The sequence below is a fragment of the Pseudomonas sp. SZ57 genome (assembly GCF_009495975.1).
Taxonomy (GTDB): Bacteria; Pseudomonadota; Gammaproteobacteria; order Pseudomonadales; family Pseudomonadaceae; genus Aquipseudomonas; species Aquipseudomonas syringae.
On record NZ_WIBD01000003.1, the window covers coordinates 615,190 to 672,114 of the forward strand.

Sequence of the window (56,925 nt, forward strand, 5' to 3'; positions counted from 1 at the left end):
TCAGCGTCCACCACTGGAACGACACCCTCTTCAGTTTCAAGTGCACCCGCGACCCTGGTTTGCGTTTCGAGAACGGTCAGTTCGTGATGATCGGTCTGCAGCAGCCAAACGGTCGTCCGCTCATGCGTGCTTATTCGATTGCCAGCCCGAACTGGGAAGAGCATCTGGAATTCTTCAGCATCAAGGTGCCGGACGGCCCGCTGACTTCCCAGCTGCAGCACCTCAAGGAAGGTGACGAGATCATCATCAGCAAGAAGCCTACGGGTACGCTGGTGCTGGACGACCTCAAGCCGGGCAAGCATCTGTACCTGCTGAGCACCGGTACCGGCCTTGCGCCGTTCATGAGTGTCATCCAGGATCCCGAGACCTACGAGCGTTTCGAGAAAGTCATCCTCTGCCACGGCGTGCGTTACGTGAATGAAGTCGCCTATCGCGAATTCATCACCGAGCATCTGCCGCAGAATGAGTTCTTCGGTGAAGCGCTGCGTGACAAGCTGATTTACTACCCGACGGTCACCCGCGAGCCCTTCGAGAACGAAGGTCGTCTGACCGACCTGATGCGCAGTGGCAAGCTGTTCAGCGACATCGGCCTGCCACCGATCAACCCGCAGGATGACCGTGCCATGTTGTGCGGCAGCCCGAGCATGCTCGACGAGACCAGCGAAGTGCTCAACAGCTTCGGCCTGACCGTTTCGCCGCGTATGCGTGAGCCGGGCGACTATCTGATCGAGCGTGCTTTCGTCGAGAAGTAAGCCGGCTGCACAAGACCCGCCTCGTCCTTGAGTGGATCAGGCGGGTTTTTGTTGCGCGGGTTTTTTCGCCCCAATCAGTTCAGGCAAGCAGCGGCTTCAGGCGAGCAGCACTTCCAGCACGCAAATCACACCCGCCTGCGGGTAGTGCCAGCGCACGTCCAGATCCCAGAACTGAGCACCATAGCGACGTTCCGGCGTGGGTAGCTGATAGGCCGGGCGCGGGTCCTGGGCCAGACACTGCTCGATCAGTTCGACCAGCGGCTCATTCAGGCGCAGCGCGTGTTCACGAGCCTGTTGCAGCGCGGCGTCTTGCCAGTGCACCGGTATCAGGGCTGGCGCAGCACTGGCGATGTGGTTGGTCGCATCGCCAATTGCATCGGCGTAGGGTACGTAGGGCTTGATGTCCAGCACCGGCGTGCCATCCAGCAGGTCGATGCCGGACAGCCAGAGTCGTCCGGCCTCGACCTTGTCCAGCTTGACCACCGACTGGCCGATGCCATTGGGGCGATGGGTTGCGCGGGTAGCGAACACGCCCATCGACTGGTTGCCACCCAGGCGCGGCGGGCGCACCTTCAGGCGGGGCTTGTCTTCCAGCGCCTGGTGGAACAGAAACAGCAGCCAGACGTGACTGACTTGTTCCAGCCCCTGAACCGCTTCACCCTGATCGAACGGTGCCACCAGCTCCAGTACACCGCGTGCCGCCGGGGCCAGTTGTGGCTGGCGCGGGATGGCGAATTTCTCTTTGAAGCAGGAGCGCACGAAGCCGACAGGGGAGACGTTGTAGCTCATCGAGGCTGGTTCAGCCGCGCACGCGCAGGGTCAGGCCCTTGAGAAAATTGCGCAGCAGTTGATCGCCACAGGCGCGATAGTTGGTGTGTCCGACCTTGCGGAACAGGGCGCTCAGTTCTGGTTTGGAAACCGGGAAGTCGACCGATTTGAGGATGGCGTGCATGTCGTCTTCTTTCAGTTCGAACGCCACGCGCAGTTTTTTCAGGACGATATTGTTGGTGATCGGCAAATCGATCGCCTGTGGCGGACGGCTGTCGTCCTTGCCACGCTTGAAGTAGACCAGGCCATCGAGGAAGTGCGCCATGATTTCATCGCTGCAATCCAGGTAGCCTTCTTCTTCCTCTTTTTTCATGAAGGCGATGACATCGCTCTTCGACACTTCAAAGCCGGTCAGTGCGGTGATCTCGACAATCTTGCTGTCGCTGATATCGAGCATGTAGCGCACGCTGCGCAGTACATCGTTGTTCATCATGAGGCGTATTTCCTGATAAGTCGTAGGGCAGCGCATGACGGTGGCCATGCGCGCTGTAATAAGGTGGGTGGCGCGAGGGTCAGAACTTTTCCTTGGCCGTCATGTAGCGCCACTGGCCCTCGGGCAGTTTGCCCATGGACACGCCGCCGATGCGGATGCGGCGAATGGCGACGATCTTCAGGCCGACGGCCTCGCACAGCAGGGCGATAATGCCGGGCTGCGGATTTTTCATCGCAAAACGCAGGCGGTTCTCGTTCTGCCAGCTGGCTTTCACGGCTGGCAGCTCCTTGCCTTTGTAGGTCAGACCGTGGTTCAGCCGGTTGAGGCCATGAGCAACCATCTCGCCCGAGATCTCCACCACGTATTCCTGCTCGATCTTGCTGCGGTCATCGGTGAGCTTGCGCAGGATCTTCCAGTCCTGGCTGAACACCATCAAGCCGCTGGCATTGGCCTGCAGGCTTGAAATCGCCTCAAGGCGCATGAAATGGCCCTTGAGCGGACGCTTGCTGTAGCTGTGCTCTACGGAGAGCGTGCCCGGCGTAATCATCTGCAAAGCCTCTTCGGCGCTTGCCGAGGCGGGTTTGTGCAGGATGATTGTCACAGGCTCTGGAGAATCGGCCTTGGCATCCGGGCTGAGCTCGATTTTCTGGGTGCTGACCTTGAAGTGCGGCTCTTCGATGACCTCGCCGTCCACAGTGACCCAGCCACCCTCGATAAACAGTTCGGCCTCCCGGCGGGAGCAACCGACCAGCTCGATAAGGCGTTTGGAAAGGCGAATGGGGTCTGTCATGACAAAAAAGCCGTTTGCTAAAATAAAGTCGCCATTGTAACCGCCCGGCGACGGTTAATCGCGGCAACATTGCATTTGCGCTGCAATCGGTGTCAGTTACGACTGATCAGGCGCATTCTCAGCATGGGGTAAGGTTGGCCCAGACCATCGATTTCAGAGCGGCTGACAACCTCGAAACCCTGCCTGCGATAAAACCCCAATGCCTGCGTATTCTGCTCGTTGACGTCCAGCTCGCGGATATTGAACTGCTCGATTGCATGAGTCAGCAACTGCGTGCCCAGCTTCTGGCCGCGATGCTTCGGGTCGATGAACAGAATATCCAGACTGTCTTTGTGCGCACCCGCAAAGCCGGTGATGTTGAGCTGCTCATCCCTTGTACAGAACAGGGTCACACTGCCCAGATACTGCGGCAGCAGCCCCTTGAGTCGGGTGATGTAGGCGTCTGGCAGAAAGTCATGGGTCGAGCGCACCGAGCGTTCCCATACCTCGGTCAATTCCGGGTAATCATGGGTATCCGGTGTGTATAGCTGCATATCGCGTCCTCCTTTAAGCCGGTCCTGGATAGACAACAGCCAGAGACGAAAAAGCCCTGCCGGTTAAAGGGCAGGGCTTTCGTTTGCGACCAGGGAGAGTACTTAGAGCATCTCGGCCCACAGGTCGTATTCGTCGGCATCGGTCACTCGGCACATGATCTTGTCGCCGGGCTGAACGGTGCTGCCGTCTTCCAGGCCGATGAACACGTTGCCGTCGATTTCCGGGGCGTCGAAGAAGCAGCGGCCCACGGCACCACGATCGTCGACTTCGTCGATCAGCACTTCGATTTCCTTGCCGATCTTCATCTGCAGGCGCGCAGCGCTGATTGCCTGCTGATGAGCCATGAAACGATCCCAGCGATCCTGCTTGACGTCGTCCGGCACGATGGCCGCGTCCAGCAGATTGGCAGGCGCGCCTTCAACCGGCGAGTACTGGAAGCAGCCAACCCGGTCCAGCTGCGCTTCGGTCAGCCAGTCCAGCAGGTACTGGAAGTCTTCTTCGGTTTCGCCGGGAAAGCCGACGATGAAGGTCGAACGGATGATCAGGTCAGGGCACTGCTCGCGCCAGTTCTTGATGCGCGCCAGGGTCTTGTCTTCGAAGGCCGGACGCTTCATCAGTTTGAGGATTTTCGGGCTGGCGTGCTGGAACGGGATGTCCAGGTACGGCAGGATCTTGCCAGCGGCCATCAACGGGATCAGTTCGTCGACGTGCGGGTACGGGTAGACATAGTGCAGGCGCACCCAGACGCCCATCGAGCCCAGCGCCTGGCACAGCTCGGTCATGCGGGTTTTGACCGGCTGACCGTCCCAGAAACCGGTGCGGTATTTGACGTCAACGCCATAGGCGCTGGTGTCCTGGGAAATGACCAGCAGTTCCTTCACACCGGATTTGACCAGGCGCTTGGCCTCGTCCAGCACATCACCCACCGGGCGGCTGACCAGTTTGCCGCGCATCGACGGGATGATGCAGAAGCTGCAACTGTGGTTGCAGCCTTCGGAAATTTTCAGATACGCGTAGTGACGCGGGGTCAGCTTGACGCCTTGTGGCGGCACCAGGTCGATCAGCGGATTGTGATCCTGGCGGGGCGGCACGACATCGTGAACCGCGTTGACCACCTGTTCGTACTGCTGCGGGCCGGTCACCGACAGCACGCTCGGATGCACATTGCGAATGACACTCGCATCGACGCCCATGCAGCCGGTCACGATGACCTTGCCGTTTTCCTTGATGGCTTCGCCGATCACTTCCAGCGACTCGGCCTTGGCCGTATCGATGAAGCCACAGGTGTTGACCACCACCACGTCGGCGTCCTCGTAGGTCGCAACGACTTCGTAACCTTCCATGCGCAGCTGGGTCAGGATGCGTTCAGAGTCAACGAGTGCCTTTGGGCAACCCAGTGAAACGAATCCAACCTTGGGGGCGGACGGCGTGGTGACGGTGGACATGGCAAACCTCGGCGTGAAGGGCACCCGGACGCGAAGCGCAGGCGCTGACTGGGCGCTTGCTGCGCCTCTGATCAAAAAGTGCGCAATTCTAGCGGCGAGTGGGCAGGATGACCAGCGTTTGCATGAGAATTACGACGTACGCGAGACACAGCCTGGGCCAGCGCGTGCTTGGCCGATTGCATCATCACCGACAGTAAGTCGGTTACACGCAGTGTATCGAGGAGGATGGCCGATGTTGCAACGGGTGACGGTGACATTTTGAATGAAGTCCAGGCCCACCTGTGCAGGCCTGGACTGGCTGTCACTTGCTTTCAGCGCCGCGGCTCATGCATCGGGCAGCCGTTGTGCTGACTGCGAAAGCCCGCCGAGTGTTCATAGGCAGGTTTGCGCACGCGCATGACGCCGCCCAACGGACGATGCGCCTCAAGGCCATGCCACGGGCTGAACGCCATGGCTTCGTCGATTTCCTGGACGTTTTGCTCCGACCACGATGACTGGCGGGGCACATCGATTCGAGCGACGGTTACGTAAGGGCTGAGGTCTTCCGGCCAGATCGCCGAGGCGTCCTCGATCGGCATTTTCTCCAGGTCTGTGGCCAACTGGACGCGGACTTCCCAACTGGCATCGTGTTCAAGAAAGAACGCCTTGACCGCTTCGCGCAGACCGTCCGGATTGTCTTTCAGGTCCACAGCCTTGTCGGTCAGCGCAATCAATTCGGCGGAGACGGGCACGACGCTGAGTTTGGCGTAGTAGGGGCCGTATAGAAACGGTACGACGGTGTAGAACGTCTCGCCGAGGATATGGGTCATCGGGTGCCCGCCGAGACTTCTCAGTGTGCCACTTTCGCCACCGGCAGACTCGATCACCGACTCGATGCCGCGCAGGACGGCAGACAGCGCGCGTTTCATGCTCGGCGCCTTGTCGGTCGTCTTGGCCAGCAGCTTCAAGGTCTTCAGGAAGGCCTTGGGGTCCTTGGCGGTAAAGGCCTTGGCGTTTTGCATGACGAAATCCTGAGTGGTTGCCTCTGCGCTGCCAGGCAAGCGCGCGCCTTCGACACCGACCAGTTTGATGGCCAGGCCTCTGGGCGTGGACACCTTGTCGTCGAGAATATCGCCCGGGTTGGTCGAGAAGCGCATGACGACCTGGAAGTTGCCGGGCCTGGCAAAGGCACCCTGGGCCAACGGCTCGGGCAGGTCGCCGTAGACCTGAATCTGGCCGTGGAGCAAGCCGTGGGCCTTGGCGTGCACACTGCGAATGGCGTGCCCTGTGTCTTGATAAGTGGTCTCGAGGATGGAGTGCATGGCTTCGACCAGCTCTTTGCTGGTCTGCGCTTCATCGTCCGGAACGACTTCAAAGGAGGGCTGGAAGGGCAAGGGCTGGACAGTCAGGTTTTGTGTAGTCATCAGGGCATCTCGGTCAGAGGTAATCAGGGCGCCCGGGCGTCGATGCGGTTCTTGTAGACCCCTGATGCGGCAGGCTTAACTAATGACCGGCCGATATTTTTGTCGTTCCATGAGAAACGTTGCCTCGAAAAACTCCCTCAACAGGCAGTGATCAAGGCAGGGAGGCAGGCCGGATCGTTGCGATGATCTGCGTTTCACCAAGAATTACGACGAGTGCTGCGTTATGCTTCGCGCCATCGCGCCGAGGCATGTCAATGTCTGGCTGAATCTGAATTGTTACGCCTTGTGATGTTCTCAGTGTTGAACCTCATGTCTGGTTTCCGGGAGTAGTGGATGAGTCAAGCAAACAGTCATGCGGAGGCCGGAGGCGCTGCCAAGCCCATCGGGTTGCTGATCGCCGCAGTAGGGGTGGTTTACGGCGACATCGGCACCAGTCCGCTGTACACCCTCAAGGAGGTGTTTCAGGGGGGGTACGGTGTGGACGTGACCCATGACGCGATTCTCGGCGTGCTGTCGCTGATCTTCTGGTCGCTGATCTGGGTGGTTTCCTTCAAATACATGGCGTTCGTCCTGCGTGCCGATAACCAGGGTGAGGGCGGCATCATGGCGCTGATGGCCCTGGCGCGGCGTGCGTCGGCCAAGCATCCCCGGCTGCAAATGATGATGGTGGTGTTCGGACTGTTCGGCGCCGCATTGTTCTACGGTGACAGCATGATCACCCCGGCAGTTTCGGTGTTGTCGGCGATGGAAGGGCTGGAACTGGCGTTCGATGGCCTCGATCACTGGATCGTGCCCATGGCGCTGGTTGTGCTGGTAGGGCTGTTTCTGATTCAGCGTCATGGCACCGCGCGCATCGGCGTGCTGTTCGGCCCGGTGATGGTGACCTGGTTTCTGGTGCTCGGCGCGCTGGGTGTCTACGGCATCATGCAGTCGCCGGAAGTGCTGAAAGCGGTCAATCCGGCATGGGGTGTGAATTTCTTCATCATCCATCCGGGCATTGGTGTGGCCATTCTGGGTGCTGTGGTGCTTGCCCTGACGGGGGCCGAAGCGCTGTATGCCGACATGGGCCACTTCGGCCGCAAGCCGATTTCACGCGCCTGGTTCATCCTCGTGCTGCCTGCGCTGCTGCTCAACTATTTCGGCCAGGGTGCGCTGGTGCTGGGCAATCCTGAAACGGTTCGTAACCCGTTCTACCTGCTGGCGCCGGGCTGGGCGCTGCTGCCACTGATCGGTCTGTCGACGATGGCCACCATCATTGCCTCGCAAGCGGTGATCTCCGGCGCCTTCTCGATGACACTGCAGGCGATCCAGCTGGGCTACATTCCACGCATGCACATCCAGCACACCTCCAGCGACGCACAAGGCCAGATCTACATCGGTGCCGTCAACTGGGCGCTGATGGCGGGCGTGATTCTGCTGGTGATCGGCTTTGAGTCGTCTGGTGCGCTGGCGTCTGCCTACGGCGTCGCGGTGACCGGGACCATGCTCTGCACCACCATTCTGGTGTCGACGGTCATGCTGATGCTCTGGAAATGGCCGCCATTGCTGGCCGTTCCGCTGCTGATCTGCCTGCTGCTGGTGGACGGTCTGTTCTTCGCGGCCAACGTGCCGAAGATCTTCCAGGGCGGGGCTTTCCCGGTACTGGCGGGCGCGGTGCTGTTTATCCTCATGACCACCTGGAAGCGCGGCAAGCAATTGCTTGCGGAGCGAATCGACGAGGGCGGCCTGCCATTGCCGATCTTCATCGGCAGTATTCGCGTCCAGCCGCCGCATCGGGTACAGGGCACGGCAGTGTTCCTGACAGCACGTTCGGATGCCGTACCCCATGCGCTGTTGCACAACATGCTGCACAACCAAGTGTTGCACGAGCAAGTGGTGCTGTTGACGGTGGTGTATGAAGATTCGCCGCGTGTACCGTCCGCTCAGCGCTTCGAAGTCGAATCCTATGGCGAAGGCTTCTATCGGGTGATCCTGCACTTCGGCTTTATCGATGAGCCCGATGTGCCGGCTGCACTGGCCTTGTGTCACTTGCCGGAGCTGGACTTCAGTCCGATGCGCACCACGTACTTCCTCAGCCGCGAGACGGTGATCCCGTCCAAGATGGATGGCATGGCGCGCTGGCGTGAAGCGTTGTTCGCCTTCATGCTCAAGAACGCCAACGGCAACCTGCGCTTCTTCAAGCTGCCGTTCAACCGGGTGATCGAGCTGGGTACCCAAGTGGAGATGTAAACGTTGGCCGGGTTGTCCGGCAGCGCAGATAAAAAAATCCCGGCAACCTCACGGTGCCGGGATTTTTTTGGGTCGCAGACTGCAGCGTTACTGAGCGGTAGTCTTTCCCTGACGCTTGTTGATCGCGTCGATCAGACGTTTGGCCAGCGCCGGATAGTCCTCATCGAAGTGATGACCGCCTGGCAACTGGACCGCTTCGCCAACGGCGGTGGTGTCAGTGCAACCGCTGTCTTTCTTCTCTTCGACGCCGTAAACGCAGAACACCTTGGCGGCTGGCAGCTTGGCCATTTCCTGTCCGGTGGTGGCTTCCTTGCCTGCGTTGCCAAGCCAGCCGTCGACGTGAATCTCGAAGCTGCCAGTGCGTGCGAAGGCCAGCAGAATGATTGCGTCAACCCGGTTCTGATCGTCTGCTGCCAGGCGATTGTAGATCGCCGGCATGACGTCCGCACCGAACGAGTAGCCAGCCAGAATGAAGCGCTTGGTGCCCCATTTCTGACGGTAATGGTTCATCAGGTCGGTGAGGTCGACGGCGGTCTGTTCCGGCGTCTTGTGTTCCCAGTAGTAACGCAGTACGTCGATGCCGACCACCGGGTAGCCCATCTTGGCCATGTCGCCGGCCACGACTTTGTCCAGGTCGCGCCATCCGCCGTCACCGGACATGAACAGCGTCACGGTGTCTGAAGGCTGGCTGGCTGGGACTTCGACCGTCGGTATGCCCAGTCCGCCGCTGTCATTCTCGCCGAGCAGCAGATGACGAAGTTCGGTATTGAGCACCTGGGGCAGCGGGATGTCGTAGTCGCTGATGCTGGTGTCGGCGTTGCTCTGGTCGCGCACGAACGCTGCGCTCGGATCATCCGGCGCGTCGTTCCAGGCGGCCAGCCAGTGCCCGTGCGCAGCCTTTTGTGGCAGCGGTACGTCGCAGATCTGTGGCGGCTTCTCGTCTTCTTCCAAAACGGGCGGCGGATTCGAGGCATGCTCGAGCGCAAAACCTACCGAAATGGCCTGCGCCTTGTCATCGGTCTGTCCGGCCAGCCAGCGCCAGGCCAGTGTCGCGCCAGGGCCTATGCCGCCGACGACCTTTGCCGGGCCGTCGAGCTTCGTCAGAGCGTCCTGAAAGGTCTTCTGTTGCAGGACGCAGTCGTCCTTGGGCAACACCACCTGAATGATGCGTGCCGACGCATCCTTGCTGATCGCCAGCAATTGCTTGTCGCTCAGCATGTCTTCAGCGGTGACGGCCAGTGCGATACGGGTCTTGATGCTGGTGGCCGGCGTTACGCTGGTCAGCGGCGCGCCACCGTCAAGGTTCGAGTGTTCCAGTGATGCGGGCGGAGCGGGGCGGGTCCAGACCCACACTCCCAGCGCCACGATTAAAAGAACAATTACCAGAGCTGCGAGCAAAAGGCGCCAGGAGCGTCGAATCATCAGCGTTTCACCAATCCAGTCAGGCCGCCCGCAATCAGGGCGGCGGTGTCAGCCAGTGCCACAAGCGGATCGAGTCCGGCAGGCACGGCCATATAACGAGGTTCCCAATCGGGCTGGAATTTGTCCTTGAAGCGACGCAGCCCCTGGAAGTTGTACAGCTGTTCGCCACGGCGGAAGATCATCGAACCCAGACGCTGGGTGATGGGTGCGCCGCGTCGTGGCTGCAGGCCCGACAAAGGCACCATGCCCAGGCTGAAGCGCGCGTAGCCCTGGGCTTTGTAATGCAGAATCAGGCCGACCATCATGAACTCCATGGTCAGCTTGGGTGCATCCGGGTGAGAGCGCATCAGGTCCAGGCTGGCCAGTTCCGGGCTGGTGGTTTCCAACAGGTTGGAGAACGCGACCGGCTTGCCCTGGAAGTGCACGATGGCAATGCGGAAGTACTTCAGGTACTCAGTACTGAAGCGGCCCAGCGAGAAGCCTTTTTCACGGACATTCTTGCCCGTCAGCCAAGCGTCGGAAATCACTTTCAGCTCGTCGATCGGCGCCTGGCCCGGTTCGTAGATCTCCAGCGAAAGCCCGTCGCGGCCACCCCGGTTCCAGGTGTAACGCAGGTCTTTCATCTCCTTGCCCTTGGCGTCGATGTCGAAGCGCCGCAGGTCGACGCGCGCTTCTTCACCCAGCTTGATGGCGGTGAGACCGATGTCCATGTAGAACGGCAGGTTTTCTGCACGTACCTGATAGAACACCGGGCGCGCATGGTGCACGTCGCACAGGTCGCGGAACTGCCAGATCAGCTCGGCACGCTGCTGTGTGGGGCCGATCGGGTCGTAAAGCGCTACCAGACTGCGGCCGCGATGCGAGTACATCAGGAACGCATTGCCGGCCGGATGGAACAGGATCGCCTTGTCGCCGGTCAGCACCAGACCGCCATCCGGCTGTTTGGATGCCTTGAGGATCTCGGCTGCCTTGTCCAGGTCTGCCGCGTCGGGCAGCTTGATGACCGGTCTGGCAGTACGCAGCAACCAGGTCAGTGAGACCACCACCAGCAGTACTGCGCTGCCCAACGCCGAACGCAGGCCGCGCGGCGCGTCTGCATCGAGCGTGAACTGCCACCACAACTGGTGACTGTAGGGTACGTCCTGATAGGCGAACAGCAGCAGCCAGATCGAGGCGCCGACCACACAGATGCTGGCAATCAGGTAGACCGGCGAGAACGGCAGCTCCAGCAGGCGACTTGGACGGTAGAACGAACGGCGGAAGGTCAGCAGCAGGCAGGCGGTCAGCAGCAGCATGCTGGCTTCTTCCCAGTCGAAGCCCTTGAGTATCGACAGCACTGCACCGACCAGCAGCAAAATAGAGGTCAGCATCCATGCAGCCGACAGTCGACGACGCAGGCCCTGGGCGAGCAGCAGGCACAGCACACCCACCAGACTGGCCCCGAAGTGCGACGCATCGATCAGTCGATGCGGGATCATGAAGCCAACGTTTTCCAGACGGGTATCAATTTCAGGGGTGGCACCAGAGAAGAGCAGCACCACCCCCGATAAGAAAACCAGTAGTGCCAGAATCGGTGCCGCCAGCCCTGAGGCGACGCGCATGGCCTGCCGGGTTGGCAGCAGGCGCTGGGCCTCGGTAAACAGCAAGGTAAGGCAGGCCAGCAGCAGCGGCAGGATCACGTAGATCAGACGGTACAGCAGCAGCGCAGCGGCGAGCGGGGCGGCACCCAGCTCGTTGGCAAAGGCCGCAAGCAGAATCGCCTCGAACACGCCGACGCCGCCAGGCACATGGCTGAGCACGCCAGCCGCGAGCGCCAGCAGGTAAATAAGGATGAATGCACCCAGCGGCGGCGCATGCGGCAGCAGCAGGTACAGCACCATCGCTGCGGCGGCGACGTCCAGTGCGGTGATCACCAATTGAATCAGCGTCAGCTTCAAATCCGGCAGGCGCAAGGTGCGACGACCGAGACGAACCAGAATATTGTGCGGGATGTCCTGTTCCGGCAGGCGCCGACGGTAGACGAACACCGCCAGCAACAGACTGCCGATCAACACCGCTGTAGCGACTACAGCCAGCACGTCGACGGGAAGTTTGAGTGCCAGTGACGCGCCTGACAGGTTGCTCAACGTGGCCAGTGCAGCCAGCGGCGGCAGCGCACAACCCAGTGACAGACTGGCAAACACGGTCATGCGGGCGATTTCGATTGCGCCTACACCGTGGCGTGAATAAAGCCTGTAGCGCACCGAGCCACCGGACAGCATCGACAGGCCGACCGCATTGCCGATGGCAAATGAGGTGAATCCGCCGAGAAGCAGCGTCTTGATTGGCAGGTCGACATTGGCATACCGACTGGCGGACAGTTCATAGCCCATCAGAATGATATAGCCAACGATTGCCGCGAGCAGCGCACCGCCCAGGGCGGGCAGGGGGACTGCGAACAGCGAATCGTGCAGCGCATACCAGTCCATTTCGACCAGCATGTGGCGGCAGGCTATAAGGGCCAGGCTGAACAACAGCAGCATCACCGCCAGCCCTATGGGCTGTCGGTATTTGCTCAGCAGCTCCCGCCAGTTATGGCGCGGTGGGCTGACGGGTTGCTCTGCATCAATGGTTTCATTGGAATCGGACATGTTGTCGCGCATCAATCACTCCTTGGATCGTGCGCGACAGGATGGAGGTATGCAGCCAAGTTACCAATCCCTACGCAGAAAATATTTCAGGATGTTAGCGCGTCAACGTCTAACGAGCGAATAGCGAATCGAGCCGGGTGATGCTGTTCAGCTACGGTTCAGTCGTGATTCAGCTTAGTAACACCTATCGGCAGCGCACGCAAAAACTGTCGTAAATGCACGCATTACGTTACAGATGTGATGATAGGGTTTCAAAGGGCTTTGGAAATAGTCTTTTTTGTCAGACAGTTAGCCGTTGCCCGCGCTGCTTTTTTACCGGAAACAAAAAAGGCCACTCTTTCGAGTAGCCTTTCTTGATGTTTGGTTGCGGGAGCCGGATTTGAACCGACGACCTTCGGGTTATGAGCCCGACGAGCTACCAGACTGCTCCATCCCGCGTCTGTGTGGCGGCATTCTACAGCCGAACGCTGAAGTGTCAACCCTTAATCCGTAAAGCATGCAAATGAGTAGCAGATTGTGCAGATTTTGCACGATTGGATCGGATGCGCGGTTTTCAGGGCAGCATGCCTGCGTGGAGCATTATCAGGAAAGCGTAAGGCCAGGCCGTCAGGATTTACCGCAGGGCGCCGGGGAGCGCTGTATATCTGCGCGAGGCATGGCCCGATGTCCGGGCTTGAGAAGGGTGCTTTTCAGGCGCGCACAAAAAAGGCCACTCTTTCGAGTAGCCTTTCTTGATGTTTGGTTGCGGGAGCCGGATTTGAACCGACGACCTTCGGGTTATGAGCCCGACGAGCTACCAGACTGCTCCATCCCGCGTCTGTGTGGCGGCATTCTACAGAGAGATGACGAGGTGTCAATGGTTAGTTTCAAAAAAGTGCTTTTTCTTCAAATGCTTAGCGGATCCAGATGATCGGTCTGCACGGTATCGGCGCTTGCATGACGGGGCTTTGCAGCTGTTTCGGTCATACATGATGGGCTTTTGACTGCTTTTCATGGCGGCCTTTCGCATCATTGGATGTTACTTGGCGGTACGAATGAGATACTGCGCGGCCATTGATTGCAAAATCCCATCAGGTCATGACGCAGCGCAAAATCATCCACATCGACTGTGACTGCTTTTATGCAGCCATTGAAATGCGTGACGAGCCCGACCTCGCTGGCAAGCCGCTGGCGGTAGGCGGCTCTGCGGAGCGGCGCGGGGTGATTGCGACCTGTAATTACGAGGCGCGCGCCTATGGCGTGCGTTCGGCCATGTCGTCCCGGCATGCGCTCAAGCTCTGCCCGGACCTGACCATCGTCAAGCCGCGCATGGATGCCTATAAAGAAGCATCGCGGGAAATCCACACGATCTTTCGCGATTACACCGACCTTATAGAGCCGTTGTCTCTGGATGAGGCTTTTCTGGACGTGTCCGATGCCGGGCACTTTTCCGGTAGCGCCACGCGTATCGCGCAGGACATCCGTCGTCGGGTCTCGAATCAGTTGCACATCACCGTGTCGGCGGGCGTTGCGCCCAACAAGTTTCTCGCCAAGATCGCCAGCGACTGGAAAAAGCCCAACGGGTTGTTCGTCATCACGCCGGATCAGGTCGAGGATTTCGTCGCTTCCTTGTCGGTCACCAAGCTTCATGGCGTAGGAAAAGTCACCGCAGACAAGCTCGGCCGGCTGGGTATCGTCGACTGCGCCGACCTGCGAAGCCGCAGCAAGCTCGCGCTGGTTCGCGAGTTCGGCAGCTTTGGTGAGCGCCTCTGGAGTCTGGCGCACGGGATCGATGATCGACCGGTGCAGAATGACAGCCGACGTCAGTCAGTCAGCGTTGAAAATACTTACGACACGGATCTGCCCGACCTGGCGGCCTGCCTGGAAAAGCTGCCCGACCTGCTGGAAACCCTGAGTGGCCGCATGGCCAGAATGGAAGGGCAGTACCGGCCCGGCAAGCCGTTCGTCAAAGTGAAGTTTCACGACTTTACGCAGACGACTCTGGAGCAGTCCGGAGCCGGCAGGGACCTGGGCAGTTATGAGCAGCTGCTGGCTCAGGCGTTCGCCCGCGGTGGCAAGCCGGTGCGCTTGCTGGGCATAGGCGTACGTTTGCACGATCTGCGTGCAGCCCATGAACAGCTGGAATTGTTCTCTCGATAATGAAAGGCCGCGGTTATACGCCGCGGCCTTTCATGTTACGGGCACTTGTTACTGGCTCTGGGCAGGAACGGCGACCAGGCGGCCAGCGTCTCTGGCGAGTGACTTGAGAAATTCCCCCTGCAGCTGTGGATCGTTGCGCGTCAGTTCGATGAGGTTCTGTTCCAGCTCGCTGGCTTCTTCTTCCAGCCCCATATCAGAAAGACGCTTGACGCGATGCACCCACTGGCTGACCTCATCATCTTCAAGGTCGTCGTAGATCAGGGCGTGCGCCTCCAGCAGCTTGCCGCGTAGCGAATGGCTGATGGGCAAACTGGCGCTCGTGTGCGCGCTGTCCTGATCGTCTTCGACGTTGATATAAATGCGAATGATGCGGCTCAGGTCCTGTTCGGCAAACGGACTGTCCAGCAGGTTCAGGCGCAGGATGCCGTTGCGGTCAGTGCTCATTTCGTGAGTTTCATTGCCGGCCTTGACCATCACCGGGCGTTCATTCCAGGGCAGGGTGGAGTTCTCGATCCGCTTGTCCTTCTGAACCTCGTCGATGCTCGCCAGATTCTGCTCGGCGCGACCGTGGGACGGGGCATTCATGAACGGGTTGAGACCTGCCACGCCATAGTGAATCCAGTCCTTGGTCATGCTTTCCGGCAAATTGCCCAGCGCAAACACGTTGACCACGTTGGCCCCGACACCTGCGACAACAGCGACTGCGCCGAGCGGGATCTCGTAGACCTCCCGCCACGGTTGGTAAGGCGTGTAGCGGTCATAGTGGCGGGTGACTTCAAAGTCGGTGACCTCGAACGATTTGTGCTCGTGAATCCGCACGCGGCGTTGCGGCAACTCCAGTGTCTTGGGTTCGCCGATATCGACTTGCAGGGTATGTTCGAGCAGTTTGCGTTCGACTCGCTCCTCGTGCTCGCTGCGCTGAGAGAGCTGGTTGGCACAGCCGCCGACGAGAAATGAGCCGCACAGAACGGCGCTGCCGAGGCTTAAGGTGCTTCGTTTGAGCATGGGATCTCTGATGCGGATTGGGCGAGTGAAGAGCGGCGCACCTGCGAGCAGGTGCGCCTTTTGACTCAGCGGTTCACTTTGCCCTGGATGAACGACAGCACGTCCGCGACTGCAATGGCTTGCGGTTGCGATTCGGTACGGCTCTTGTATTCCAGATTGCCTTCGGCCAGGCCTCGGTCGCTCACCACGATGCGGTGCGGGATACCGATCAGTTCCATGTCGGCGAACTTGATGCCCGGGCTGGTCTTCTTGTCGCGGTCGTCGAGCAATACTTCAAAACCGGCAGCCGTCAGGTCGGCGTACAGTTTGTCCGTTGCTTCACGAACGGCGTCTGTTTCGTAGCGCAGCGGGACCAGCGCAATCTGGAAAGGCGCGAGGGTATCGTTCCAGATGATGCCGTTTTCGTCGCTGTTCTGTTCGATGGCGGCTGCAACCACTCGGGAAACACCGATGCCGTAGCAACCCATCGCCAGATTGACCGGCTTGCCGTTTTCACCCAGCACCTGGCACTTCATCGCTTCGCTGTACTTGGTGCCCAGCTGGAAGATGTGACCCACTTCGATGCCGCGCTTGATTTCCAGCGTGCCCTTGCCGTCCGGGCTTGGGTCGCCCGCAACCACGTTGCGCAGGTCGGCAACGGTCGGAACCGGCAGATCGCGCTCCCAGTTGACGCCGAAATAGTGTTTGTCGTCGATGTTGGCACCGACGCTGAAGTCGCTCATCAGCTCGACAGAACGGTCGATGATGCACGGCAGTGGCAGGTTCAATGGGCCCAGTGAACCCGCGCCTGCGCCGATGGCGTCGCGCAGCTCGGCTTCGGACGCCATGACCAGCGGATTGGCGACCTGTTCCAGCTGACTGGCCTTGATTTCATTGAGTTCGTGATCGCCACGGATGATCAGGGCGATCAGCTTGCCTTCTTCGGCAGCATGCACCACCAGCGTCTTGACGGTTTTCTCGATTGGCAGACCGAAACCTTCGACCAGTTGGGCGATGGTCTTGGCGTTCGGCGTGTCGATCAGACGCAGCTCTTCGGTAGCGGCAGGGCGCGTCTTCTCGCGAGGAATCGCCTCGGCCTTTTCGATGTTGGCTGCATAGTCGGAGCCGTCGCTGAACACGATATCGTCTTCGCCGGATTCGGCCAGTACGTGGAATTCGTGCGAGCCTGCGCCGCCAATCGAGCCGTTATCCGCTTCGACCGGGCGGAACTTCAGGCCCAGTCGGGTGAAGATGTTGCTGTACGCCAGATGCATGCGGTCGTAGGTGACCTGCAGCGATTCGTGATCGGCGTGGAACGAGTAGGCGTCTTTCATGACGAACTCGCGTCCACGCATCAGGCCGAAGCGTGGGCGGATCTCGTCACGGAATTTGGTCTGGATCTGGTACATATTGATCGGCAGCTGTTTATAGCTGTTGAGCTCGTTGCGTGCCAGATCGGTGATGACTTCTTCGTGGGTCGGGCCCAGGCAGAACTCACGGTTGTGGCGGTCGACCAGACGCATCAGCTCCGGGCCATACTGCTCCCAGCGTCCGGATTCCTGCCACAGCTCTGCGGGTTGAATGCCGGGCATCAGAATTTCGAGTGCGCCTGCGGCGTTCATTTCTTCACGAACGATGGCTTCGACCTTGCGCAGTACGCGCAGGCCCATGGGCAGCCAGGTGTAGAGGCCGGAGGCCAGCTTGCGAATCATGCCGGCGCGCAGCATCAGCTGATGGCTGACCACGACCGCATCGGAAGGGGTTTCTTTCTGTGTGGCGAGCAAAAATTGACTGGTGCGCATGGTTGGCCGTTGTCGGTTGCTGAGACAGGAAATGACCTGGCATTGTACGGCGGTGCGCCGGTCGCGTACAGGGCGGGGCTGGCTTGCAGGTGGAGTTGAAGCGCTTTCATGGGCTCATGAAAAAGCCCGGCATGTGCCGGGCTTCTTCTATTAACGAGTGCTGAGCGGTGATTACAGGATCGAGATCGGGTAATCGACAATCAGGCGGAACTCGTTGACGTCGCCTTCGCCCTGGTCGGCGTTGGCGCGGTGCCATGCCTGACGCATACGGAAGGACAGATCTTTGGCCGGGCCAGTCTGTACGACGTATTTGGCTTCAAGGTTGGTTTCGTGGTGCTCGCCGTCTGCACCGTACAGGCCAGCATAAGCGCTGCCGGTAGGTGTTTTGGTGCCGTCGATGTCAGTACCCTTGATGTAGCGGGTCATGAAGCTCAGGCCTGGAACGCCGTACGGGGTCATGTTCAGGTCGTAGCGGACCTGCCAGGATTTTTCACCCGGACCGTTGAAGTCGGAGTACTGGATCGAGTTGTTCAGGAAGATCGAGTCGCCACCGCGGTTGTTGTCACCGATACCGATGTAGTCGAACGGCGTGTCACCGTTGATCTTCTGGAACGCCAGGGTCACGGTATGGGCAGCAAGGAACGAGTAGGCTGCGGAACCGGAAAACGCGGTGTTGCTGATCGAGCCGGCTTTGGCGCTGCCTTCGTCAACGGTGCGATAGATGTTCGCATCGAATGCCAGAGACTGATCATTGCCCAGGGGCAGGGCGTAGTTCACGTTACCGTAGTATTGATCCCAGACGTCTTCCAGCTTGGCGGCATAGAATGCAACACCCAGGCTGTCGGTAATCGCGTATTTACCACCAGCGAAATCAGCACTGTTGGCTTGGACGCCAGCATAAGTTGCCCAGATGCTGCCATTATGGCTGGTATCGTCCTGGCTGGTGCCTGAGTAGAAGTGCCCTGCTTCAAGATCAAGACCTGCGATCTCGCTACTTTGCAGGCTCAGACCGCTAGCTGTCTGAGGCAGCAGACGCGAGCCGCCAACCCCGAACACTGGGCTTGTAGGCTGCATGTCACCGATTTTCAACTCGGTCTTCGAAATGCGGAACTTGACTGCGCCGCCAGCTTTGGACTGGGTATTTTCGTTGTTACCAGCAGCGTCGGTGATCAGGTTGCCGGAACCCGAGTATTTGTCCGGGCCCCACAGCTTGACGCCAGCGTAGGCGAAAGCCTCGACGCCGACACCGATAGTGCCTTGGGTGTAGCCGGTGCTGAAGTTGGCCAGGATCCCTTGGGTCCAGTCGCGATCGTCGTCAGCGCCAGCTTTCTTGTCACGGTTGTAATAGTAATTGCGCAACTTCAGGTCAAGGGTGCTGCCTTCCACAAAGCCCTTGGCATCAGCCTGATCGCTGACGAAAGGTGCGGCTGTTGCCATTTGGGCGCTGGCTGCCGTAACGGCCAGTGCGATTGCGCTCCACTTCATCACTCTCATCGTGATTGCTCCTTTGGTTTTTAGAAGATTTGTCTGCCGTCCCACCTGTTTTTTTATCTGGGCGGCTCTTTCTATTTTTGTCGGCGGAATCTATATCACGCTGACTTGGGTTGCTATAGCTACAGCCTTATCCTTTCAGAATCTTTACGACGCGCAGCCGAGCTAGCCTGTAGTGGCATTCTGCACCTTGTCGGATCGATCAAAGTGCGGTCCGTCACGGCGTCCCTCAGGGTCGCAAGCCTTGTTTTTCCCTTGATTCTGTCACCCCTGTTTTCCGCCAGGGATGTCGTGATCATATGGGTGATAAAGCAACAAGCGTGCACAAAGTTTCCGAAAATGAAAAAATTTTGTGAAAAATCAGAATCAAGATCGCATTTTTGCTCCATCTAGCTGTTTTAACTGACTATTTTTATTTTTTGAAAATGCCTCTGGCTTTTCTGCACCAAGGGTGGTTTCTGCCCCTCTCGTCCAAAAACGTTACCGGTATAGGCTTACATTGAGTAGAAAACGAATCCGTTGTGTTGCTGTCGCAACAGCAGTGTGTGATTTTGGTGCATTCCCCATCGGGCTCGCCTGAACCTGGAGCATTGCTCTGGATGGCGGTCATGGTGATGCAATGGATGTTTCATTTTCATGTACGCGAGGCAGGCAATTGTAAGGCAGTGGTTCAAGGTGAGGCTGTTTACAGCAGGATCCGCCGTCAGCCAGTGGCGTCAAATCGGTGCGGCGACCGTTGTGGTTGGTGCATTCTGGTGCATAGGTGAAGCCTCACGCGAAGCCTAGTATCCTGCCCGTCTATCGCAGCACCCTGTTACCGACAGGGCAGGTGCATTCACCTGGCAATCAGGAGCTTTTTATCGTGTTCGTTCTGGATTCCCGTCTTCAACAAGACACCTTGCCGATTGGCGACTTTCCGCTGTGCCGGTTACTGCTCTCCAACGACAGCCACTACCCCTGGTTCATTCTGGTGCCGCGCCGCGCAGACATCACCGAAGTCTTTCAGCTGAGTGCAGCAGACCAGATGCAGTTGTGGCAGGAAACGAGTGCGCTGGCCAAGGTGCTTAACGAGCTCTTCGATGCGGATAAAATCAACGTTGCCGCCTTGGGCAACGTAGTGAGCCAGCTGCATATGCACGTCATCGTGCGCAAACGTGACGATGCCGCCTGGCCTGCGCCCGTGTGGGGCAAGCAGGCTGCCATCGCTTATACCGACGAGCAGCTCTCGGCAATCCGCCGGCAGCTGAAGCCGGTACTGACAAATGATTTTCGATTTGAGGAGGCGTAATCATGAGCCTTGAAGAGCGAGTCATGGAGCTTGAAAGCCGTATGGCCTTTCAGGACGATACGATCCAGGCACTCAATGACGTGCTGGTAAAGCAGCGGCGCGAGCTTGATCATCTGCAACTGCAGATGGCGGCGATGCTCAAGCGTCAGGAGGAAATGGGCAGTCAGTTCGAGACCTTCGAGGAAGATGCGCCGCCACCTCACTATTGATCGGCTGCCATAAAAAAACCGCGACTTCCGTCAGGAGGTCGCGGTTTTTTGTTGCTTGAAACAATCAGCGGCGGGGCAGGGCTGCAATGACATCTTCGGCCTGCAGGCCTTTGTCGCGGTTCATCACGGAAAATTCGACGCGCTGTCCTTCGACCAGTACGCGATGACCCTCACCGCGAATGGCGCGAAAATGCACGAAAATATCGTCGCCGGAATCCCGGGAGATGAAACCGAAGCCTTTGGAGGTGTTGAACCACTTTACGGTGCCAGTATCACGATTTCCCATATCGTGGCTTTGCGGCGCGGACGAGGGGGTGTAAGACCTGTAAAAGCTGACGCCCAGGTGCAGAGCGACGGCTACGATGGCGACAGCCAGGCTCACCAGAATGGCAGGTTGACCGGCGATGTCGGGTAGAGGAACAAGCAAGGTTAACGTTTGTACGATTACCGCGATGACAAGCAGCGCACTGACCAGATTTTGCAGATTATGACGCGGGCCTCGATTCCAGTAAGGAATGACCGGAGCGAGTATCAGGTTAAGCAGTCCTAGAAAAGCCAGGCAAATCGCGTCAGGATTTTGCAGGTAGAGAGATGCCGCTTCACTACGCAGGCTCGGTATGAAAGAAAGCAACAGGGCTGCCGCTCCCGTTACCAGATGGACGATTTTCAACATTTTAAAAAGCTCACATGCAAGAAGGATTACAAGAAATAGCTGGTAACGCCCGGTACGCTTCTGAACAAGATGAGGCGTGATGCACGGGCGCCGGGCCGGCCTATGTGCCAGCGCTGGATGACAACTCGTTGGCGACACGGCGTGTATTTAACAGCAAAGCCTGATCCTACTCAAATCAGCAATCGATAATGGTAAGGGGGCCTCTCCGGCCCTGGCAGTCCTCTGTCCTTTAATACGTCTGCGGATGCCGAAACAGAGCGCTCTGGCGTATTTTGCTGATGATTCTTCCAGGCGCGCGAGGATTTTCTGCCCCAGGCGCCCGCTTTAGCCCCTTGTGAATAGCCGTGGGGCTGGTGTGAGTCGCTGCCAGCAGACATCGTCCTGCCAACGGAAAGCTGCGCCATTCGGGTTCTCTTGATAGAGTAGTCGTCTTTACTGCTTTTCAATCCTCACCAAAAGGGCATGAAACATGGCAATCGATATCGGTATCAGTGAAGAGGATCGCAAATCGATCGTGGACGGTCTGTCGCATCTGCTGTCGGATACTTATGTGCTTTACCTCAAGACTCACAACTTTCACTGGAATGTCAGCGGGCCGATGTTTCGCACGCTGCATTTGATGTTCGAAGAACAGTATAACGAACTGGCACTGGCGGTTGATTCCATCGCCGAGCGTATTCGTGCTCTGGGCTTTCCGGCGCCGGGTACTTATTCGACGTATGCGCGCCTGTCTTCCATCAAGGAAGAAGAAGGCGTACCCAGTGCTGAAGATATGATCAAAAGTCTGGTGCAGGGTCAAGAGGCTGTTGTCCGTACTGCTCGTAGTATCTTTCCTCTTCTGGATAAGGTTAGTGATGAGCCGACGGCTGACCTGCTGACGCAACGCATGCAGGTTCATGAGAAAACCGCCTGGATGCTGCGCTCGATGCTTGAGTCCAAGTAACGGCCAGGGACGAGTGGCTTCAAGTGCTACTCGTCCCGTTCCTGAGTTGTTCTTCGCCCGTCACACCTGTCACTTCCTGCACCTGCTTTCATTGCGCAATCGCTCGGGCAAGCCGAAGCCCAGCAGTCGCGCAGCTGCGCTGCAGCTCTCCTCGCTTTTATTGGTGTCCCCTTCAGGGTTAATAACGATATTCCGTTGTTTCCTGTAGCCATCTCCTACAGTGACAACGTGTAGGGGCTTCTGGCTATAAAATCGCCAATCATGTTTTATACATCGGGACATTTATTTGTTTTTGAATATTTCTTTTGGTGTTTAAAATTCAATGATTCGAAGGTGGCGGTTATGATGTTACGAAGTGCTGAGCGAGAGCTTAAGTTGCTGCACCGAGAGGTGGAAATACGCCATGATCCTTTTGTCGAGGATTTCAATATGACGCTGGCACAGCCGCACTCAAAATCCGTTCGACTTAACGGCCTGGCGACGTGCCTGCGTCTGGAGAAAGTGTACTGGAACATTCTTTCAGGTATCGCCAGTAGTAATGAGTGCTCCGTCAATGCGGTACTGTCCTACATTGATCGGGAGGTTCACTTACGGTACGGAGGTGTGAAGAATTTCAGTGGTTTGATTCGTGTTGTCTGTGTGGCGCATCTTTTGAAGGGCGACTGCCTGGAAAATTCTCACGTCTAGCGTGGCTTTATCCTCATTCCTGTGGGCTCGCTCAGGTGGGCCTGCGCTTTCCCCCGCAGCGCGAGCGAACGGCTCGGCTGCGCGGGGTGATCATGAGCTTATCCGGTCGTTAATAGGTTCGTCCGGCTGCACGGTGCCAATTAACTCTATATAATCCTCCGTCTTGCTAGCGGGCGTGACTCTGCGTGGGCCAGGGCCGGCTTTAGCCTTGTGCCGGTGCCTTGTACCTCTGAGCGCAAGCCAGGAGCGAAATCGCCACCGAATTCGAATTACGAGAAGTGAAAACACCATCATGATGCGCAGCCATTATTGCGGCCAACTGAACGAGAGTCTGGAAGGCCAGGAAATTACCCTTTGCGGATGGGTCCACCGTCGTCGTGACCACGGGGGCGTTATCTTCCTCGATATCCGCGACCGTGAAGGCATGGCTCAAGTCGTGTTCGACCCGGATCGTGCCGACAGCTTCGCTGCCGCTGATCGCGTGCGCAGCGAGTACGTGGTCAAGGTCGTGGGCAAGGTTCGTGCTCGTCCGGCAGGTGCCGTGAACGCGAACATGGCGTCAGGCGCCATCGAGGTTCTGGGTTACGAGCTCGAGGTGTTGAACGAGTCCGAAACGCCGCCGTTCCCGCTGAATGAGTATTCCGACGTGGGCGAGGAAACACGTCTGCGTTATCGCTTCATCGATCTTCGCCGTCCGGAAATGGCCGAGAAGCTGCGTCTGCGTTCGCGCATCACTACCAGTATCCGTCGCTATCTGGATGACAACGGCTTCCTCGACGTCGAGACGCCGATCCTGACCCGCGCCACCCCGGAAGGCGCTCGCGACTATCTGGTGCCAAGCCGCACACACCCGGGCAGCTTCTTTGCTCTGCCGCAATCGCCTCAGCTGTTCAAGCAGCTGCTGATGGTGGCTGGCTTCGACCGTTACTACCAGATCGCCAAGTGCTTCCGCGACGAAGACCTGCGTGCTGACCGTCAGCCGGAATTCACCCAGATCGACATCGAAACCAGCTTCCTTAATGAAGAGGACATCATCGGTCTGACCGAGAAGATGGTTCGTCAGCTGTTCAAGGAAGTTCTGGACCTGGAGTTCGGTGATTTCCCGCACATGACCTTCGAAGAGGCCATGCGCCGCTACGGTTCCGACAAGCCGGACCTGCGCAACCCGCTGGAACTGGTGGATGTTGCCGATCAGCTCACCGGCGTGGAATTCAAGGTGTTCAGCGGCCCGGCCAACGATCCCAAGGGACGCGTTGCCGCACTGCGTGTACCGGGCGCCGCCAGCATGGCGCGCAGCCAGATCGACGACTACACCAAGTTCGTCAGCATCTATGGTGCCAAGGGTCTGGCCTACATCAAGGTCAACGAGCGCGCTAAGGGGCCGGAAGGCTTGCAGTCGCCGATCGTCAAGTTCATTCCGGAAGACAACCTGAACGTCATCCTCGATCGTGTTGGTGCGGTTGATGGCGACATCGTTTTCTTCGGTGCGGACAAGTTCAAGATCGTCAGCGAGGCCCTTGGTGCGCTGCGTATCAAGATCGGCAATGACCTCAAGCTGCACACTTGCGAGTGGGCACCGATGTGGGTCGTTGACTTCCCGATGTTCGAAGAAAACGACGACGGCAGCTTCACCGCGTTGCACCACCCCTTCACGGCGCCCAAGTGCACGCCTGAAGAGCTGGAGGCCAACCCGGCGACCGCGCTGTCGCGTGCCTACGACATGGTGCTCAACGGCACCGAGCTGGGCGGCGGTTCGATCCGTATCCATCGCAAGGAAATGCAACAGGCGGTCTTCCGTCTGCTGGGCATTGCCGAAGACGAGCAGCAGGAGAAGTTCGGCTTCCTGCTCGATGCCTTGAAATACGGCGCGCCACCGCACGGTGGTCTGGCTTTCGGTCTGGACCGTCTGGTAATGCTGATGACCGGCGCGCAATCGATTCGTGAAGTGATTGCGTTCCCGAAAACCCAGAGCGCGGCCGATGTCATGACCCAGGCGCCTGGCGTTGTCGATGCCAAAGCGTTGCGCGAGCTGCACATCCGTCTGCGCGAGCAGCCGAAGGCCGAGTGATGCCGGACAGGGCGTATCGTCGATACGCCCTGTATCTGCCCTTATTGAGTGAAGCTTTTTGCCCGGTTTTTCAGGGCGAAAGGTGAAGGTGTTTCAAAAAGAATCTGGAGCGAAAAATGGCAGGTCATTCTAAGTGGGCGAACATCAAGCACCGCAAAGAGCGTCAGGATGCCAAGAAAGGCAAGATTTTCACCAAGTGGATCCGTGAGCTGACCGTTGCTGCGCGTCAGGGTGGCGGTGATCCCGGCTCCAACCCGCGTCTGCGGTTGGCGCTGGACAAGGCGCTTGGTGCGAACATGACCCGTGACACCATTGATCGTGCGGTGGCGCGAGGAGTAGGGGCCTCCGACGGTGATGATGTCGAAGAGCTGGGTTACGAGGGCTATGGTCCGGGCGGCGTGGCGGTCATGGTTGAAACCATGACCGACAACCGCAATCGTACTGCGGCGGCTGTACGTCATGCGTTCACCAAATGCGGCGGCAATCTCGGCACAGACGGTTCTGTTGCCTACCTGTTCGATCGCAAGGGCCAGATCTCCTTCGCTGCCGGTGTCGATGAGGATTCGCTGATCGAGGCTGCCATGGAGGCCGATGCTGACGATGTCGTGACCAATGAAGACGGCTCGATCGATGTGTTCACCTCGTTCTCCGGGTTTTATGCGGTGCGTAACGCATTGGAGGCAGCGGGCTTCAAGGCTGCAGATGCAGAGATCGTCATGCTGCCGACCACCAGCGCTGTGCTTGATCTGGAAACCGCCGAAAAGGTACTCAAGCTGATTGATATGCTCGAAGACCTGGATGACGTGCAGAACGTCTATTCAAACGCGGAAATCCCGGACGAAGTGATGGAACAGCTGGGCTGATCGCTCACAGGCAACACCAGGTCGGAAGCCGGGGGAACGAAGCTGTGAGCAACGCGCAGCTATCGGCCCCCGGCTTCTGCCTTTATGCTGCACCTATTGTTTTGCGTGACCTTCTCAAGCTGCAGGCGTTATGACTCTTATTCTTGGTATCGATCCCGGTTCGCGAATTACCGGCTATGGCGTGGTACGCGACACCGGACGCGGCTGTGTCTATGTTGCGTCGGGCTGCATCCGCACTGGCAGCGGCGAGCTGCACGAGCGTTTGCAGATCGTTTATCGCGGTGTGCGGGAGGTCATCAAGACCTACGGACCGGTGACGATGGGCATCGAGAAGGTTTTCATGGCGCGTAACGCCGATTCGGCATTGAAGCTGGGGCAGGCCAGGGGCGCAGCCATCGTGGCGGGTGCCGAGGAAGCGCTGGAAATTGCCGAATACACCGCAACCCAGGTCAAGCAGGCCGTTGCAGGAACCGGCGGTGCCAATAAAGAACAGGTGATGATGATGGTCATGCATCTGCTCAAGCTTACCCAAAAGCCGCAAATCGATGCGTCCGATGCCCTTGCCATCGCCCTGTGCCACGCGCATACGCGCTCCAGTCTGATTCCTCACGGGTTGGCCACTGCGCGCAGTCGCGGCGGCCGCTTGCGGCTCTGACTGGCATTATGTGTCCGCATATTTTCTATGATGACGGTGTTCAACTTCTTCGCGCGAGCGACAGGCAACACGAAAGGATCTGAAACGTGATTGGACGTTTACGCGGCTCTCTCGCCGAAAAGCAGCCTCCGCATCTGGTGCTGGATGTCAACGGTGTCGGCTATGAGGTGGAAGTGCCGATGACCACCCTGTACCGGTTGCCGCATGTTGGCGAGACGGTGACGTTGCACACCCACCTGGTGGTCCGTGAGGACGCGCACCTTTTGTACGGCTTCTACGAAAAGCGCGAGCGCGAGCTGTTTCGTGAGCTGATCCGGCTCAATGGCGTCGGCCCCAAGCTGGCACTGGCGCTGATGTCCGGTCTGGAAGTCGATGAGCTGGTGCGTTGCGTGCAGGCGCAGGACACGTCGGCGCTGACGCGCATTCCCGGCGTGGGCAAGAAGACCGCCGAGCGTCTGCTGGTCGAGCTCAAGGATCGTTTCAAGGCCTGGGAGTCCTTGCCAGGGACCTTTACGCTGGTTTCCAATGGCCCCAATCAGGCTGAGCCTGTAGCGTCGGCAGAATCCGATGCGGTCAGCGCACTGATTTCGCTGGGCTACAAACCTCAGGAGGCGAGCAAGGCTGTCTCCGCCATCAAGGAAAAAGATTTGAGCAGTGCGGATCTGATTCGCCGTGCGTTGAAGGGGATGGGTTAAGTGATAGACGCCGACCGCCTGATAACCGCCACTGGTGGCCGTGATCGTGATGAACAGATGGACCGCGCGATTCGGCCACTGAGCCTCGCGGACTACATCGGCCAGCCGACCGTGCGCGAGCAGATGGAGTTGTTCATCCAGGCTGCCCGTGGTCGCAGCGAAGCGCTGGACCACACGCTGATCTTCGGTCCGCCCGGCCTGGGCAAGACCACGCTCGCCAATATCATCGCCCAGGAAATGGGCGTGTCGATCAAGAGTACGTCCGGCCCGGTCCTCGAGCGGCCCGGCGATCTGGCCGCGATCCTGACCAATCTCGAACCCAATGACGTGCTGTTCATCGACGAGATCCATCGTCTGTCGCCGATCGTCGAGGAAGTGCTTTACCCGGCAATGGAAGACTTCCAGCTCGACATCATGATCGGTGAGGGTCCGGCAGCGCGTTCGATCAAGCTTGATCTACCGCCGTTCACGCTGGTCGGCGCGACCACTCGTGCCGGCATGCTGACCAATCCGTTGCGCGACCGCTTCGGCATCGTGCAGCGACTCGAGTTTTACAACATCGCTGATCTTTCGACGATTGTCTCGCGCTCGGCAGGCATTCTGGGTTTGGTCATCGAGCCGCAGGGCGCTTTCGAGATTGCCAGGCGCGCCCGTGGCACGCCGCGTATCGCCAACCGCCTGTTGCGTCGCGTACGGGATTTTGCCGAAGTTCGTGGCAACGGGCAGATTACCCGGCAGACAGCCGATAAGGCCCTCAACCTGCTGGACGTCGACGAGCACGGCTTCGATCATCAGGACCGGCGTTTGCTGCTGACCATGATCGAGAAGTTCGACGGTGGTCCGGTGGGCGTGGACAGCCTGGCGGCGGCCATCAGCGAAGAGCGTCATACGATCGAAGACGTACTCGAGCCCTATTTGATCCAGCAAGGCTATATCATGCGCACACCTCGAGGGCGTGTGGTGACCCGGCATGCGTATCTGCATTTCGGCCTGAATATCCCGTCGAGGATGGGCGAGATACCGGTACCGGATGATTTTGGCGACGAGCCTGTGGATTTATAGCGATGCTTTGCAATTTATTTGCAGTCTGCGTGGTCACATTGCCAGTCCTGCCGCCGATACCTGTAACTAAGTGGCAAAACGTTGAAAAACAGTTGCCTGACCCGATTGGCAACCTGAGGAGTAAGCTCTAGAGTATGCGCGCGCAAAACGGGGTTCAGTCGTTCGCACATCGCTGTCGCGTTTATTACGAGGACACCGATGCCGGCGGCATCGTCTACTACGTCAATTATCTGAAATTCATGGAGCGGGCTCGTACCGAGCGGCTACGGGAATTGGGCTTTGCCCAATCCGAACTGGCGCAGGAAAACCTTTTATTTGTCGTGCACTCCAGTGAGGCTCGTTATCACAAGCCGGCGCGGCTGGATGACGAGTTGCTCGTCAGTGCAGAAGTAACCGAATTGAATCGCGTCAGCCTGCGCTTTAACCAGCAGATCAGGCGGGCGTCGGATGCAACTCTGCTCTGTGAAGGGCAGTTCCTGGTGGCGTGTGTACGCGCCGATAGTTTTAAACCCCGGGCCATTCCCGAAGCTCTGCGAGCGGCCTTCGCCGACCAGGGCGGCGCGGGCATACATTCAGAGCAGGAGATAAAGCGTGGAAGCTAACGTCGTCGACCATTCCTCCATGTGGAGTTTGGTCAGCAATGCCAGCATTGTTGTTCAGTTGGTAATGCTGATTCTGGTAGCTGCTTCGGTCACTTCGTGGATCGTGATTTTTCAGCGCAGCAACATGCTGCGCGCAGGTCGACGTGCACTGGACAGCTTTGAAGAGCGTTTCTGGTCGGGTATCGATCTGTCCAAACTGTACCGTCAGGCGGGCAGCAATCCCGATCCGGATTCGGGCGTCGAGCAGATCTTCCGTGCCGGTTTCAAGGAGTTCTCGCGTCTGCGTCAGCAGTCCGGCGTCGATCCTGATGCGGTCATGGAAGGTGTGGCGCGCGCCATGCGTGTTGCCATCTCCCGCGAGGAAGAGAAACTCGAAGCCGGTCTGCCGTATCTGGCGACCGTCGGTTCTACCAGTCCTTATGTCGGTCTGTTCGGTACTGTCTGGGGGATCATGAACTCCTTCCGCGGTCTGGCGACTGCGCAGCAGGCAACGCTGGCTACCGTAGCACCGGGCATTGCCGAAGCACTGATTGCAACGGCCATCGGCCTGTTTGCAGCCATTCCGGCCGTTATTGCCTACAACCGTTTCGCCGCGCGCAGTGAGACCTTGATCAGCCGTTATTACACGTTTGCTGACGAGTTCCAGGCCATCCTGCACCGTAAAGTGCACACCAGCGAAGAGTGAGCAGGTAATTCCCCATGGCTTTAATCGCTCGAGATCGTCGCAGAAAACGCAAGCCGGTCGCCGAAATGAACGTAGTGCCCTACATCGACGTGATGCTGGTGTTGCTCGTGATTTTCATGGTGACGGCTCCCATGATCAACCAGGGCGTGAAAGTCGACTTGCCCAAGGTCTCCAGCGAGGCTTTGCCGCAAGACAACAATAATCAGGTCCTGACCATTTCGATCAAGGCTGACAAGACCTATTACTGGAACCTTGGCAGCGAAGTCGATACCGACAAGCAGATGGACAAGGCAATGACCCTGCCACAGCTGACTGCCGCAGTGACCAAGATCGTCGCTGCCGGTCGTGACGCAGGCAAGCAGACCCAGGTTTTCATTCGTGGTGACAAGACCGTCGATTACGGCTCGGTCATGGGCACCATGGGCGGGCTGCAGAAGGCTGGGGTAGGGAACGTTGGCTTGATTACCGAGGCACCCTGATGCAGCCGATTCGAGAGCCGTCCGCCTCGGAAAGCTACTTCTGGCCCAGTGTCTGGGCCGTGGCATTGCATATTCTGATTTTCGGCATGCTGTTCGTCAGCTTTGCCATGACTCCGGATCTGCCCGAAGCCAAGCCTATCGTTCAGGCAACGCTCTATCAGCTCAAGTCCAAGAGCCAGGCCACTACCCAGACCAACCAGAAGATTGCCGGTGAGGCGAAGAAAACTGCTGCGCGACAAACAGAAGTCGAACAGCTGGAGCAGAAAAAGATCGAGCAGCAAAAACAGGAAGCTGTAAAAGCTGCGGAACAAAAGAAAGAAGAGTCCGCTCAAAAAGCCGAAGAGCAGAAAGCTGCCGACGAAGCCAAAAAGGCCGAACAGAAAGCAGAGGAGGCCAAAAAGGCTGACGATGCCAAGAAAGCCGATGAAGCCAAGAAGGTTGCCGACGCCAAAAAGCTTGAAGAGAAGCAGCTGGCTGATATAGCCAAGAAGAAGGCCGAAGACGAGGCGAAGAAAAAAGCCGAAGAAGACGCCAAGAAAGCTGCTGCCGAGGAAGCCAAGAAACAGGCTGCTGATGAGGCCAAGAAAAAGGCCGCAGAAGACGCCAAGAAAAAGGCTGCCGAGGACGCGAAGAAAAAAGCCGCTGCCGATTCCGCCAAGAAGGCGCAGGAAGCAGCTCGCAAATCCGCTGAAGACAAGAAGGCGCAGGCACTGGCCGATTTGCTGTCCGACAAACCGGAGCGGCAACAGGCTTTGGCTGACGAGCGGGGCGATGAAACGGCTGGCAGTTTCGATGACCTGATTCGTGTCAGGGCTTCCGAAGGCTGGAGTCGTCCACCATCGGCACGTAACAACATGTCGGTAACGTTGCAGATCGGGATGTTGCCCGACGGTACGATTGCCTCTGTATCGATTGCCAAATCCAGTGGCGATGGACCGTTTGACAGCTCTGCGGTTGCTGCGGTGAAGAACATTGGACGTTTGACAGAAATGCAGGGTCTGAAGCCGGCTGACTTCGCGCCCTATCGTTCATTCAAGATGACATTCACACCTGGAGATCTAGCCTTGTGATCAACCTTTTTCGAGGACTGCTGGTCGTTCTCTGTTTCGCATCCGCAATGGTGTCGGCAGAAGAAAAGAACATTCTGGTCACCAGCGGCAGTGACCGTGCAGCGCCCATCGCTGTTGTGCCTTTCGGATGGCAGGGCGGTAACGTCCTGCCTGAGGACATGGCCGAAATCATAAGCAACGATCTGCGCAACTCCGGCTACTACGCGCCGATCCCGAAGCAGAACATGATCAGCTTGCCGACCCAGGCCAGTGAAGTCATTTTCCGTGACTGGAAAGCGCTGGGTGCCCAGTACGTCATGGTCGGCAACATCACGCCTGCCGGCGGACGTCTGCAGATCCAGTACGCACTGTTCAACGTGGCCACCGAGCAGCAAGTGCTGACCGGCAACGTGTCGGGTACCAATGATCAGTTGCGCGACATGGCGCACTACATTGCCGACCAGTCGTTCGAGAAGCTCACCGGTATCAAGGGTGCGTTTTCCACTCGTATGCTCTACGTGACGGCCGAACGCTTCTCGGAGAACAACACGCGTTACACCCTGCAGCGCTCGGATTACGACGGTGCTCGTGCAGTAACCCTGTTGCAATCCCGTGAGCCAATCCTGTCGCCGCGTTTCGCGCCGGACGGCAAGCGTATTGCCTATGTCTCGTTTGAACAGAAGCGTCCACGCATCTTTGTTCAGCACATCGACACCGGTCGTCGCGAACAGATCACCAACTTCGAAGGCCTGAACGGCGCGCCTGCCTGGTCGCCGGATGGCAGCAAGCTGGCGTTCGTGCTGTCCAAGGATGGCAACCCGGAGATCTATGTGATCAATCTGGCGTCGCGTCAATTGAGCCGCGTCACCAACGATTCTTCGATTGATACTGAACCTTTCTTCGGTAAGGACGGGTCTACGCTATACTTCACGTCGGACCGTGGCGGCAAGCCACAGATCTACAAGACCAATATCAATGGCGGCGGTGCCGAACGCGTGACGTTCGTGGGTAACTACAACGCCAACCCGAAATTGTCAGCCGATGAAAAGACGCTGGTAATGATTCACCGGCAGGACGGCTTCACTAATTTCAAGGTAGCAGTGCAGGATTTGGCCCGCGGTAGCGTAAAAATCCTCACAGATAGCAACCTTGATGAGTCGCCTACTGTTGCGCCCAACGGCACCATGGTAATCTACGCCACCCGCCAGCAGGGCCGGGGAGTCTTGATGCTCGTGTCCATTAACGGACGCGTAAGGCTCCCGCTTCCTACCGCTCAAGGCGAAGTCAGAGAACCTTCCTGGTCCCCTTACCTGAACTGACGCGGCGCTACACGATTTGCTTAACACACTGGGGTTCATTAGGAGTTTCAAGATGGAAATGCTGAAGTTTGGTAAATTTGCTGCGCTGGCTCTGGCCATGGCTGTAGCTGTAGGTTGCTCGTCCAAAGGCGGCGACAATGCCGGTGCAGGCGGTGCTGCTGTTGATCCTAACGCTGGTTACGGCGCCAACTCGGGTGCTGTTGACGGCTCCCTGAGCGAAGAAGCTGCTCTGCGCGCAATCACCACCTTCTACTTCGAATACGACAGTTCGGACCTGAAGCCAGAAGCCATGCGCTCCCTGGACGTGCACGCCAAAGACCTGAAAGCTAACGGCGCTCGCGTTGTTCTGGAAGGCAACACCGACGAACGTGGTACTCGCGAGTACAACATGGCACTGGGCGAGCGTCGTGCGAAAGCCGTTCAGCGCTACCTGGTACTGCAAGGTGTTTCCCCAGCTCAGCTGGAACTGGTTTCCTACGGCGAAGAGCGTCCAGTTGCTACCGGCAACGACGAGCAGTCTTGGGCTCAAAACCGTCGCGTCGAACTGCGTAAGTAATTTGACATGCGAACGTGCCGACGTGCTCTAACCGTTTTGGCCCTCGCCCTTCCGCTTTCAGCGTTGGGTGCGGCACCTGTGGTCGATAACAATTCTGGCTCTGGCAGCAGCAGTTATCCGCCAGCGGGTTATGGCACGTCCGGCGCCTATGCCGGGGGAGGGGTTACGGCCCCTGCCTCGGCACAAGGTCAGCTGTTCATGCAGCTGCAGCAAATGCAGGACGAAATCGCGCGTTTGCGCGGTGTTGTCGAGGTCCAGCAAAATGACATCCAACGCATGAAGCAGGAAGCTCTGGAGCGTTATCAGGAACTCGATCAACGTATAGCCAGTGGCGCAGCCGCTCCGGCTACCAATAATTCCCAACCTGCTGGTGGCGCTATCGACGCCGGCGGGACGCCTTCGGCCTCAGCGGCTCAACAGGCACCGGCAGCAGGCACCGAGCCTCCTGATCCGGCGAAGGAAAAGCTTTATTACGAAGCAGCCTTCGATTTGATCAAGGCAAAGGATTTCGACAAGGCCAGTCAGGCCTTCACCGCTTTCCTGCGCAAATACCCAAACAGCTCGTATGCGGGCAACGCCCAATACTGGCTGGGTGAAGTAAACCTGGCCAAAGGCGACCTCCAGGGCGCTGGTCAGGCGTTCGCCAAAGTCAGTCAGCAGTATCCGAAGCATGCCAAGGTGCCTGATTCGCTGTACAAGCTGGCTGATGTCGAACGCCGTCTGGGTCATACCGATAAGGTAAAAGGCATATTGCAGCAGGTCGTTGCCCAGTATCCGGGCACTTCAGCTGCACAATTGGCGCAACGAGATCTCCAGCGCCTTTGATGTTCTGACCCGCTGATCAAGAAAGCCGCGCTAGTCGCGGCTTTTTTCGTTAGAATCTCGCACCCGAAATTCCGGTACACCTTACGCTTTTCTGGATTCCGCGATTGCCGAGTCCCTTGAAGTGCCTGACGGAGGCGGACGGCCTGTTTAGCTGTTACGCCCGTGGCTGATATGCAAGACACATTACGCATCACCGAAATCTTTCACTCGTTGCAGGGTGAAACCCGTACGGCTGGCCTGCCCACCGTATTTGTTCGCCTTACCGGCTGCCCGTTGCGCTGTCAGTACTGCGACAGTGCCTACGCGTTCAGCGGCGGCACCATTCAGACGCTGGACGACATTCTTGGGCAAGTGGCTTCCTATCGCCCTCGGTACGTCTGCGTCACCGGCGGCGAGCCGCTCGCCCAGCCCAATGCCATTCCATTGCTGAAGCGTCTTTGCGACGCGGGCTATGAAGTGTCTCTGGAAACCAGTGGTGCTTTGGATATCTCGGCGGTGGACCCTCGTGTCAGTCGCGTAGTCGACCTCAAGACCCCAGGGTCAAAAGAAGTCTCGCGTAACCGCTACGAGAACATGGAGCTGCTGACGGCCAACGATCAGGTCAAATTCGTGATCTGCTCGCGTGAAGATTACGACTGGGCCGTTTCCAAGCTGATTCAGTACGGCCTCGATCGTCGTGCGGGCGAAGTTCTGTTCTCGGCCAGTCACCACGAGCTCAAGGGCCGTGATCTGGCGGACTGGATCGTGGCTGACAACCTGCCGGTACGCCTGCAGATGCAGTTGCATAAAATTCTTTGGGATGACGAGCCGGGGCGCTGATATGAGTGAATTGACCAAGATTGAAAAAAGAGCCGTGATCCTCCTGTCTGGTGGCCTGGACTCTGCGACCGTCGTAGCCATGGCACGCGCCGAGGGTTACGTCTGTTACACGATGAGCTTCGATTATGGCCAGCGTCATCGCGCCGAGCTGGATGCCGCTGCACGCGTTGCTGGTGATCTCGGCGCCGTGGAGCACAAGGTCATCGGCCTTAACCTCAACGGTATTGGCGGCTCGGCATTGACCGACAGCTCCATTGCCGTGCCTGAGTCGCCTTCTGAAGGCATTCCGGTTACCTACGTACCGGCACGCAACACCGTCTTCCTTTCGCTCGCTCTGGGCTGGGCAGAGGTCCTGGGCGCGCGGGATATCTTCATTGGCGTCAATGCCGTGGATTACTCGGGCTACCCGGATTGCCGCCCCGAGTTTGTCGAGTCATTCGAGCGCATGGCCAATCTGGCGACCAAGGCCGGTGTGGAAGGGCAGGGCTTCACCATCAGGGCGCCGCTGCAGAATCTGAGCAAGTCGGACATCGTCAAGGCAGGCGCTGCGTTGGGAGTCGATTACTCGCTGACGGTTTCCTGCTACCAGGCTGACGATCAGGGCCGTGCCTGTGGCAAATGCGACAGCTGCCGCTTGCGCGCAGAGGGCTTTGCTGCTGCCGGTATCGCAGACCCGACTCGTTATTTTTAAAGTTTTTTAAAAAAGGTGTTGAATTACTGATAAAAATCAGTAATATACGCGCCACACAACAGAGGGTCGTTAGCTCAGTTGGTAGAGCAGTTGGCTTTTAACCAATTGGTCGTAGGTTCGAATCCCACACGACCCACCATTTCGAAAATCTGGAAGGCCCATGAAAATGCGGATTTCCAGTTTTTTTTTGCCTTGCAGATTATCCGGCCTGAGGTGGGGTAGCTGATTGGGCTTCCGTCACGGCATTGAGGCAACGATCTGTAAGGCAGCTGGCTAGTCTTTCGAAGCTGAAGGCAGGCGATACCGTTTGAGCGCGATGCGCACCCAGACAAGCAGCCGTCTGTCGCGAAACATAGCGCCGGCAAGCCGTGATGTCAAATTGCAAGGCGGAGTGCAGCTTCAGAGCTACTGGAGGCCACGCATATTTTTTCATCCTGACGCAGTGCGTGGCTGTTATCGGCTATCTTGCACGTTTACTGAAACTGAATACATGCTCTGGCGAGCGCTCATGATGATGGCATTTAGGGATCCGCCGCACCGTCGACTCACTTTACAGATCCACTGCTCCAAGGGATCCTGTAATAGCCGTCGGGCGATTGAATAGATGCCTTGCCTTCGCTGATTGTGCCTATGTCTTCTCCGGCTGCAATCTGAACAACCATCTCGCCAGCAGCATTTTCCCTGATCCAGCGAGCAATATCCTCCAATTCGCCGAACTCATATTCCATCTCCGGTGCGTCCGATATCAAACTCAATGCCTGCGCTTTGGCCTCGTTTGAGGTGACGGGCTCGCTATGAACAGAAACTGGTGTGGATTTTAATACATTGACCAAAGGTGCGGTCGACATCAGTTCGAGACGCTCCGCTACAGGGGGATTGGAGGCCGTATCGTCGGCTTTTTTGGCCTCACTCGATTCGGTCGTCGCCGGTTGCAGCTCTGTCCCGGATACCAAGCTCACCCCCGGTACTGCGCTGCCAGCCGCAGGGCCTGAACTTTTGGGGATTATCGGTCTAACTAGATAATTGATTTTGGCCTGTTGTTGACCTCTTTCATTCATAACTTCTCGCATCAGATCGTAGTCTGGTTCTATGTACTCCATCGTCGTTGCTATATTTGAATGATTCAGCAGATTCTTTGTGATGTGAATATTGCGCTCTGGCTGCCTCATCAGTTCGCTGGCTATCGTGTGCCTGAAGCGGTGCGGTGTCATGCGCGTGCCAGTCATATTGGTCAGCTTTTTGTACATGGCCTCCACCTGATCAGAGTTCATATGCTCCCGCTTGTAATGACCAGAGAATCTGTTGATATTGAAAACCTGGTCAGTACTAGAAAAGCCAACCTTCTTGGCTGTGTCCATCACCAGCACTAGATGCGGCATCAGTCCATCAGGTATTGGAATCATAAACTCCCGGTGCGTTTTCTCTGTTTCTCCCCTCACTCTTATCAGTCTCTGTCCCAGATCTACGTTTTCGTACCTTAAGCACAGCAACGCGTTGAGTCTTATGCCTGTGTAATAGAAGGTTTCAAACACTGCCAGCCAGAACCATGCCGGAGTGATCTCTGATCGTTTTCCAGTCGATAGTTCCTCTTGTACGAGAAACCTTAGCCAGTTGCGTGCCCGAACAATGACGTCGTTGCCAATCGTCTTCTTCGGACGTTTGGTAGGCATGACACGGGTATCCTTTAGCGGATTCACTTTCAGCTCGACAAGCCCGTGCTCCATTGCGTACCTGTACACCGTACGCAGATGGCTTGAGTAAGTATTCCAGCTCCGCTTGGAGATCCGTGCCAGTTCTGATCGGCGCCATTCGAGCATGTCTCGATGAGTGGTTTCGCAGGCTAGGCATTCGCCAAAAAAGTTCACGTACGCTTTTGTAGCCGCTCTGTAAATCTTTACTGTGTCAGGACGAAGGTCATGGGTGAGGATGTACTCCTGGGTCAGTTCCGGAAGCGTCATCGGTTTCATTCAGATGTGTCCTTGTCTACCAATTCTGCCAAGCTGATGACCGGGTTGTCATAGGGCACCTCGCTGAAAACGTCGGTAGGCTCTATGAGCAGATAGCCCCGCAGTTGCTTGCTTTTTCGTGGTCCTTTGACCAGGCATGTCCAGATGTTCAGGCCTGCGCCAGTCTTGCGATGTTTTTTCAGTTTCTCAAAAGAACGCTGAACGACCTGCCAAGCTTCCAGATCCCGCTCTTTAGCCTCACGCTCTATGTCTGGGTGCTCAAGTGCGTAACGTTTGAATATGTCCGGGCTAACCAGGAACGCAGTGCCATCCACGGTATGCACACGAGCCTTGGCGTCATTGATGATGATCCTGTGGGAGATCACGCCCCCCTTCAGCCAGGTGAGGAAATTCAAGCCGTGGCTTGAGCTACCTTCCGGCGAGACTTTTGCCGGCTCTTCGACCGGAGCTTTGTCGTTCGTTGCCTTGATACCCACTAGCTGCCGAGGTTGGCTAAGACTGGTAGCTGCCGGAGGAGGGGGCAAAAAGGGAATCTGATCATCATCGTCTAACGGCTCGGGTGCTGGTTGAGTCGGTGCTGTCGCTACCGGGTCGGGGAACAGATCGAGCAGCTCGTCCAGTGCATCAAAATCTTTTGCTGCAGCAGGCGCTTGCTTAGGTGTCGGGGGCGCTGCTGATACTGCAGGCGTATTTTTGCTGTTCACGGGTTGAGACTCTTCGCCTCCAGCAGGAGCTGGCTCGTTTTCATCTGCCGCTGGTGCAGATTCCACTGTCAGAGTGCCGGTATAGGTCTCAGGCCTATCAGTGGTGTTCGGCCAAATCAGCGCCGGCGCTATTTTCAGTACCGTGAACGTGTTCTTCCAGCCGCGACCATTGTCGATGCTGGCCTTCCAAATGGCTTTTCCCTCTCCGTTGGGCTGAATGATCGCCTGATCCTGGAGCAGGTTGAACATCGGGGCGTTGGATGAGGGGATGTGTTCGATACCCTGAGACAGTAGAAGAGCTCTGAGCTGATCTACGGCCGGCTTGCTGACAAGCCACAAGCCTTCCTGGGTCAGCCATCCGTCTGAGGGACCGTCGGGCTGGTTCAACTTGAATTTATCCGCAATGAGCATTCTCAGGCCTTCAGCCAGCTGCCGTTGGATAGACTGCTTGGGCGCTGACATAGCTCGGCCTGGATTGCCTCCGAGTTCCTGTGCCACGGAAGCCTGGTCAGCTTGGGAGACAATTTCACCAAGGATATCGGCATGCTCATATTGACCTGCGAACGCGAACACGAGTTGAGACCAGAGCTCGGGAAACCCGCTGAGCCAGTCCAATGCCTTCGCCGGAATCACATTGGAGTAGATCAGCGACGAAGCGGCTCCATGCAACCGATAGTCTCGACCTTTCACGTACTTGAATCGGTATGGCTGATCCAGAGGCCCGTGCCATGGATGCCAGATAGTGCCATCTGCGAGTTCAACCTTGACGTCTACCGCAATCTTGCCCAGGTCGTGGACGAGCGCACCATAGGCGGATGCTGCAGACCATGCTTCTGACTGGGCCGCCTGCGACTCGGGCGGTGCTCCGATGGGGAGCAGATACATTTGCCGTATCTTCAGCGCGTAGGCGACGATCTCAAGACCGTGATCCAGCATGCCACCATGATATGCATGGTGATGATTCTCAGAGGCAGGGAGATGCTGCACCAAGGCTGCGTAGCTCTTGAATGCCTGCATGTAAAGCGTCTCGAACTGCTCACGGGGCAGAGAGGTCCGCTGCCAGATGTTTTCAATCAACTGGCGCCGTCGGGAAGTCGACAGCAACGCGTCGGGAGATTCTGGTTTGAAAAAGCCTGCAGCAGTATTGGACGAGATCGGAGACACTTTTCTTCGCGTGAAGAAACTAAGCATGTAGGCACCCATGATGAAGTCATTGGTGGGCCTTTTGCTTTATATGGCTCAGCGTGACAAGTCGAAACCTATATCCATCCTGGAAAGGTTATATACACAAGCTGTCACTTGATTGGTTGGGATCCAAACAGTGCCAGTAATCGGATGTTGCCACGCTTGCGTCGAAAAATGTAGTCTCCAAGTACCTGTTAAGTAACATTTTTTTGAAATACATTTTTATGGAGGCCGCTTTCGAACCCTTTCGTCATCCATTTCCGGCGGACTCGCCGGCCTTTTCGGGTAAGGCACTTACCCTTATTCCCCCATTCCATTCAAACCCTTCGCTTTGCCATTTGCTTCAGTCCATTTCGCCCTTTCGGTGCGGACTACAGGGGGCAGACGAATACGGACAGCCGTTGGTCGGGTCGAAGTCAAAGGCGTGGGGCAGTCAAAGCTCAACGGGCTGGATGAGCTCCGGTCCTTGATTCCGCACGTTCCCCACTGCGCGATCAACCGGGAACCATTCAAAATCGTCAACAATCCTGCAGTGCTCTTTTGCCAAAGCTTCGGCTTTCTGCGGTGTAGTTTCGGAATCAAGCCATGCCCGCGCATCTTCTGCCGTCAGTACCACCGGGCGGCGATCATGAATGTCGACCATTCCCGAGTCGCTTGCCGACGTGATGATGACAAACCCGTCGCCATCATGGGGCTCAAGCCCTCTGTGGACCTGAGCCAATGCCGCGAAGAACATAGGCTTTTTACTCTTGAGACGGATGAAGTAGGGCTGCTTTTTCTTGGGGTCATCCGGGTCCTTCACCCATTCAAACCAACCGTTCGCTGGGGCAACTGCCCGTCCGGTAGGCCAGAGCTCTTTGAAGAACTTTCCCGTCATTACGGTTTCGACTCGAGCGTTGATTGGGGCTGGTCGCTTGTCTTTCGCCCAGAAAGGCTCCCACCCCCACCGAACCTTGTCGACACTCAGACCCTCCTCGGTGGGACGGATGATCTCAACCCGAGTGCTAGGAGCCACGTTGTAGCGCTCTATGGGCAGGAGGTCGTACCCATTGATCACGATCTGCTCTGGTGCAAGCTCCTTGAGGTAGTGGTCCATGGATTCGTAGATCGAGTAGCGTCCGCACATGATGTCGCCCCTAATGTCACTCGTCGAAAATGCCTTTCAGTACGATTGACCGCGCGCGGGCCGAAGAGTTAACTGTATATCTATACAGATAACTTATCGAAAGGTCTTCATCATGAGCGTAGTCATTCTTGGTCCGTTGTCTGAAGGGGGTATCAAGCTACCGCTCTACTCATTTCAGGTGCCAGCTGGGTTTGCTTCTCCCGCTGTCGATTACATCGAGAAGCACGTGTCCCTGGACGAGCTGGCCGAGGTACGGGCACCGCATGTGTATCTGGCGAAAATTCTCGGAGACAGCATGATTGGGGCAGGTATTTTTGATAAGGATCTGATCGTCGTAGACCGCAGCCGCACTGCCGAGCATGGTGAGATTGTCGTTGCAGCCCTCAATAATTCGGACCCTATTTGCAAGCGGCTCTTCATGATGGATGGGGTTGTCAAACTTCAATCCGAAAATAGTGCCTACCCGTCCAAGCACATCCTTGAGGGTGACAACCTCGTCATCTGGGGCGTAGTGAACTACAGCATGCGCCGTCATGGAAAAGCGTGAGCCCATTTTCGCGCTTATCGATTGCAACTGCTTCTATGCCAGCTGCGAGCGTGTTTTTCGTCCAGATCTGGAGAAGACGCCCATCGTGGTACTCAGCAATAACGACGGTTGTGTCATCGCTCGAAGTTACGATGCCAAGCCGTTTGTAAAAATGGGGGCTCCCTATTTTCAGATCAAAGAGGTGTTGCGCCGCAACGGCATAAAGGTGTTCAGCAGCAACTACGCGCTCTATGGCGACATGAGCGAGCGTGTCATGTCGATCATCGAGTCGATGGTGCCAGCCTCCGAGGTCTACAGCATCGATGAGGCGTTTGCAGACCTAACCGGGGTCCCTGGCGATCTCACAGCGTTCGGTCGACGCATCCGGGCGAACATTCTCAAATGCACTGGCATTCCTGTGGGTGTTGGCATCGGTCCTACGAAAACGCTAGCCAAGCTGGCCAATCACACTGCGAAGAGACTGCTATCCCATACAGGCGGTGTTGTAGACATTTGCGACCTGCATAACCGCAACTGGGTACTGCGTAATACGGCGGTCTCAGAGGTCTGGGGGGTAGGGAAGAAGATGAATGCCCACCTGGAGGCTATGAACATCCGCACCGCAATGGACCTTACAACCGCCGACCCGCGTACTCTGCGCGACCGGTTCAGCGTGGTCATTGAAAAGACCGCACGTGAGCTGGCAGGTACTTCGTGCCTGGAGCTGGGCGAAGCTGCACCACCCAAGCAGGAGATCTGTTGCAGCCGAATGTTCGGCAAACGGCTAACCACCATTCAGCCTATCAAAGAGGCGGTGGCCACCTACACTCAGCGTGCGGCCGAGAAGCTCCGTTCTCAAAACTCGCTGTGCAAGAAGATCCGCGTCAGCATCCGTACCGGCATGTTCAATCCGGAAGAAGCCAAGTACGCCAACGGCGCTTTGGTTGAATTGCCATACCCCACCAACGACGTGCGCTTGATGACCAGGGCGGCGACTGAGGCAGTGAATAGTTTGTTTCGACCAGGGTTCAAGTACAGCAAAGCTGAGGTTCTGTTGCTGGATCTGAGACAGCCTGGCGAATTTACGGATGACATGTTCGCAGCTTCGCAGCCGGCATCTTCAGAGAAGGTGATGGGAGTCCTGGACGAGATCAATACACGCTGGGGCAGAGGGACTTTACGAGCTGGGAGTGTTCCTTCCAATCCGGAGTGGGCTATGCGTCGCGTACTGATGAGTCAAAGTTATACGACCAGGCTCGATCAGCTGTGGGAGGTGAAAAGTCTCTAGTAGCTCTGTAACGTGCGTAATCGCATGGACTTGACCACCCATTTGCATTCGACTTGACCAATTGTTTGCATCGGATCTGACCCGCGCAATGGGCGCGCCTTGACCGGCAGGAGTCGACCCAAAGCGGACATTTGACAGAAAGTACGCAGTAACGAATTTTTCACTGTGGCTCCAATTCTGACCATAAACAACTTCGCCCAATGCCGACCATTAACGTGCCGTAGTCTTCAAAAATACTGGTATTCACCTCATCCTGGCTCGTCCACGTTGCTTCACACTCCTCGCACACCCACAGCGAAATATTTGTGGAGCGCACCCGCATTGCTCGAACGTAACCTTGGCTGCACCTTTGGCACTCAATCAGCATACAAATAATCTCTGACAGGACTTCGGTGTAGTCTAAGCCTTTAGGCGGCTTCTGGCCGATTGCAGGCCTTCGCCGGCGATCCGCCAACCTGTTGCAGCTCGTCCGGCGTCGAAAGTGGTCATTCTCGTACACTCGAGAGACAACCTGGTGAGCCGCCGCTATCGACCCAGAAATGTACCTTTGCCGCGGTGCCCTGCTGTCCAAATGGCAAACACCTTGAGTAAGGCGATATTTAGATAACGATGCCCTCGGGATAGATTTGAAGGCTTTCAAACTGCTTTGATTCGTGTATGAGTATCCGTAGCTCCTCATGCAGCCGGATTTCCATAGTTTCCTCATCAATCACGCTATAGCTAGCCACAGTAACGTTCAGAAGCTTTTGGAAATGGGTGCTCGTCCAATTGATTTCCTCGTCCCATGTGGCAATCAGCTCTTCCTCCTGAAATACCTCTATTAGGCACTGGATGGCAATCCGGCTCCCTGAGCTAAATAAAAATTGGACGTCGTACCTTCCCAACCAGATTTGCTGTATCTCAGCCCCCAAAATGCCTTCTAACTTCAGATCGTTGTCAAAGCCGTACATGTCATCCTCTAAAGGCCGGAGGTTAAAAGCGCTGCGATGCATGAAGTGCTCTTTCCCTAAGAACAATTCCGATTACACACATCGGGCGTGAGATAAGCAAGGTTCGAGGTTCTCTGCGATGGCTGCTTCTGGCCCAGAGTGTGTAAAAACGGGCAGTGCAATGTCGGCACATAGCCCTGACGGGTTATTAGCTATGTAGTCGCTCTCGGTAAGTCCTGCGGGTCGTCACTAGGGTCTTGGAGGCTTCAATAAAGCCTCTATGGTTCCAGGTAGGCAACAAAGCCAACCCTTTCAGGCCGACAATGCCTTCATCAAGCTGTTGGTGCCGAGAATTTTCATAACCCGCTTCATGTTGTAGGCGAGTACGTTCAAGCTCATTTCTGCACTGACGCCTTCCAGCCTTCGCGTCAAAAAATGCGTAGCGCCCATCCACTGTTTGAGCGTCCCGAAGGGATGCTCGACCGTGCGTTTGCGGATTCGCATCATGTCCGGCGCGTTGCTCAGCCGAACCTGCATCTCTTCCAATATCGCCTCATGCTCCCAGCGCCGAACACGGCGTTGCTTGCTCGGTGTGCACTGCGTTTTCAAGGCGCAGCCCTGACATTTTGAACTCCAATAACGATGCAGCTTCATGCCTTTCTCGACACTGGAGAAACGCCATATCAACGTCTCTCCAGCTGGACATACATAGTGATTTTTCGCCGCGTCATAGATAAAGGCATCGTTGTTGAAGCGCCCATCAGCTTTGGCTGCTGATGTCATTGGCTTGGGCACATACGCGGTGATCTCCGCGTTGTGACAAGCCAGGATTTCCTCACCTTTGAAATAGCCTCGGTCAGCCACCACCGAAAGCGAATCCGATGCCATGGCTTCGCGCGCCTGCTTGGCAATTGAGCTGAGCTGATCACGGTCGGAACCGACATTGGTCACCTCATGAGCAACGATCAAATGGTGCTGAGCATCGACTGCTGTTTGCACGTTGTAGCCAACGATTCCTATACCACGCGTCATCATTGAACGCGCGTCTGGATCGGTCAGTGAGACCTGTTTATCCGGTGATTCGTTGAGCCGTATTTCAATCGCTTGAAGCTCCTTCATTTGCACTTTCAGCTTGGCAATTTTCTCTTCCAGCCGCACCGACTTGGCTTCAGAGGATGTGGGCTCTTGCCGATCCGCAGTATCAAGTGCCGTAAGGTAACGGTTGATGCTCGATTCGATTTCTTCCATGCGCCGCTTCAGTTTGGCGCTGGTGAAGTTACGGTCGCGGTTGTTAACGGCTTTGAATTTGCTGCCATCGATGGCGACGAGATTTTCACCGAACAATCCCAACTGCTGACACAGCACTACGAACTGGCGACAGACGCCGCGGATGGCCTTGCTGTTATCTTTTCGGAAGTTGGCGATGGTCTTAAAATCCGGCATTAAACGCCCCGTCAACCACATCAGCTCAACGTTGCGTTGAGCTTCTCGCTCTAGGCGGCGGCTTGAATGGATGCGGTTGAGATAGCCATAGATATAGATCTTCAGCAGGACTTCAGGGTGGTAAGCAGGCCGGCCTGTGTCAGCAGGAATAGCACCGTCGAAACCCAAATTGATCAGGTCAAGTTCGTCGACGAAGACGTCGACTATGCGCACTGGATTGGTATCGCTGACGTAGTCATCGAGGCTTTCAGGGAGCAGCGTGCTTTGGCCGCGATGTTCGCGTTGGATGAAGCGCTTCATCAAAAGTCCTTTGTTTGCCGTGCGGAAGGACATCAATGTGTAGATTCAGGGAGCATGTAACAGGCACTGCTGTCTCGCATCACATCCGTCTTCGCATCAATACATTGGGCAGCTCGACTCCGCGAGATACTGAATGCCGACGCGCCACTATTTCAAAGCCATTACGTATAAAGAAGGATTCCGCCGTTTTGCTTACGTGTGATGTTAGCTCAATGTATTTAAGGTCCGTGGCTTCCTGAACAACTCGATCCATTAGCCGTTGACCGATGCCTTGGCGTGCATGGAAACCAGAAACAAAAAAATGATCGATGTACCCGGAAGCTTGGACGTCAGCGTAACCAACGATGTGATCATCTAATACCGCTACAAACGGATTTATGTCTCGAATGCGGGTATTCCATGCTGTCCAATCGGGATCCTTTGGTGCCCAAGCCTCGATTTGCGCAGGGGTGTAGTCACGAGATGCAACCTCACGGATAGCTGAAGAGAAAACTTGAAACAGAGCTGCTTCGTCGCCTTCACAAAAATGTCGAATAAGCATCCGGCTGCTCTCCTGATGGATGAACACCCCATCTTAGCGAAAGCTCTAGCCTTCTCGCGAACGGTTCAGCGTTTTTACACACTCTGGACCCAAAGCGGACGTTATCCGCAGGCAGAAATTGGCGGAAATCTCCAGTAAAGTTAGGGATCAAGGCGCGGATGCACTTGGATTACTGTGACAGTATTTCATTCGAAAACACTGTCGAACCGAACATCTGAACGGTTTGTATCAGTTGGTCGGCTATTCGCCGGGAGGTTGATTTCTAAGGGGAAGTAGGTTGAATATAAGATGGGATAGGTCTATAAATGATGTCAGAACGATATGTTCTATGACTGGTTCAAGGGGTGGGCTATGACCACAAACGCTGGCAAAAACGGTAGTGCTGCAATGCGCGTAGGGCATGTGCTCGGCCGAGGCGTGGGTGGGATTCTTCATACTGAAAAAGCTATATGGACCACATTGGTTCGAGCCGGTGTACCTAATGCAATCTTGACTCCAGTAAAGTGGGCCGCTCGCGCTTCAGCAATGGTGCTCACTGTAGGATTCGCAGCATGGGGGCTTCTTTACGCCGCAGGCTTGCTTGCAATGGTGTCTGTTGCATTCGCTTTGCTCTCTGGCAGTAGAGGATCTATCTCAGGGTCCGGATCCTTGCAGACGAAGTCTTCCAACGCTGAGCTGCAGGATGGGTATGAAGGGTGCGGTCTATACGTAGACGATGTCCGCGTAGATTGATCCCGGTGTTGATCATTGGACCTGATCAACACCAGTCTCACGTCCAAGATTTTAAATCCTTCCCTTCGCGATTCCAATTGCGACATCAGCGCCTTTACCTCCTGCATCTTTAGCCCCGTTGGTGCCGATGGTAAGTCCTGTCATGAGTGAACCAAGTTGCATCCCGCTCCAGCCCAGCGCGACTACCCAAAACCCCGGAAGTGCTATAAACATTGCGCCCATCACAAAGTCCAGCAGTAAGTCTCCTTGGGCATTGCTGGCCCCAAACACTGGGTCAAAATTGGAGTGGGGGACGTTGCTGCCGATCCCGTTTCCATAAAGGGCGTCTAGAATCGTGCTGTCCACCCAGCGGGCCAGCTGGAACCAGAAGTCGACAAAGATCAAAGCGAACGCCGCAAAAGTAATCGTCATCACGACCTTCAGATCAAACATTCCGATTACCATGACAAATGGAATGCTGATGATGAGAGCCATCTTTAGGAAGGCCATCACCATGGGCGCTGCTTGCCTTACACTGTCCATGGCTGGATACATCACAAGAGATCCTGCTGCCTGACCAGCTGTAGCTGCAAGGCGTGTGAAGTCATTTAGCACAGAGCCACCGACTTGACCGCCATAGTCTGAATAAACCTGACCCTGGGTCAGTTGCTGCTTCCTCGGAGAGACCAGATCCCGGATGACCGAGTCGCTCACTTCGGTCTGGGTCATGAATTTTGCCCACTGAGCAAGCTTGCTCAGCAGATCTGGACTGACCTGTTCCAGCAGCCTGGTTCTGAGCCCGACGCTTTCATCCGACCACCATTGAGTGCATGTAGGAAACCCACCACCACCAGTGGTTTGTGGCAGGCCCGCGTCCCGGGTTGCGTCATAGGGCCATTTGGTTCGGGGAGTGTGTGACCTGAACCCAGAGAAACCATCGCTGTAATAGCCGGATGTTTGCAGAAAGAAGTGCGAACCGATCCAGTTGACGTCGTTGAGTTGATCATTGCTGAGGGTAGGCTGGGTCATGAACAGCTTTGCGCGCGCACGTGCGTAGCAATTGTTCGTGAAGTCAGCGACCTCCTGGGCAAGCAGCGGGTCGTTAATACGAGCCTTGTTGACGTCCATCCGGACCTGTTGCAAGTCCACTCCACAGGGAATAGCTGCAACTGAGGCTGCAGTTGCTGCCTTGGACATCGCATGCACAAATAGCCACCAGACGGGCACGGTGGCGCTTTTGCCGTTCAGCGTACTGAAGGAGGTTTCCCAGCCTGTGTCAGCTGGATTAGGTATCGAGTATTGGCATTGATCAGAGCGGCTTCGGTCGAACTGGATGGTATCGATGCTGACGTTCACCAGAGGCATGCAAGCCAGGATGATGACTAGGATTGCCGTGTAGAACCGGTTTTCTACTCGGGCCAACGAGAGGACGCCCTTGTTGCCCTCATCAGCTCCCTCACCGCGGGCTCTGAGCCATTCGCTGATGACAATGGCGGCAAAGGGGGCTGCGAAGAGTCCGCTGTCCTCGATCATGTTCCAGATGCCGCCGTTGATGAGCCATCCGACCAGCGTCAGGTAATACTCAAGGTAGTCATTCGTGTGCAAGATCATGGCAGGTCAACTCCCGCTACATTGGCGGCGCGCCGAAGCTCGAAAAGGAGGATGACGAAGATGGCCATGACCTCGCAGCGACGAAGTCCCGAGGGGAATAGATTAGTGTCTAATGCTCGCTGTTTAAGGGTGCGCCTTAGCCTGTACCAGCCGAGCCCTATCGCCGCATAAAGCGACAGCCGCCAGGCCAGCATGTAGTTGTAGTGCGCTTTTTGCCATTCCCTGAACTGCTCAATATCTCCAAAGAAATGTACGATGGCTGTCATGAAAATCACAGCCAGAACAATGGTCAGCAAGACCGGCCAGGTGAACGACACTAGCGCCTTTGCGCCCCTACGTAGCCATCCCTTGGCAACCGGCAATGAACTCATGATCAGTTACCTTTCTCAGGGTTCTGCAGCTGATCGAGGCGGTCGGGCGTTGGATCCCCTTGAAAGATGCCTTTGGAGCTGTCCTTGCGGCTCTGAGCCCTCTGTAGGATGGCTGTCGGTGAGTTGCTGGCCAAGCTGCGACGCATATCCAACTCGGTCTTGAGGTTATCAATTTCCTGTTGCAGGCTGCTGTTCTGCTGACTGACCGCCTGCAGGGCCACATCGTTGGCGGCAATGTTCGGTTCTTTGCTGCCGGTGAACATAGTGCGCTGAAGCAGTAGCGCTTTGCCGAGAACCTCAGATAACGCTACCTCTGAAGCAAGACGTTTTGCGAGAATGTCCTGGTCATGCTCAGTCCTGAGTGCCTCGACCACTCCACGGGTAACAGGCAGAGAATCGCTGCTCGCTGCAGTCAAGTTTTCTGAAGTGAGGGCCTTGCTGCCCGAGATCAATTCCTGCAGCGCCTTGAGCTTGGAGTCGTAGGATTCCTGTATGAGAGGTGTGAGGCCAACGCCGGCAGTGGAGGTTGTTTTGGTGCAATCCTCACAAGTGCGTTGTTGTTGCTCTCCCAGTACCCGGTTGGCGAACGTGGTAGCTGCCTGAGGTGAGGACCAGGTGGAACACACCATGCCGTTGTTGCAGGCCGAAGGACTAATGGAGGATGTATCGGCAGCACTGCGTCCGTTCAGCAAGTTGTATCCCGCGCGAGTAACGTCGCCTACGACCTTAATAGGTTGCTGGCCAGATCCGCCGGCCTTATTTCCTCCGAGCCACGTGATCCCGTCATTCCCTCCTTGTTTTTCGACCTGCGCAACGGCTGAGACAGCATCTGTGTTCCCGTTTTTCACCGCCTGACTCATAGCCTGGCCTTCGGCGATCTTGTTCCAGCCCATCTGACCTCCAGCGACATCGAGCATCTTGTCGGCAATGGCGCGGCATGTGCCTTTGGAGCGGTCGAAGTCAAGACGACCTTGCAGAATGCCGTTTGTGAGGAGGTTGTACAAAGCCGGGTTAGCACGCTGAATAATCAGTCCTGGCAGTGATGAAACGGCGCTGGTTGCGTTAGAAATCATCGACCCCATGATCGTCTGAAATCCAGAAGTTGCTCCATTCAACTGATTCTGGAGCGTGTTGTTCATGCTCATGTTTCCGCAGACCAGGTTGCTGTTCCAACCTCCGCCGATGCTGATGCTATCCATATTCCCCGCCGTACCCATTGTCACAGCGTTGCCGCCTCCAACGCTGTAGAGCACGTCGTCACCGATCACGCTGCCCGATGAGCTTGCACTGATTCCCGGGATTTCGGCGAGAGCACTATGGGCTGTCAGGGTGCTCATGAATGCAATAGTCAGAACGGCAGCGCGGCGCATAGTTGAAGTCCTCTTGATCATCATTGAAAGTCCGTACTGCCAAGAAAGGTTTGTCCTTCCCGCTTGCAGCAGGAATACGGGCGCCATAACGCCCAGGCGTAACCACCATCGGTTGCCTGCACACGGGGTTGGGAGTTTGGAAATACCGCGCAGCTTTGACTGAGGGTCGGCGTGAGCTCTTGCCACTTACCGGTGGTAGCGTCGGTCTCGATCAATTCTCCTGCCGGCCAGTAGCCTGGCTGCGGCTGTGCCAGAAGCGGTTGATAGACGTGGACCTGACCGCTGCGAGTGACCACATCACCGGCACGCTGCGCGATCACGGATGCTGCCTTGTAATCGTCGGCTTGATGGATAAAGCCACTGCGAGGGTAGACGCTTCCCCACATGTCCCCTGAGGTGAGGCCACCCACCTCTCGCCGGCCGGGAATCAGAGCTTCCGGATACGCAGATTCTGGAACGCCGTAACGCCAGGCGACAGTGTCCAAAGTGCTCAGCAGGTAGGGCATGTAGGGCGTGGCAGCACCCTGGCAGGCATAGCCCGAGGCGCTGGCAAACTTACTGAATGTTGCTCCTCCGGGGTGGCCTATGACGTCAGCGTTTTTGAATTTAGCCAGGCTATCTTCATTGTTGTGATTGGTGGTTCCGTCACCGCCGTCCTGGGCAAACGAAGTTGATGAGCTCAACGAAGAGACCTCAATCCACGGGTTTTCACCGGTATTCGAGTAGCTTGAGACCACGGCGTCTGGAACGAAGTGACGAACCTTGGTCGACGTCTTTACCTTGCATCCAAACGGGGTGCAGAGCAGCCAGTAGCAGATTCCGACCACCTTATACTCCAGGCAGTCAGGCGACAGGGTTGAGGCGACCAGGGTGGCAGATGTCACCGTGCCCGCTGCTGCCGGCCAGGTTGAGATCGACAAGGCCAAGGCTGCCCAGGCTGGAGGCTTTCGCAGGTTCATCGCGGGGCGTCTCCCTGGCCAGATGCGTTCTGAGGTTTGGCGGCGGCGCGCCAATGGGCAATGCGATTTTCGGCTGCCGTAGCGTTGGTTTCCCCGTACACAACAAACTTGCGGTCGACCACCACTGCAGGCACCTTAGTTACCCCCATGCTCCAAGCGTCTACGAGGTCTTGTTGAGCTAAAGCCTGATCTCGTTGCAAGCGCTGCGCATCGCTGCTCTTGAGGCGTTGCTGCATGATTGCGATGGCTTGTTGCTGATTAGCCGGCAGTCCTTCAGAGAGCTTGGCCTCAAGCCGTTCTGATTCGTCCAGGATGATCAGCCGGACATGTGCCGGTGCCTGGACTGGGTGGTTCCGGTCAGTAACGATCCACGTCTCCGCGTTAGCGAGGGGGACCTGTATGGCCGCGATCACAGTCAGGATGGTCATGCGGTTCTTGCAGCTGAAGCGATAGGTTCTGGAGGGGGGCATTAGGCAGTACCTGCAGGTGGTGTCAGGTACAGAAAACGCGATTAATGAACTGTCGTCAGTAGGAAACCGTTATCGGGACGGATAGGGTTTGAAGTGGGTATCAGCGCGGATTTACGGCTGAAGCTGATCTGGAGCATAACTGGAGCGATTAGTACGCAGCCGTAATTTTTGACCACCTAACCGGTGGCAGCCGCGCAGCGTAAGTGTCGTTGCCAGCGACGCTCAGTACGTTGCACACGATTGCATCGGTGTCGCGAAGGTGCGGAAGATCTGCGTTGCGAGCTATATATCGCCGAGTGAATGGCATGCTTTGGCAGGGCTGTGGTGTTGCGGACTCAACGTTGAACAGCCTGCGCCCTGACAGCGAGCTTGTAAAATTACCAGACCGGTATTACCTCAACCATAGCCGAGTCGGCCACCAGCAAGTCCGATAAATATTCCGCCGGCAAGTGGTAACCTTTTTGAAGCTCGGCCACGGGCAGACCTCACCAGAAATCATCGGGTCGCCCCATTCGTCTACCGGCACCTTGGGTTTTCCGGAAAAGCTCATACACTTGCCCTACAGGCCAAGGAGGACTGCTCAACATGACCGATGAACAAGGAAAGGTTGTTTCTATGAAAGAGCAGCTTAAAGCGCGCCAGACCGATGCCAGACGTAGGCAGCAGCTCTTTGATAGAAGGCTTGAGGACGCACACGCAATGGCGCTCATGTTTATGCGCAACCAAGGTGATCATCTGGCGACGATCAAGGCTGCGCTGAAAGTCGCTGACCGGTACGTCGTAACACTGAGGGAGTGCATCCATGTACTGGGAGGCAGTAGTTTGGAAGTCACCGCGACCTTCCCAGAAGGGAAGAAGGCGATAGATAAGCTCTCGCAGTGAACTGTTAAAAGTCTGAGCCTCACAGAGCCCTGCCCAGCGCGGGGTATACCATCCTAAGCAGCTAGCTCCACTGAACCGGCTTTTCGTGTGGCTGCTGCCCTGTGCCCGAGCCGTGAAAAGCAGCCTAAAATTCATGGTCCACCCGGCTAGTGGTACATGTACGTACAAGTAAAAATCAAAAGTATCTTTAAATAATACCCCATTAATCTGCGACGCTTTACCCTGTAGAGTCCTGAATTGTCGGCGGCTCAAATACGATCCCGACGATGAAAATTGATACGATTCCGTGAGGAAAATGCATGCTCGATAACAAGTGCGTCATCATCATCGACGAAACGTTGCCGCTTGGGGTCATCGCTAATACCGCGGCGGTTATCGCTGCCAGCTTTGGAAAACTTTACCCGCAGATGGTGGGCGAAAGCCTTATCGACTGGCAGGGACATGTACACGGTGGTATCACTACAATCGCATTGCCGATCCTAAAAGGCTCGGCAGAGCTACTCAAGAAATTGCGGGAACAGTTGCGCGAGTTCGAGCCAGAAATAATAGTCGTTGATCTCATTAGTGCGACTCGAACAACTCGCTCTTACGAGGAGTATGCCGAGGTCCTAGCGCATGGTCCAGATGACGCAATTCAGTACCAAGGACTTGGGATCATCGGTAACAAGAAGTTGGTAACAAAACTTACTGGCAACCTGGGCCTTCTACGCTGAGCCAAATGCTCTAGGTCATCAGCCTACTATCTGCAACGGAGATGCAATATGAATGAGAACCATAATGATGTAGCGGCCCATCCGCGTTACTTGATTCCGGAGAGCACCTATGCGCATGATCATCCGGAAGTGGTTTACTGGACCAAGCACTTCATGGCAGAAGCAGAAAAGCGCAATGTGTTTACCAATATCCAAGCGACATTGAATGTTCATCGCTCGCTTATGGCGGCAGAGACTATGGCTGCCGCTTGGTACGACTTCACTCGATATGTGCCGACTTTCATCACTAAAGCTGTGGCGCAGACTGACGACCCTGAGCGGCAGCACCATCTGATCCAGATCGCCTATGATGAACTAGGTGGTAATGATAAGAACTATATTCATTCGAAGTTGTTCTTGGAAGCCTTAGATAAGGCAGGTATAAGGCTCGCTTCAAGTTCATCTCCATCTTCTATCAAGGAGATTCTCAAGGTCTTAGACGAGACGCTGGTTGGCACAAAGAGCCAGTACGGCATTGTCGGTCTTCTGCTCAGCTTTGAGATCATCGCAGAAGAAAATATTGAGGCTTTGTTTCAGAGTCTTTGTTATGACGAAGCGAGCGAGTTAGCGTTGGCCGCTACGCCGTTTTTCAAGATACACCGTGCCGATGAGACTGAGCACATCCGTCATTCTATTGCGAACTTCCTTCGCTTTTGCAAGACCGAAAGAGCTCGCGAAGAGTTTCGTGTGTCTTTCGACCAAGGCATCGATTTCTGGCACCGTTTCTGGGACCAGTGCGCGCGCCTGGTAAATCTCGAAGCGAATTCGCGTTCCTGCGCCTGAGCTCGTCCCTACACCCGCTGCAATTAATCAATCAACCGGATACTTAATCCGGTTGATTGACAGTTCTCACGCCGGAGATTTCCAATATGAAGACTGTCGTATTCATCGAAACAAACTTCAGTGGACTCGATGCTATTCGCTATTGCAACGAAGCGGGCTACCGCTCTGTATTGGTGACGGATAGTGTCGAGCGCTTTCGGAAGTGGTTCCCTGCGTCTGTTCTATACAAGCTTGATTTGGCTGATGCGATAGTTTCAGTAGACGATTCCAACGACTTCGAACAAGTACGCGCTGCTATTGAGACGCAGATAGGCCAAATTGATGCTTTGTTGACCTTTGCGGAGATACGTACTGCAGTCACAGCCAAGTTATGCGCACATCTTGGTCTTCGCGGGGCCGATCCAGAAGCCATCGCTATAGCACAGGACAAGTACCGATTCCGTCAAGTCCTGCAAGAGCGAGGTGCGGATAGCGTCAAGGCAGTGCGTATCGAAACAGTCGAAGAGTTACGTTTGCTTGGCGAGTCCATGACCTTTCCCTGCTTCCTAAAGCCGGTACAAGGGCACTCCAGCATTGGCGCTATATCATGCGCCAGTAAGTCCGATATTGAGTCAGTAGTCGCTCGACTTAGCACGATTTCCGAAGACTGGATTTCAACGGCCTTCGTTGTCGAGGAGTTTCTTTCTGGTGACTTGGTGAGTGTAGAGATGCTTACTACGTCAGCGGGAGAGCATCAATTAGTCGGCGTATCTGACCGTGATGTCGTGCATGGCAGCGTTGAGATAGGCGCATCCTTCCCTCTACTTAACGAACACTTGCACGAGATTCAGTCTAAAGCGTGCTCGGCTCTGGACGCAATCGGTTATAACTTCGGGCCGAGCCACATCGAGATTATAGTCACCGCCGACGGCCCCCATTTGGTCGAAGTGAACACTCGTGTCGGCGGCAGCGGACATTCTATCATGCTCGACTTAGCGAGCGGCCGCTCTATCGTTGGCGACTGCATCGAACTCTGTTTAGGTAGTCTGGTACCTCTGCGCCCACTTTATGAGGCGCACCAGGGCGCGGCTTGGAAATGCCTAGTCAGTGAATTGGAGGGTGTAATAGCTAGCCTGCCTTCAGTAGAGTCGATAAAACAAAGTTTTCCGTCTGTACGCGAGGTTTGGCTGCACCATGAAGTGGGTGACAGCATAGACGGTACGCACTCCAACTACAGCTGGATCTTGCAGGTCATGTGCGTAGGCCGTGATCAGCAAGAGGCCAAGAGCAACGCAGCCCAAGTGATAGACTTTGCCTCTCAGCGTACCTCTATAAAACAGCAGGAAATGGCATGATTGGGCTCAATAGGGGGCGCCTCAATCTGCTATTAGGCAGCGCGGCGTTTACACTCTCTTCGGCGGGCTCGGTACTGTTGCACATCGTCCTAGCGCTGGCCGTCTATAAACAGACAGGTTCAGCGCTGTTGACCTCGCTGTTTGTGTCGCTGCAATGGTTACCTGCGTTCTTGGTGGTGCTCTTTCGGAGTGATTGGGAGCACGGGCTTGATCCACGTGCACGCTGGTATCTCCTCGATCTGCTCTCAGCCGTGCTGACACTCCCAATATTTTTCCTCGCTGATGGGCAAAACTATTGGGCCATTGTGTTTGTTCTGCTGATCCGTGGCGTGGTAGACCAAATTAACCGCATCAACAAAACTATCGCGACGCGAGTTCTTTTTCCCAAAGAAAAGGTAACTCACTATGCGTCCTTTTTACAGTCCAGCTATCATGTAGGCATCGGTCTAGCTGCCATGGCGGGAGTTTTTTTCGCTAGCTATGTCGACCTTAAAATAGTTGTGCTAATCGACGCGTTTACTTTTGTGCTTTCAGCTGGACTTATATGGCTAACTCGCTCAATATCCGGACTAGTCAAGGCGGATGCGGTTTCTAATGGCTCTTTGTTCGCTCGCTTTCGGGAGTATCGTCAAGCTCTATCCAATGATCCTCGTCTACTCCTTTGCGCTGCGTTGATGCCTTTGACGGCAACATTCTTCCAAGGGACCTACAGCGTACTGCAGCCGATCTTCCCTGTGTCTCGTTTTGGATTGGATGTGTCAGCAGTATCCATATCGTACGTGCTGGCAAGTATCGGTATCGTAATCGGCTCATGGTCATTCAGCCTATTTTGTAAAAAGTTTAGGCTCTTTGAACGCTCTTTTTATAACTCTAGGATGTTGGCGATAGGTTGCTCAGCGCTTGCTGCTGCGTTATACGTCGGCGTTGTTAGCGCACCTACTCCGTTGCTTAGCGCAGTATGCTTTTCGCTGATGATCGTGGTCTTCGAGTTTCTTTGGATGATGGGCTATGCCGGTACCGTAGCCTTCGCCCCCGCCGGCCGGCTGGGCTCTATCTTCGGCATCTCATTCGCTCTAGGTTGCTTGTTTGCTAGTCTCCTTTCGACGCTACTTGGCTTCGTATTGGATTTCTTCGGTAATAACTATTTTTACCTCATCGCTTTGCTGATGTTCGCTTACTTGTCGTGTGTCGCACTTTTATTGCGGCCTGAGCAGAATGTTGCAGCTGTTGCTGTCCAGGATTAATACAGAATGTTCTAACTGAACAACCAAGAAGGAACGGCAGAAATGGGTAACTGGATTACGTCTGAGTTGTGCGAGCTGAATGAAGAGAATATGAACCTTCTTCTCGATTTTAAGATCCCGGGAATCATTGTCAGAGGATTTCTACCCATTGAGTTGTGCAAGGAAGTCGCAAAGAGTCTTGTGGCGCTAAGTTTTGAAAACTATGACCACCTTAAAGAGATTCCCGTTAATCACATTGGGCTTTGCCATAACCAGTGGGCGAACGATCAAAAAGACGTCTATTTCGGAAAAAAACATCAGGCCCAGCAGGTGATCGACAACATCTATGAGAAACTGAGCATTGATCCGGTCAAGATGGTCACCGAGGCGCTCACTCAAAGAAGTGGCCGTCAGGCTGCTATATTCGAAGAGCCCGGTTTCGGTAGCTACTTTGCTGGTGCTTTCCGTAGCTTCCGCGGACACGGAAAACTTCACGTCGATCATGCGCCCACCCACATACTGAAGCCTTGGGCAGTCACTGAGATTAGCCGGCAGATGACCTGGAATCTCTATTATTCGCAGTTGGACAGCGGAGGCGAACTCGTCATTTACGACACCATTCATACGTCTCAGAACGAGCCGATGAAGGTGGCTGGGGACTACTACTTTCCTTACGAAGTTCTGGAGAGCAAGGACCGCATAAGTCTTATACCTAAAGTGGGCGACCTGATCATTTTCAACACGCAAAACTTCCACGAAATCTTAGGCAACAGCAGTGGCGGTCATCGTGTCTCACAGACCTCATTCATCGGCTTAAAGGCAGATGGTTCATTGGGATTGTGGTCGTGAAGGCTTCGTACGGTTCAGGTAATGGAGGCATGAAAGTGAGATTATTCAGGCATATGGCCTTCGGTATAGCAGGATTGCTTTCACTGCCAGCGCTAGCCGCGCAGACGCTGGTTTACTGTTCTGAGGGGAGTCCAGAGGCACTAAACCCGCAGCGCACTCTGTCCGGTACAGCGCGTAACGCGACTGCTACCACTATCTACGATCGTCTCGTCGATTTCGAACCTGGCACTACCAATGTCGTACCCTCGCTGGCGGAAAGCTGGACCATTTCCGAGGATCGCAAGGTCTATGAATTCAGTCTACGCCGCGGGGTTAAGTTTCAGAAGACGGATTATTTCACCCCGACGCGGGAGCTGACGGCAGACGACGTGATTTTCTCGATCAACCGCCAATTCGACTCCAACCATCCATACCACAGCGTTGGCGGCGGAAGTTATCAGTACTTTCAGGGCATGGGTATGGATAAGTTGATTGATCGGGTTGAAAAGCTTGACGAGCATCACGTACGAATTGTTCTTAACCAGCCGGAGGCGCCTTTCTTGGCAGACATG

At 56.2% G+C, this 56,925-nt stretch carries 53 protein-coding genes, 3 tRNA genes and 1 pseudogene (2 of these 57 cut by a window edge); 32 read left to right on the plus strand and 25 right to left on the minus strand.

Annotation, left to right across the window (positions count from 1 at the left end; genetic code table 11):
• Window positions 1-752, plus strand: partial view of a ferredoxin-NADP reductase gene (fpr, locus tag GE543_RS06465; RefSeq protein ID WP_002554680.1) — the 3' portion only. Its footprint begins 28 nt before the window's first position; the window shows 752 of its 780 coding nt (coding positions 29-780); its start codon lies off the left edge, out of view; the stop codon is at window positions 750-752.
• Window positions 753-848: 96 nt separating this feature from the next.
• Here the strand turns inward: fpr and tsaA are convergent, their stop codons facing one another.
• The 6 genes from tsaA to GE543_RS06495 all read right to left on the minus strand — a co-directional run bounded on the left by tsaA (window position 849) and on the right by GE543_RS06495 (window position 6,185).
• The gene (tsaA, locus tag GE543_RS06470; protein WP_046270721.1) at window positions 849-1,541 is read right to left on the minus strand and encodes a tRNA (N6-threonylcarbamoyladenosine(37)-N6)-methyltransferase TrmO; all 693 of its coding nucleotides are present in this window, start codon (window positions 1,539-1,541) and stop codon (window positions 849-851) included.
• A 10-nt stretch (window positions 1,542-1,551) separates the two neighbouring features.
• Window positions 1,552-2,013 (minus strand): DUF1456 family protein, encoded by a 462-nt coding sequence (locus GE543_RS06475; RefSeq protein WP_003409371.1) that lies wholly within the window; start codon window positions 2,011-2,013, stop codon window positions 1,552-1,554.
• A 79-nt stretch (window positions 2,014-2,092) separates the two neighbouring features.
• On the minus strand, window positions 2,093-2,803 hold the full coding sequence (locus GE543_RS06480; protein ID WP_003339519.1) for an rRNA pseudouridine synthase: 711 nt from the start codon (window positions 2,801-2,803) through the stop codon (window positions 2,093-2,095).
• A 92-nt stretch (window positions 2,804-2,895) separates the two neighbouring features.
• The gene (locus GE543_RS06485) at window positions 2,896-3,336 is read right to left on the minus strand and encodes a GNAT family N-acetyltransferase (protein ID WP_153221028.1); all 441 of its coding nucleotides are present in this window, start codon (window positions 3,334-3,336) and stop codon (window positions 2,896-2,898) included.
• A 102-nt stretch (window positions 3,337-3,438) separates the two neighbouring features.
• Window positions 3,439-4,782, minus strand: a complete 1,344-nt coding sequence (rimO, locus tag GE543_RS06490; protein WP_003415573.1) for a 30S ribosomal protein S12 methylthiotransferase RimO — start codon at window positions 4,780-4,782, stop codon at window positions 3,439-3,441.
• 311 nt (window positions 4,783-5,093) lie between these two features.
• Window positions 5,094-6,185: a catalase family protein gene (locus GE543_RS06495; RefSeq protein WP_153221029.1), complete on the minus strand. Its 1,092-nt coding sequence runs from the start codon at window positions 6,183-6,185 to the stop codon at window positions 5,094-5,096.
• A gap of 333 nt (window positions 6,186-6,518) precedes the next feature.
• Here GE543_RS06495 and GE543_RS06500 point away from each other — a divergent pair, with 333 nt between their 5' ends.
• Complete coding sequence (locus tag GE543_RS06500; RefSeq protein WP_003409377.1) at window positions 6,519-8,414, plus strand: potassium transporter Kup; 1,896 nt, start codon at window positions 6,519-6,521, stop codon at window positions 8,412-8,414.
• An 87-nt stretch (window positions 8,415-8,501) separates the two neighbouring features.
• Here the strand turns inward: GE543_RS06500 and GE543_RS06505 are convergent, their stop codons facing one another.
• From GE543_RS06505 to GE543_RS06520, 4 genes and pseudogenes are all read right to left on the minus strand, one after another.
• Window positions 8,502-9,836: a virulence factor family protein gene (locus tag GE543_RS06505; protein ID WP_046236737.1), complete on the minus strand. Its 1,335-nt coding sequence runs from the start codon at window positions 9,834-9,836 to the stop codon at window positions 8,502-8,504.
• A pseudogene (gene mprF, locus GE543_RS06510) lies at window positions 9,836-12,453 on the minus strand (bifunctional lysylphosphatidylglycerol flippase/synthetase MprF). The gene GE543_RS06505 and the pseudogene mprF overlap by 1 nt, the downstream one beginning before the upstream one ends.
• A gap of 374 nt (window positions 12,454-12,827) precedes the next feature.
• A tRNA-Met gene (locus tag GE543_RS06515) sits at window positions 12,828-12,904 on the minus strand.
• Window positions 12,905-13,205: 301 nt separating this feature from the next.
• A tRNA-Met gene (locus tag GE543_RS06520) sits at window positions 13,206-13,282 on the minus strand.
• A gap of 261 nt (window positions 13,283-13,543) precedes the next feature.
• Between GE543_RS06520 and dinB the strand changes: the two genes are divergently transcribed.
• Entirely contained in the window at window positions 13,544-14,605 is a 1,062-nt protein-coding gene (gene dinB / locus GE543_RS06525) for a DNA polymerase IV (RefSeq protein ID WP_046236774.1), read from the plus strand.
• A 48-nt stretch (window positions 14,606-14,653) separates the two neighbouring features.
• Here dinB and GE543_RS06530 read toward each other — a convergent pair whose 3' ends face one another.
• From GE543_RS06530 to GE543_RS06540, 3 genes are all read right to left on the minus strand, one after another.
• Window positions 14,654-15,610 carry a hypothetical protein gene (locus GE543_RS06530; RefSeq protein ID WP_153221030.1) on the minus strand — a complete coding sequence of 319 codons (957 nt, stop codon included), beginning with the start codon at window positions 15,608-15,610 and terminating at the stop codon, window positions 14,654-14,656.
• Window positions 15,611-15,675: 65 nt separating this feature from the next.
• Window positions 15,676-17,391 (minus strand): proline--tRNA ligase, encoded by a 1,716-nt coding sequence (locus tag GE543_RS06535; protein ID WP_103688363.1) that lies wholly within the window; start codon window positions 17,389-17,391, stop codon window positions 15,676-15,678.
• A 171-nt stretch (window positions 17,392-17,562) separates the two neighbouring features.
• A complete protein-coding gene (locus tag GE543_RS06540; protein WP_003409388.1) occupies window positions 17,563-18,885 on the minus strand; it encodes an OprD family porin in 1,323 nt (440 codons plus the stop codon).
• Between the two features lie 859 nt (window positions 18,886-19,744).
• Here GE543_RS06540 and GE543_RS06545 point away from each other — a divergent pair.
• On the plus strand, window positions 19,745-20,170 hold the full coding sequence (locus GE543_RS06545; RefSeq protein WP_371927105.1) for an HIT family protein: 426 nt from the start codon (window positions 19,745-19,747) through the stop codon (window positions 20,168-20,170).
• Between the two features lie 2 nt (window positions 20,171-20,172).
• On the plus strand, window positions 20,173-20,379 hold the full coding sequence (locus tag GE543_RS06550) for a SlyX family protein (protein ID WP_003364741.1): 207 nt from the start codon (window positions 20,173-20,175) through the stop codon (window positions 20,377-20,379).
• Between the two features lie 64 nt (window positions 20,380-20,443).
• Here the strand turns inward: GE543_RS06550 and GE543_RS27625 are convergent, their stop codons facing one another.
• Window positions 20,444-21,052, minus strand: coding sequence for a cold-shock protein (locus GE543_RS27625; protein ID WP_003409391.1), 609 nt, complete (start codon window positions 21,050-21,052; stop codon window positions 20,444-20,446).
• Window positions 21,053-21,521: 469 nt separating this feature from the next.
• Here GE543_RS27625 and GE543_RS06560 point away from each other — a divergent pair, with 469 nt between their 5' ends.
• The 17 genes from GE543_RS06560 (at window position 21,522) to GE543_RS06640 (ending at window position 35,189) form a co-directional block, all read left to right on the plus strand.
• The gene (locus GE543_RS06560; RefSeq protein WP_003314356.1) at window positions 21,522-21,995 is read left to right on the plus strand and encodes a Dps family protein; all 474 of its coding nucleotides are present in this window, start codon (window positions 21,522-21,524) and stop codon (window positions 21,993-21,995) included.
• A 342-nt stretch (window positions 21,996-22,337) separates the two neighbouring features.
• Window positions 22,338-22,682 carry a ribbon-helix-helix domain-containing protein gene (locus tag GE543_RS06565; RefSeq protein ID WP_003314357.1) on the plus strand — a complete coding sequence of 115 codons (345 nt, stop codon included), beginning with the start codon at window positions 22,338-22,340 and terminating at the stop codon, window positions 22,680-22,682.
• A 292-nt stretch (window positions 22,683-22,974) separates the two neighbouring features.
• Window positions 22,975-24,750 (plus strand): aspartate--tRNA ligase, encoded by a 1,776-nt coding sequence (gene aspS, locus GE543_RS06570; protein WP_002554661.1) that lies wholly within the window; start codon window positions 22,975-22,977, stop codon window positions 24,748-24,750.
• 116 nt (window positions 24,751-24,866) lie between these two features.
• Window positions 24,867-25,613 carry a YebC/PmpR family DNA-binding transcriptional regulator gene (locus GE543_RS06575; protein WP_003314360.1) on the plus strand — a complete coding sequence of 249 codons (747 nt, stop codon included), beginning with the start codon at window positions 24,867-24,869 and terminating at the stop codon, window positions 25,611-25,613.
• Window positions 25,614-25,743: 130 nt separating this feature from the next.
• On the plus strand, window positions 25,744-26,268 hold the full coding sequence (ruvC, locus tag GE543_RS06580) for a crossover junction endodeoxyribonuclease RuvC (protein ID WP_003314361.1): 525 nt from the start codon (window positions 25,744-25,746) through the stop codon (window positions 26,266-26,268).
• An 86-nt stretch (window positions 26,269-26,354) separates the two neighbouring features.
• Entirely contained in the window at window positions 26,355-26,963 is a 609-nt protein-coding gene (gene ruvA / locus GE543_RS06585) for a Holliday junction branch migration protein RuvA (RefSeq protein ID WP_003364731.1), read from the plus strand.
• Window positions 26,964-28,025: a Holliday junction branch migration DNA helicase RuvB gene (ruvB, locus tag GE543_RS06590; protein ID WP_003409396.1), complete on the plus strand. Its 1,062-nt coding sequence runs from the start codon at window positions 26,964-26,966 to the stop codon at window positions 28,023-28,025.
• Window positions 28,026-28,159: 134 nt separating this feature from the next.
• On the plus strand, window positions 28,160-28,627 hold the full coding sequence (gene ybgC / locus GE543_RS06595) for a tol-pal system-associated acyl-CoA thioesterase (protein ID WP_003409399.1): 468 nt from the start codon (window positions 28,160-28,162) through the stop codon (window positions 28,625-28,627).
• A complete protein-coding gene (gene tolQ, locus GE543_RS06600) occupies window positions 28,617-29,312 on the plus strand; it encodes a protein TolQ (RefSeq protein WP_002554655.1) in 696 nt (231 codons plus the stop codon). Before ybgC ends, tolQ begins: the two co-directional genes overlap by 11 nt.
• A 14-nt stretch (window positions 29,313-29,326) precedes the next feature.
• Window positions 29,327-29,791 (plus strand): protein TolR, encoded by a 465-nt coding sequence (gene tolR / locus GE543_RS06605; protein ID WP_002554654.1) that lies wholly within the window; start codon window positions 29,327-29,329, stop codon window positions 29,789-29,791.
• Window positions 29,791-30,861 (plus strand): cell envelope integrity protein TolA, encoded by a 1,071-nt coding sequence (gene tolA, locus GE543_RS06610; protein ID WP_004406115.1) that lies wholly within the window; start codon window positions 29,791-29,793, stop codon window positions 30,859-30,861. Before tolR ends, tolA begins: the two co-directional genes overlap by 1 nt.
• A 47-nt stretch (window positions 30,862-30,908) precedes the next feature.
• Entirely contained in the window at window positions 30,909-32,159 is a 1,251-nt protein-coding gene (gene tolB, locus GE543_RS06615) for a Tol-Pal system beta propeller repeat protein TolB (RefSeq protein ID WP_210434907.1), read from the plus strand.
• Window positions 32,160-32,211: 52 nt separating this feature from the next.
• Window positions 32,212-32,715 (plus strand): peptidoglycan-associated lipoprotein Pal, encoded by a 504-nt coding sequence (gene pal / locus GE543_RS06620; RefSeq protein ID WP_003314369.1) that lies wholly within the window; start codon window positions 32,212-32,214, stop codon window positions 32,713-32,715.
• Window positions 32,716-32,721: 6 nt separating this feature from the next.
• Window positions 32,722-33,540 (plus strand): tol-pal system protein YbgF, encoded by an 819-nt coding sequence (ybgF, locus tag GE543_RS06625; protein ID WP_004418664.1) that lies wholly within the window; start codon window positions 32,722-32,724, stop codon window positions 33,538-33,540.
• Window positions 33,541-33,711: 171 nt separating this feature from the next.
• The gene (gene queE, locus GE543_RS06630; RefSeq protein WP_003390957.1) at window positions 33,712-34,359 is read left to right on the plus strand and encodes a 7-carboxy-7-deazaguanine synthase QueE; all 648 of its coding nucleotides are present in this window, start codon (window positions 33,712-33,714) and stop codon (window positions 34,357-34,359) included.
• Between the two features lies 1 nt (window position 34,360).
• Window positions 34,361-35,050 carry a 7-cyano-7-deazaguanine synthase QueC gene (queC, locus tag GE543_RS06635; RefSeq protein ID WP_153221031.1) on the plus strand — a complete coding sequence of 230 codons (690 nt, stop codon included), beginning with the start codon at window positions 34,361-34,363 and terminating at the stop codon, window positions 35,048-35,050.
• Between the two features lie 63 nt (window positions 35,051-35,113).
• Window positions 35,114-35,189: transfer RNA gene (locus tag GE543_RS06640), tRNA-Lys, on the plus strand.
• Window positions 35,190-35,595: 406 nt separating this feature from the next.
• Here GE543_RS06640 and xerC read toward each other — a convergent pair.
• From xerC to GE543_RS06655, 3 genes are all read right to left on the minus strand, one after another.
• Window positions 35,596-37,017, minus strand: a complete 1,422-nt coding sequence (xerC, locus tag GE543_RS06645; RefSeq protein ID WP_096244742.1) for a tyrosine recombinase XerC — start codon at window positions 37,015-37,017, stop codon at window positions 35,596-35,598.
• Window positions 37,014-38,924, minus strand: a complete 1,911-nt coding sequence (gene mobH, locus GE543_RS06650; protein WP_058443962.1) for a MobH family relaxase — start codon at window positions 38,922-38,924, stop codon at window positions 37,014-37,016. Before mobH ends, xerC begins: the two co-directional genes overlap by 4 nt.
• 415 nt (window positions 38,925-39,339) lie before the next feature.
• Window positions 39,340-40,032, minus strand: coding sequence for an SOS response-associated peptidase family protein (locus tag GE543_RS06655; protein WP_058443963.1), 693 nt, complete (start codon window positions 40,030-40,032; stop codon window positions 39,340-39,342).
• Window positions 40,033-40,144: 112 nt separating this feature from the next.
• Between GE543_RS06655 and GE543_RS06660 the strand changes: the two genes are divergently transcribed.
• Entirely contained in the window at window positions 40,145-40,579 is a 435-nt protein-coding gene (locus tag GE543_RS06660; RefSeq protein ID WP_044311809.1) for a LexA family transcriptional regulator, read from the plus strand.
• Window positions 40,566-41,846: a translesion error-prone DNA polymerase V subunit UmuC gene (gene umuC / locus GE543_RS06665; RefSeq protein WP_058443964.1), complete on the plus strand. Its 1,281-nt coding sequence runs from the start codon at window positions 40,566-40,568 to the stop codon at window positions 41,844-41,846. The genes GE543_RS06660 and umuC overlap by 14 nt, the downstream gene beginning before the upstream one ends.
• A gap of 599 nt (window positions 41,847-42,445) precedes the next feature.
• On the opposite strand, the gene GE543_RS06670 is transcribed toward umuC, so the two are convergent.
• The 3 genes from GE543_RS06670 to GE543_RS06680 form a co-directional block, all read right to left on the minus strand.
• Window positions 42,446-42,838: a hypothetical protein gene (locus GE543_RS06670; protein WP_032634303.1), complete on the minus strand. Its 393-nt coding sequence runs from the start codon at window positions 42,836-42,838 to the stop codon at window positions 42,446-42,448.
• Window positions 42,839-43,087: 249 nt separating this feature from the next.
• Window positions 43,088-44,518, minus strand: coding sequence for an IS1182 family transposase (locus GE543_RS06675; RefSeq protein WP_103409852.1), 1,431 nt, complete (start codon window positions 44,516-44,518; stop codon window positions 43,088-43,090).
• 79 nt (window positions 44,519-44,597) lie between these two features.
• Window positions 44,598-45,059 carry a GNAT family N-acetyltransferase gene (locus GE543_RS06680; RefSeq protein ID WP_029243644.1) on the minus strand — a complete coding sequence of 154 codons (462 nt, stop codon included), beginning with the start codon at window positions 45,057-45,059 and terminating at the stop codon, window positions 44,598-44,600.
• Window positions 45,060-45,410: 351 nt separating this feature from the next.
• On the opposite strand from GE543_RS06680, the gene GE543_RS06685 reads away from it, so the two are divergent.
• A complete protein-coding gene (locus GE543_RS06685) occupies window positions 45,411-45,791 on the plus strand; it encodes a DUF3742 family protein (protein WP_044312025.1) in 381 nt (126 codons plus the stop codon).
• Window positions 45,792-45,842: 51 nt separating this feature from the next.
• Here GE543_RS06685 and GE543_RS06690 read toward each other — a convergent pair whose 3' ends face one another.
• The 5 genes from GE543_RS06690 to GE543_RS06710 are packed head-to-tail and all read right to left on the minus strand — an operon-like array spanning window position 45,843 to window position 50,551.
• Window positions 45,843-47,381: a conjugal transfer protein TraG N-terminal domain-containing protein gene (locus GE543_RS06690; RefSeq protein ID WP_058443972.1), complete on the minus strand. Its 1,539-nt coding sequence runs from the start codon at window positions 47,379-47,381 to the stop codon at window positions 45,843-45,845.
• The gene (locus GE543_RS06695; RefSeq protein ID WP_153221032.1) at window positions 47,378-47,752 is read right to left on the minus strand and encodes a hypothetical protein; all 375 of its coding nucleotides are present in this window, start codon (window positions 47,750-47,752) and stop codon (window positions 47,378-47,380) included. Before GE543_RS06695 ends, GE543_RS06690 begins: the two co-directional genes overlap by 4 nt.
• A 2-nt stretch (window positions 47,753-47,754) precedes the next feature.
• Window positions 47,755-49,146: an integrating conjugative element protein gene (locus GE543_RS06700; protein ID WP_178118551.1), complete on the minus strand. Its 1,392-nt coding sequence runs from the start codon at window positions 49,144-49,146 to the stop codon at window positions 47,755-47,757.
• Window positions 49,143-50,081, minus strand: coding sequence for a TIGR03756 family integrating conjugative element protein (locus GE543_RS06705; protein ID WP_058443978.1), 939 nt, complete (start codon window positions 50,079-50,081; stop codon window positions 49,143-49,145). Before GE543_RS06705 ends, GE543_RS06700 begins: the two co-directional genes overlap by 4 nt.
• Window positions 50,078-50,551: a TIGR03757 family integrating conjugative element protein gene (locus GE543_RS06710; RefSeq protein ID WP_153221033.1), complete on the minus strand. Its 474-nt coding sequence runs from the start codon at window positions 50,549-50,551 to the stop codon at window positions 50,078-50,080. The genes GE543_RS06705 and GE543_RS06710 overlap by 4 nt, the downstream gene beginning before the upstream one ends.
• A 585-nt stretch (window positions 50,552-51,136) precedes the next feature.
• Between GE543_RS06710 and GE543_RS06715 the strand changes: the two genes are divergently transcribed.
• The 7 genes from GE543_RS06715 to GE543_RS06745 all read left to right on the plus strand — a co-directional run.
• Window positions 51,137-51,433, plus strand: a complete 297-nt coding sequence (locus GE543_RS06715; protein WP_054078788.1) for a hypothetical protein — start codon at window positions 51,137-51,139, stop codon at window positions 51,431-51,433.
• A 299-nt stretch (window positions 51,434-51,732) separates the two neighbouring features.
• Window positions 51,733-52,146: a DUF2000 domain-containing protein gene (locus GE543_RS06720; protein ID WP_054078789.1), complete on the plus strand. Its 414-nt coding sequence runs from the start codon at window positions 51,733-51,735 to the stop codon at window positions 52,144-52,146.
• 48 nt (window positions 52,147-52,194) lie between these two features.
• Window positions 52,195-52,968, plus strand: coding sequence for an iron-containing redox enzyme family protein (locus tag GE543_RS06725; RefSeq protein ID WP_054078790.1), 774 nt, complete (start codon window positions 52,195-52,197; stop codon window positions 52,966-52,968).
• Window positions 52,969-53,054: 86 nt separating this feature from the next.
• Window positions 53,055-54,302 carry an ATP-grasp domain-containing protein gene (locus tag GE543_RS06730; protein WP_153221034.1) on the plus strand — a complete coding sequence of 416 codons (1,248 nt, stop codon included), beginning with the start codon at window positions 53,055-53,057 and terminating at the stop codon, window positions 54,300-54,302.
• On the plus strand, window positions 54,299-55,546 hold the full coding sequence (locus tag GE543_RS06735) for an MFS transporter (RefSeq protein ID WP_153221035.1): 1,248 nt from the start codon (window positions 54,299-54,301) through the stop codon (window positions 55,544-55,546). The genes GE543_RS06730 and GE543_RS06735 overlap by 4 nt, the downstream gene beginning before the upstream one ends.
• 42 nt (window positions 55,547-55,588) lie before the next feature.
• Complete coding sequence (locus GE543_RS06740) at window positions 55,589-56,374, plus strand: 2OG-Fe(II) oxygenase (RefSeq protein ID WP_153221036.1); 786 nt, start codon at window positions 55,589-55,591, stop codon at window positions 56,372-56,374.
• 29 nt (window positions 56,375-56,403) lie between these two features.
• Window positions 56,404-56,925 carry the 5' end (the start) of an ABC transporter substrate-binding protein gene (locus GE543_RS06745; RefSeq protein ID WP_153221037.1) on the plus strand. It continues 1,080 nt past the right edge of the window, so only the first 522 of its 1,602 coding nucleotides appear in the window; its start codon is at window positions 56,404-56,406; the stop codon falls past the right edge of the window.

Bases quoted from the DNA above. Each gene is read 5' to 3' on its own strand.
- tsaA (WP_046270721.1), bottom strand. From the start codon at position 1,541: ATGAGCTACAACGTCTCCCCTGTCGGCTTCGTGCGCTCCTGCTTCAAA.
- GE543_RS06475 (WP_003409371.1), bottom strand. From the start codon at position 2,013: ATGATGAACAACGATGTACTGCGCAGCGTGCGCTACATGCTCGATATC.
- GE543_RS06480 (WP_003339519.1), bottom strand. From the start codon at position 2,803: ATGACAGACCCCATTCGCCTTTCCAAACGCCTTATCGAGCTGGTCGGT.
- GE543_RS06485 (WP_153221028.1), bottom strand. From the start codon at position 3,336: ATGCAGCTATACACACCGGATACCCATGATTACCCGGAATTGACCGAG.
- rimO (WP_003415573.1), bottom strand. From the start codon at position 4,782: ATGTCCACCGTCACCACGCCGTCCGCCCCCAAGGTTGGATTCGTTTCA.
- GE543_RS06495 (WP_153221029.1), bottom strand. From the start codon at position 6,185: ATGACTACACAAAACCTGACTGTCCAGCCCTTGCCCTTCCAGCCCTCC.
- GE543_RS06500 (WP_003409377.1), top strand. From the start codon at position 6,519: ATGAGTCAAGCAAACAGTCATGCGGAGGCCGGAGGCGCTGCCAAGCCC.
- GE543_RS06505 (WP_046236737.1), bottom strand. From the start codon at position 9,836: ATGATTCGACGCTCCTGGCGCCTTTTGCTCGCAGCTCTGGTAATTGTT.
- dinB (WP_046236774.1), top strand. From the start codon at position 13,544: ATGACGCAGCGCAAAATCATCCACATCGACTGTGACTGCTTTTATGCA.
- GE543_RS06530 (WP_153221030.1), bottom strand. From the start codon at position 15,610: ATGCTCAAACGAAGCACCTTAAGCCTCGGCAGCGCCGTTCTGTGCGGC.
- GE543_RS06535 (WP_103688363.1), bottom strand. From the start codon at position 17,391: ATGCGCACCAGTCAATTTTTGCTCGCCACACAGAAAGAAACCCCTTCC.
- GE543_RS06540 (WP_003409388.1), bottom strand. From the start codon at position 18,885: ATGAGAGTGATGAAGTGGAGCGCAATCGCACTGGCCGTTACGGCAGCC.
- GE543_RS06550 (WP_003364741.1), top strand. From the start codon at position 20,173: ATGAGCCTTGAAGAGCGAGTCATGGAGCTTGAAAGCCGTATGGCCTTT.
- GE543_RS27625 (WP_003409391.1), bottom strand. From the start codon at position 21,052: ATGTTGAAAATCGTCCATCTGGTAACGGGAGCGGCAGCCCTGTTGCTT.
- GE543_RS06560 (WP_003314356.1), top strand. From the start codon at position 21,522: ATGGCAATCGATATCGGTATCAGTGAAGAGGATCGCAAATCGATCGTG.
- GE543_RS06565 (WP_003314357.1), top strand. From the start codon at position 22,338: ATGATGTTACGAAGTGCTGAGCGAGAGCTTAAGTTGCTGCACCGAGAG.
- aspS (WP_002554661.1), top strand. From the start codon at position 22,975: ATGATGCGCAGCCATTATTGCGGCCAACTGAACGAGAGTCTGGAAGGC.
- GE543_RS06575 (WP_003314360.1), top strand. From the start codon at position 24,867: ATGGCAGGTCATTCTAAGTGGGCGAACATCAAGCACCGCAAAGAGCGT.
- ruvC (WP_003314361.1), top strand. From the start codon at position 25,744: ATGACTCTTATTCTTGGTATCGATCCCGGTTCGCGAATTACCGGCTAT.
- ybgC (WP_003409399.1), top strand. From the start codon at position 28,160: ATGCGCGCGCAAAACGGGGTTCAGTCGTTCGCACATCGCTGTCGCGTT.
- tolR (WP_002554654.1), top strand. From the start codon at position 29,327: ATGGCTTTAATCGCTCGAGATCGTCGCAGAAAACGCAAGCCGGTCGCC.
- tolA (WP_004406115.1), top strand. From the start codon at position 29,791: ATGCAGCCGATTCGAGAGCCGTCCGCCTCGGAAAGCTACTTCTGGCCC.
- tolB (WP_210434907.1), top strand. From the start codon at position 30,909: ATGGTGTCGGCAGAAGAAAAGAACATTCTGGTCACCAGCGGCAGTGAC.
- pal (WP_003314369.1), top strand. From the start codon at position 32,212: ATGGAAATGCTGAAGTTTGGTAAATTTGCTGCGCTGGCTCTGGCCATG.
- ybgF (WP_004418664.1), top strand. From the start codon at position 32,722: ATGCGAACGTGCCGACGTGCTCTAACCGTTTTGGCCCTCGCCCTTCCG.
- queE (WP_003390957.1), top strand. From the start codon at position 33,712: ATGCAAGACACATTACGCATCACCGAAATCTTTCACTCGTTGCAGGGT.
- queC (WP_153221031.1), top strand. From the start codon at position 34,361: ATGAGTGAATTGACCAAGATTGAAAAAAGAGCCGTGATCCTCCTGTCT.
- xerC (WP_096244742.1), bottom strand. From the start codon at position 37,017: ATGAAACCGATGACGCTTCCGGAACTGACCCAGGAGTACATCCTCACC.
- mobH (WP_058443962.1), bottom strand. From the start codon at position 38,924: ATGGGTGCCTACATGCTTAGTTTCTTCACGCGAAGAAAAGTGTCTCCG.
- GE543_RS06655 (WP_058443963.1), bottom strand. From the start codon at position 40,032: ATGTGCGGACGCTACTCGATCTACGAATCCATGGACCACTACCTCAAG.
- GE543_RS06660 (WP_044311809.1), top strand. From the start codon at position 40,145: ATGAGCGTAGTCATTCTTGGTCCGTTGTCTGAAGGGGGTATCAAGCTA.
- umuC (WP_058443964.1), top strand. From the start codon at position 40,566: ATGGAAAAGCGTGAGCCCATTTTCGCGCTTATCGATTGCAACTGCTTC.
- GE543_RS06670 (WP_032634303.1), bottom strand. From the start codon at position 42,838: ATGCATCGCAGCGCTTTTAACCTCCGGCCTTTAGAGGATGACATGTAC.
- GE543_RS06675 (WP_103409852.1), bottom strand. From the start codon at position 44,518: ATGAAGCGCTTCATCCAACGCGAACATCGCGGCCAAAGCACGCTGCTC.
- GE543_RS06680 (WP_029243644.1), bottom strand. From the start codon at position 45,059: ATGCTTATTCGACATTTTTGTGAAGGCGACGAAGCAGCTCTGTTTCAA.
- GE543_RS06685 (WP_044312025.1), top strand. From the start codon at position 45,411: ATGACCACAAACGCTGGCAAAAACGGTAGTGCTGCAATGCGCGTAGGG.
- GE543_RS06690 (WP_058443972.1), bottom strand. From the start codon at position 47,381: ATGATCTTGCACACGAATGACTACCTTGAGTATTACCTGACGCTGGTC.
- GE543_RS06695 (WP_153221032.1), bottom strand. From the start codon at position 47,752: ATGAGTTCATTGCCGGTTGCCAAGGGATGGCTACGTAGGGGCGCAAAG.
- GE543_RS06700 (WP_178118551.1), bottom strand. From the start codon at position 49,146: ATGATGATCAAGAGGACTTCAACTATGCGCCGCGCTGCCGTTCTGACT.
- GE543_RS06705 (WP_058443978.1), bottom strand. From the start codon at position 50,081: ATGAACCTGCGAAAGCCTCCAGCCTGGGCAGCCTTGGCCTTGTCGATC.
- GE543_RS06710 (WP_153221033.1), bottom strand. From the start codon at position 50,551: ATGCCCCCCTCCAGAACCTATCGCTTCAGCTGCAAGAACCGCATGACC.
- GE543_RS06715 (WP_054078788.1), top strand. From the start codon at position 51,137: ATGACCGATGAACAAGGAAAGGTTGTTTCTATGAAAGAGCAGCTTAAA.
- GE543_RS06720 (WP_054078789.1), top strand. From the start codon at position 51,733: ATGCTCGATAACAAGTGCGTCATCATCATCGACGAAACGTTGCCGCTT.
- GE543_RS06725 (WP_054078790.1), top strand. From the start codon at position 52,195: ATGAATGAGAACCATAATGATGTAGCGGCCCATCCGCGTTACTTGATT.
- GE543_RS06730 (WP_153221034.1), top strand. From the start codon at position 53,055: ATGAAGACTGTCGTATTCATCGAAACAAACTTCAGTGGACTCGATGCT.
- GE543_RS06735 (WP_153221035.1), top strand. From the start codon at position 54,299: ATGATTGGGCTCAATAGGGGGCGCCTCAATCTGCTATTAGGCAGCGCG.
- GE543_RS06740 (WP_153221036.1), top strand. From the start codon at position 55,589: ATGGGTAACTGGATTACGTCTGAGTTGTGCGAGCTGAATGAAGAGAAT.